The organism is Demequina sp., from assembly GCA_024707205.1.
Taxonomy (GTDB): domain Bacteria; phylum Actinomycetota; class Actinomycetes; order Actinomycetales; family Demequinaceae; genus Demequina.
Genome location: JANQAD010000001.1, coordinates 1,931,247 through 1,988,071 on the forward strand (window position 1 = coordinate 1,931,247; position 56,825 = coordinate 1,988,071).

At 68.9% G+C, this 56,825-nt stretch carries 54 protein-coding genes, 1 tRNA gene and 3 pseudogenes (2 of these 58 cut by a window edge); 42 read left to right on the forward strand and 16 right to left on the reverse strand.

Annotation, left to right across the window (positions count from 1 at the left end):
* The 4 genes in view from cydC to NVV57_09905 are tightly spaced (at most 9 nt apart) and all read right to left on the reverse strand, a layout consistent with a single transcriptional unit that may run on beyond the window.
* Positions 1 to 1,366, reverse strand: partial view of a thiol reductant ABC exporter subunit CydC gene (gene cydC, locus NVV57_09890; protein MCR6712971.1) — the 5' portion only. Its footprint begins 260 nt before the window's first position; the window shows 1,366 of its 1,626 coding nt (coding positions 1-1,366); the start codon lies at positions 1,364 to 1,366; the stop codon falls past the left edge of the window.
* Positions 1,363 to 2,952, reverse strand: coding sequence for an ABC transporter transmembrane domain-containing protein (locus NVV57_09895; protein ID MCR6712972.1), 1,590 nt, complete (start codon positions 2,950 to 2,952; stop codon positions 1,363 to 1,365). Before NVV57_09895 ends, cydC begins: the two co-directional genes overlap by 4 nt.
* 6 nt (positions 2,953 to 2,958) lie before the next feature.
* Entirely contained in the window at positions 2,959 to 3,984 is a 1,026-nt protein-coding gene (cydB, locus tag NVV57_09900) for a cytochrome d ubiquinol oxidase subunit II (GenBank protein ID MCR6712973.1), read from the reverse strand.
* 9 nt (positions 3,985 to 3,993) lie between these two features.
* A complete protein-coding gene (locus NVV57_09905; protein ID MCR6712974.1) occupies positions 3,994 to 5,469 on the reverse strand; it encodes a cytochrome ubiquinol oxidase subunit I in 1,476 nt (491 codons plus the stop codon).
* A gap of 384 nt (positions 5,470 to 5,853) precedes the next feature.
* Here NVV57_09905 and NVV57_09910 point away from each other — a divergent pair.
* The 18 genes and pseudogenes from NVV57_09910 (at position 5,854) to NVV57_09995 (ending at position 22,601) form a co-directional block, all read left to right on the forward strand.
* Positions 5,854 to 8,034: pseudogene (locus NVV57_09910) on the forward strand (Rne/Rng family ribonuclease).
* Positions 8,035 to 8,463: 429 nt separating this feature from the next.
* Positions 8,464 to 8,772 carry a 50S ribosomal protein L21 gene (rplU, locus tag NVV57_09915; GenBank protein MCR6712975.1) on the forward strand — a complete coding sequence of 103 codons (309 nt, stop codon included), beginning with the start codon at positions 8,464 to 8,466 and terminating at the stop codon, positions 8,770 to 8,772.
* A 15-nt stretch (positions 8,773 to 8,787) separates the two neighbouring features.
* The gene (rpmA, locus tag NVV57_09920; GenBank protein ID MCR6712976.1) at positions 8,788 to 9,045 is read left to right on the forward strand and encodes a 50S ribosomal protein L27; all 258 of its coding nucleotides are present in this window, start codon (positions 8,788 to 8,790) and stop codon (positions 9,043 to 9,045) included.
* 82 nt (positions 9,046 to 9,127) lie between these two features.
* Positions 9,128 to 10,669: a GTPase ObgE gene (obgE, locus tag NVV57_09925; protein ID MCR6712977.1), complete on the forward strand. Its 1,542-nt coding sequence runs from the start codon at positions 9,128 to 9,130 to the stop codon at positions 10,667 to 10,669.
* Positions 10,666 to 11,784, forward strand: a complete 1,119-nt coding sequence (proB, locus tag NVV57_09930; protein ID MCR6712978.1) for a glutamate 5-kinase — start codon at positions 10,666 to 10,668, stop codon at positions 11,782 to 11,784. Before obgE ends, proB begins: the two co-directional genes overlap by 4 nt.
* A 222-nt stretch (positions 11,785 to 12,006) precedes the next feature.
* A pseudogene (locus tag NVV57_09935) lies at positions 12,007 to 14,108 on the forward strand (cation-transporting P-type ATPase).
* A gap of 21 nt (positions 14,109 to 14,129) precedes the next feature.
* Positions 14,130 to 14,714, forward strand: coding sequence for a cation-translocating P-type ATPase C-terminal domain-containing protein (locus tag NVV57_09940; protein MCR6712979.1), 585 nt, complete (start codon positions 14,130 to 14,132; stop codon positions 14,712 to 14,714).
* A gap of 138 nt (positions 14,715 to 14,852) precedes the next feature.
* Positions 14,853 to 15,731 carry a patatin-like phospholipase family protein gene (locus NVV57_09945; protein ID MCR6712980.1) on the forward strand — a complete coding sequence of 293 codons (879 nt, stop codon included), beginning with the start codon at positions 14,853 to 14,855 and terminating at the stop codon, positions 15,729 to 15,731.
* A 10-nt stretch (positions 15,732 to 15,741) separates the two neighbouring features.
* Positions 15,742 to 17,022: a glutamate-5-semialdehyde dehydrogenase gene (locus NVV57_09950; GenBank protein ID MCR6712981.1), complete on the forward strand. Its 1,281-nt coding sequence runs from the start codon at positions 15,742 to 15,744 to the stop codon at positions 17,020 to 17,022.
* Positions 17,023 to 17,073: 51 nt separating this feature from the next.
* On the forward strand, positions 17,074 to 17,220 hold the full coding sequence (locus NVV57_09955; protein MCR6712982.1) for a hypothetical protein: 147 nt from the start codon (positions 17,074 to 17,076) through the stop codon (positions 17,218 to 17,220).
* Complete coding sequence (nadD, locus tag NVV57_09960; protein ID MCR6712983.1) at positions 17,220 to 17,804, forward strand: nicotinate-nucleotide adenylyltransferase; 585 nt, start codon at positions 17,220 to 17,222, stop codon at positions 17,802 to 17,804. The genes NVV57_09955 and nadD overlap by 1 nt, the downstream gene beginning before the upstream one ends.
* Positions 17,797 to 19,092, forward strand: coding sequence for a hypothetical protein (locus tag NVV57_09965; GenBank protein MCR6712984.1), 1,296 nt, complete (start codon positions 17,797 to 17,799; stop codon positions 19,090 to 19,092). Before nadD ends, NVV57_09965 begins: the two co-directional genes overlap by 8 nt.
* Positions 19,089 to 19,466 carry a ribosome silencing factor gene (rsfS, locus tag NVV57_09970; protein MCR6712985.1) on the forward strand — a complete coding sequence of 126 codons (378 nt, stop codon included), beginning with the start codon at positions 19,089 to 19,091 and terminating at the stop codon, positions 19,464 to 19,466. The genes NVV57_09965 and rsfS overlap by 4 nt, the downstream gene beginning before the upstream one ends.
* Positions 19,463 to 20,068 (forward strand): phosphoglycerate mutase family protein, encoded by a 606-nt coding sequence (locus NVV57_09975; protein ID MCR6712986.1) that lies wholly within the window; start codon positions 19,463 to 19,465, stop codon positions 20,066 to 20,068. The genes rsfS and NVV57_09975 overlap by 4 nt, the downstream gene beginning before the upstream one ends.
* Positions 20,069 to 20,077: 9 nt before the next feature.
* Positions 20,078 to 20,704, forward strand: coding sequence for a histidine phosphatase family protein (locus NVV57_09980; GenBank protein ID MCR6712987.1), 627 nt, complete (start codon positions 20,078 to 20,080; stop codon positions 20,702 to 20,704).
* Positions 20,701 to 21,312, forward strand: coding sequence for a histidine phosphatase family protein (locus NVV57_09985; protein MCR6712988.1), 612 nt, complete (start codon positions 20,701 to 20,703; stop codon positions 21,310 to 21,312). The genes NVV57_09980 and NVV57_09985 overlap by 4 nt, the downstream gene beginning before the upstream one ends.
* Positions 21,313 to 21,567: 255 nt before the next feature.
* Positions 21,568 to 22,458, forward strand: a complete 891-nt coding sequence (locus NVV57_09990) for a hypothetical protein (protein MCR6712989.1) — start codon at positions 21,568 to 21,570, stop codon at positions 22,456 to 22,458.
* Between the two features lie 70 nt (positions 22,459 to 22,528).
* Positions 22,529 to 22,601: transfer RNA gene (locus NVV57_09995), tRNA-Ala, on the forward strand.
* A 59-nt stretch (positions 22,602 to 22,660) separates the two neighbouring features.
* On the opposite strand, the gene NVV57_10000 is transcribed toward NVV57_09995, so the two are convergent.
* The gene (locus NVV57_10000) at positions 22,661 to 23,353 is read right to left on the reverse strand and encodes a hypothetical protein (GenBank protein ID MCR6712990.1); all 693 of its coding nucleotides are present in this window, start codon (positions 23,351 to 23,353) and stop codon (positions 22,661 to 22,663) included.
* Between the two features lie 175 nt (positions 23,354 to 23,528).
* Here NVV57_10000 and NVV57_10005 point away from each other — a divergent pair, with 175 nt between their 5' ends.
* The 11 genes from NVV57_10005 (at position 23,529) to NVV57_10055 (ending at position 33,549) form a co-directional block, all read left to right on the forward strand.
* Entirely contained in the window at positions 23,529 to 24,683 is a 1,155-nt protein-coding gene (locus NVV57_10005) for a histidine kinase (protein ID MCR6712991.1), read from the forward strand.
* On the forward strand, positions 24,680 to 25,351 hold the full coding sequence (locus tag NVV57_10010) for a response regulator transcription factor (GenBank protein MCR6712992.1): 672 nt from the start codon (positions 24,680 to 24,682) through the stop codon (positions 25,349 to 25,351). The genes NVV57_10005 and NVV57_10010 overlap by 4 nt, the downstream gene beginning before the upstream one ends.
* An 84-nt stretch (positions 25,352 to 25,435) precedes the next feature.
* A complete protein-coding gene (locus tag NVV57_10015) occupies positions 25,436 to 25,645 on the forward strand; it encodes a type II toxin-antitoxin system VapB family antitoxin (GenBank protein MCR6712993.1) in 210 nt (69 codons plus the stop codon).
* Complete coding sequence (locus tag NVV57_10020) at positions 25,642 to 26,040, forward strand: PIN domain nuclease (protein ID MCR6712994.1); 399 nt, start codon at positions 25,642 to 25,644, stop codon at positions 26,038 to 26,040. Before NVV57_10015 ends, NVV57_10020 begins: the two co-directional genes overlap by 4 nt.
* Positions 26,041 to 26,231: 191 nt before the next feature.
* Positions 26,232 to 28,457: an anaerobic ribonucleoside-triphosphate reductase gene (nrdD, locus tag NVV57_10025; GenBank protein MCR6712995.1), complete on the forward strand. Its 2,226-nt coding sequence runs from the start codon at positions 26,232 to 26,234 to the stop codon at positions 28,455 to 28,457.
* A gap of 2 nt (positions 28,458 to 28,459) precedes the next feature.
* Positions 28,460 to 29,017, forward strand: a complete 558-nt coding sequence (gene nrdG / locus NVV57_10030; GenBank protein MCR6712996.1) for an anaerobic ribonucleoside-triphosphate reductase activating protein — start codon at positions 28,460 to 28,462, stop codon at positions 29,015 to 29,017.
* A 52-nt stretch (positions 29,018 to 29,069) separates the two neighbouring features.
* A complete protein-coding gene (locus NVV57_10035; GenBank protein MCR6712997.1) occupies positions 29,070 to 29,819 on the forward strand; it encodes an SGNH/GDSL hydrolase family protein in 750 nt (249 codons plus the stop codon).
* Positions 29,820 to 29,859: 40 nt separating this feature from the next.
* Positions 29,860 to 30,606 carry an SGNH/GDSL hydrolase family protein gene (locus tag NVV57_10040; protein MCR6712998.1) on the forward strand — a complete coding sequence of 249 codons (747 nt, stop codon included), beginning with the start codon at positions 29,860 to 29,862 and terminating at the stop codon, positions 30,604 to 30,606.
* A gap of 4 nt (positions 30,607 to 30,610) precedes the next feature.
* The gene (locus NVV57_10045; protein ID MCR6712999.1) at positions 30,611 to 32,257 is read left to right on the forward strand and encodes an amidohydrolase; all 1,647 of its coding nucleotides are present in this window, start codon (positions 30,611 to 30,613) and stop codon (positions 32,255 to 32,257) included.
* Positions 32,254 to 32,871: an alpha/beta fold hydrolase gene (locus NVV57_10050; protein ID MCR6713000.1), complete on the forward strand. Its 618-nt coding sequence runs from the start codon at positions 32,254 to 32,256 to the stop codon at positions 32,869 to 32,871. Before NVV57_10045 ends, NVV57_10050 begins: the two co-directional genes overlap by 4 nt.
* 48 nt (positions 32,872 to 32,919) lie before the next feature.
* Positions 32,920 to 33,549, forward strand: a complete 630-nt coding sequence (locus NVV57_10055; protein ID MCR6713001.1) for a TetR/AcrR family transcriptional regulator — start codon at positions 32,920 to 32,922, stop codon at positions 33,547 to 33,549.
* A gap of 33 nt (positions 33,550 to 33,582) precedes the next feature.
* Here the strand turns inward: NVV57_10055 and NVV57_10060 are convergent, their stop codons facing one another.
* The 4 genes from NVV57_10060 to NVV57_10075 form a co-directional block, all read right to left on the reverse strand.
* Positions 33,583 to 34,134, reverse strand: coding sequence for a hypothetical protein (locus NVV57_10060; GenBank protein MCR6713002.1), 552 nt, complete (start codon positions 34,132 to 34,134; stop codon positions 33,583 to 33,585).
* A 114-nt stretch (positions 34,135 to 34,248) separates the two neighbouring features.
* Positions 34,249 to 35,154: a cation transporter gene (locus NVV57_10065; protein ID MCR6713003.1), complete on the reverse strand. Its 906-nt coding sequence runs from the start codon at positions 35,152 to 35,154 to the stop codon at positions 34,249 to 34,251.
* A gap of 47 nt (positions 35,155 to 35,201) precedes the next feature.
* Entirely contained in the window at positions 35,202 to 35,498 is a 297-nt protein-coding gene (locus NVV57_10070; GenBank protein ID MCR6713004.1) for an N-acetyltransferase, read from the reverse strand.
* Between the two features lie 9 nt (positions 35,499 to 35,507).
* Positions 35,508 to 36,122, reverse strand: coding sequence for an NAD(P)-binding domain-containing protein (locus NVV57_10075; GenBank protein MCR6713005.1), 615 nt, complete (start codon positions 36,120 to 36,122; stop codon positions 35,508 to 35,510).
* Between the two features lie 145 nt (positions 36,123 to 36,267).
* Here NVV57_10075 and NVV57_10080 point away from each other — a divergent pair, with 145 nt between their 5' ends.
* A complete protein-coding gene (locus NVV57_10080) occupies positions 36,268 to 37,824 on the forward strand; it encodes a serine protease (GenBank protein ID MCR6713006.1) in 1,557 nt (518 codons plus the stop codon).
* Positions 37,825 to 37,840: 16 nt separating this feature from the next.
* On the opposite strand, the gene NVV57_10085 is transcribed toward NVV57_10080, so the two are convergent.
* From NVV57_10085 to NVV57_10100, 4 genes are read right to left on the reverse strand one after another with little or no spacing between them, the layout of a single operon-like run.
* A complete protein-coding gene (locus NVV57_10085; protein ID MCR6713007.1) occupies positions 37,841 to 38,641 on the reverse strand; it encodes a Cof-type HAD-IIB family hydrolase in 801 nt (266 codons plus the stop codon).
* Positions 38,638 to 39,321: an NAD(P)H-dependent oxidoreductase gene (locus NVV57_10090; GenBank protein MCR6713008.1), complete on the reverse strand. Its 684-nt coding sequence runs from the start codon at positions 39,319 to 39,321 to the stop codon at positions 38,638 to 38,640. The genes NVV57_10085 and NVV57_10090 overlap by 4 nt, the downstream gene beginning before the upstream one ends.
* Entirely contained in the window at positions 39,318 to 39,752 is a 435-nt protein-coding gene (locus NVV57_10095) for a MarR family winged helix-turn-helix transcriptional regulator (protein MCR6713009.1), read from the reverse strand. Before NVV57_10095 ends, NVV57_10090 begins: the two co-directional genes overlap by 4 nt.
* Positions 39,752 to 40,939: an LLM class flavin-dependent oxidoreductase gene (locus tag NVV57_10100; GenBank protein ID MCR6713010.1), complete on the reverse strand. Its 1,188-nt coding sequence runs from the start codon at positions 40,937 to 40,939 to the stop codon at positions 39,752 to 39,754. The genes NVV57_10095 and NVV57_10100 overlap by 1 nt, the downstream gene beginning before the upstream one ends.
* Positions 40,940 to 41,239: 300 nt before the next feature.
* On the opposite strand from NVV57_10100, the gene NVV57_10105 reads away from it, so the two are divergent.
* The 3 genes from NVV57_10105 (at position 41,240) to NVV57_10115 (ending at position 43,955) form a co-directional block, all read left to right on the forward strand.
* On the forward strand, positions 41,240 to 41,569 hold the full coding sequence (locus NVV57_10105) for a metalloregulator ArsR/SmtB family transcription factor (protein ID MCR6713011.1): 330 nt from the start codon (positions 41,240 to 41,242) through the stop codon (positions 41,567 to 41,569).
* Entirely contained in the window at positions 41,566 to 43,206 is a 1,641-nt protein-coding gene (locus NVV57_10110; GenBank protein MCR6713012.1) for a SulP family inorganic anion transporter, read from the forward strand. Before NVV57_10105 ends, NVV57_10110 begins: the two co-directional genes overlap by 4 nt.
* Positions 43,207 to 43,295: 89 nt before the next feature.
* Positions 43,296 to 43,955 carry an MBL fold metallo-hydrolase gene (locus NVV57_10115; protein MCR6713013.1) on the forward strand — a complete coding sequence of 220 codons (660 nt, stop codon included), beginning with the start codon at positions 43,296 to 43,298 and terminating at the stop codon, positions 43,953 to 43,955.
* A gap of 12 nt (positions 43,956 to 43,967) precedes the next feature.
* Here NVV57_10115 and NVV57_10120 read toward each other — a convergent pair whose 3' ends face one another.
* Both NVV57_10120 and NVV57_10125 read right to left on the reverse strand, forming a co-directional pair.
* Positions 43,968 to 45,209 carry an MFS transporter gene (locus NVV57_10120; GenBank protein ID MCR6713014.1) on the reverse strand — a complete coding sequence of 414 codons (1,242 nt, stop codon included), beginning with the start codon at positions 45,207 to 45,209 and terminating at the stop codon, positions 43,968 to 43,970.
* Positions 45,209 to 47,446: a glycoside hydrolase family 3 C-terminal domain-containing protein gene (locus NVV57_10125; GenBank protein MCR6713015.1), complete on the reverse strand. Its 2,238-nt coding sequence runs from the start codon at positions 47,444 to 47,446 to the stop codon at positions 45,209 to 45,211. Before NVV57_10125 ends, NVV57_10120 begins: the two co-directional genes overlap by 1 nt.
* Positions 47,447 to 47,526: 80 nt before the next feature.
* Here NVV57_10125 and NVV57_10130 point away from each other — a divergent pair, with 80 nt between their 5' ends.
* Entirely contained in the window at positions 47,527 to 48,096 is a 570-nt protein-coding gene (locus NVV57_10130; protein MCR6713016.1) for a TetR/AcrR family transcriptional regulator, read from the forward strand.
* A gap of 33 nt (positions 48,097 to 48,129) precedes the next feature.
* Here NVV57_10130 and NVV57_10135 read toward each other — a convergent pair whose 3' ends face one another.
* Positions 48,130 to 50,040, reverse strand: a complete 1,911-nt coding sequence (locus NVV57_10135; protein ID MCR6713017.1) for a Zn-dependent oligopeptidase — start codon at positions 50,038 to 50,040, stop codon at positions 48,130 to 48,132.
* A gap of 176 nt (positions 50,041 to 50,216) precedes the next feature.
* On the opposite strand from NVV57_10135, the gene NVV57_10140 reads away from it, so the two are divergent.
* From NVV57_10140 to nirB, 8 genes and pseudogenes are all read left to right on the forward strand, one after another.
* Positions 50,217 to 50,807, forward strand: a complete 591-nt coding sequence (locus NVV57_10140; GenBank protein ID MCR6713018.1) for a DoxX family protein — start codon at positions 50,217 to 50,219, stop codon at positions 50,805 to 50,807.
* Positions 50,808 to 50,983: 176 nt separating this feature from the next.
* A complete protein-coding gene (locus tag NVV57_10145) occupies positions 50,984 to 51,568 on the forward strand; it encodes a hypothetical protein (protein MCR6713019.1) in 585 nt (194 codons plus the stop codon).
* 87 nt (positions 51,569 to 51,655) lie between these two features.
* Positions 51,656 to 52,258, forward strand: coding sequence for a copper resistance protein CopC (locus NVV57_10150; GenBank protein ID MCR6713020.1), 603 nt, complete (start codon positions 51,656 to 51,658; stop codon positions 52,256 to 52,258).
* Positions 52,258 to 53,175 (forward strand): hydroxymethylbilane synthase, encoded by a 918-nt coding sequence (hemC, locus tag NVV57_10155; protein MCR6713021.1) that lies wholly within the window; start codon positions 52,258 to 52,260, stop codon positions 53,173 to 53,175. Before NVV57_10150 ends, hemC begins: the two co-directional genes overlap by 1 nt.
* Positions 53,172 to 53,936: a uroporphyrinogen-III synthase gene (locus tag NVV57_10160; protein ID MCR6713022.1), complete on the forward strand. Its 765-nt coding sequence runs from the start codon at positions 53,172 to 53,174 to the stop codon at positions 53,934 to 53,936. Before hemC ends, NVV57_10160 begins: the two co-directional genes overlap by 4 nt.
* On the forward strand, positions 53,933 to 54,904 hold the full coding sequence (hemB, locus tag NVV57_10165) for a porphobilinogen synthase (protein ID MCR6713023.1): 972 nt from the start codon (positions 53,933 to 53,935) through the stop codon (positions 54,902 to 54,904). The genes NVV57_10160 and hemB overlap by 4 nt, the downstream gene beginning before the upstream one ends.
* Positions 54,892 to 56,193, forward strand: coding sequence for a glutamate-1-semialdehyde 2,1-aminomutase (locus tag NVV57_10170; protein ID MCR6713024.1), 1,302 nt, complete (start codon positions 54,892 to 54,894; stop codon positions 56,191 to 56,193). Before hemB ends, NVV57_10170 begins: the two co-directional genes overlap by 13 nt.
* Before the next feature lie 233 nt (positions 56,194 to 56,426).
* Positions 56,427 to 56,825 (forward strand): annotated as a pseudogene (gene nirB / locus NVV57_10175) (nitrite reductase large subunit NirB) (it continues 2,159 nt past the right edge of the window).

Here is a 56,825-nt window from a genome sequence, read left to right on the forward strand (position 1 = left end):
GACCGTGTGGCAGAGAGCGCACCCAGTCGGCGAGCCCCACGCGGGCGAGCGCGTCCCACGCGTCGGCCTCCGTCACCCCGCCGCGCGCCACGCGCAGGTTCTCGAGGACCGTCGTGCCGAACAGGTGCGCGTCCTCAAGTGTGAGCGCGTAGGCGATCCCAGCGTCGGCCGGCGAGAGGTGCACACCGCCAAAGGTGGCGTCGCCCGCTACGGCGGGCAGCGCGCCCGTCGCGGTGAGCAACAGCGTTGTCTTGCCGACGCCCGATCTGCCGACGATGGCGAGGGCCGCGCCCGGCTCAACGGACGCGGTTACGGGCGGGGTGGGCGTGGCGCCGGGCCAGCCGACGCTGAGATCCGTCAGCGATAGCGTCGCCTTCGCGCTCGTGGCGGAGGCGACGGCGGTGTCGCGCTCGTCGCTCATCTGCGCCAGGCGGAGGGCGGCCGCGCTGGAGCGGTGGTACTGCATGATCGCCGCGGGTATCGCGCCAACGGCCTCGAAGGCGGCGAGCGGGGTCAGCACGACGATCGCGGCCGCCGGCCCGGAGATGTCGCCGTTCTTCGCGGCGGCGACGCCTAGCGCGAGGCAGACCAACAGGCCGAGCCCGCTGAAGAACGTCTGCGAGGCCGCGGCCAGAGCCGCAGGCCGCGCCGCCGCGTCCGCAGCATGCTCGACCGCACGATTCGCAGACCGGACGGCCTCCATCGCCGCGCCGTCCTCGTCCCACACGCGATGCTCCGCGCTCGCCTCGACCGCGCTGAGCGATGCCGCCGCGGCCTCCGCCGCCGCGGTCACGCCGGCGTCGGCCGCGATCCGCGCCTGCCGCGACGTGAGCAGCGCGGGCACGAACCCAGCCAGCGCGAGCGCACCGGCAAGGGCCAGCCCCGCGAGCGGCAGCTGCCACGTCACGATCGCCGCGGCCAGCGCGGACACCGTGACGGCGACCCCAACGGGGATAAACGAGCGGACCACGGCATCGCCGACCGCGTCGAGATCGGAGCCGGCGCGCGCGATGATGTCGCCGCGGCGCAGCGACAGCACCGTGCGCGCGCTCGCGCCCGCGAGCCGCTCATACGTGCGCTCGCGGAGGGTGACCACGCCGCGCAGCGCGGTGTCGTGGGACAGCAGCCTCTCGAGGTACCGGAACACGCCGCGCCCGATGCCGAAGAAGCGCACGGCGACCGCCGCGAGCGCGAGGTCCGCGGGGGAGGGCAGCTGCGCTGCACGAGCGACGAGCCACGCCGCCACCGCAGCAAGACCAACCGCGGAACCGAGAGCGGCCGTGCCGGCCAGCACGGAGCGGGCATAGGCCCAGCGGGTCATGCCGGTGTTGCGGACGGCGTCCCAGAGCGCGGATCGCGGTGTCACGCCGGTACCCCCGCTCGCACTTCTACCTGGGACGTTGCCGCCCGCATGAGCTCGCGCTCATGGGTGGTCACCACCACGGTCCTGCCCGCGGCCGCGGCGGCGATGATCGCGGAGATCACCTCGGCGCGGCCCTCGCGGTCAAGGTGCGCGGTCGGCTCGTCCAGCAGGAGTACCGGTCGCTCTGATGCGAACGCGCGGTCGAGCGCGATGCGCTGCCGCTGGCCAAGGCTGAGCTCTCGGCCGGCAGGGCCGAGGTCGGGGCGTTGTGGCACCCACGCGCACTGGCGCGTCCAGGACTCGTCCTCAACAGCGTCGGACGGGGAGCCCAAGGTGACCTCGCCCGCGGACACGACCCCAGCGTCGGGCGCGACCAAACCAGCAAGCGCAGCCAACGCCGTGGACTTGCCCTCGCCGTTGGGCCCAATGAGCACGGTCACGGTGCCGGGGGCGGCCGTGAACGAGAGCGCAGCCGGTGCCAGGCGCCCGTCGGCGGCGACCACCCCAAACCCGTGAAGCGACACCGGTGTACCGACAAGAGACGGGGCGGCGCCGGTGCGCGGGCGCTGGTCCGTGCGCTCGTCGAGGAACTCGAAGGCGGCGTCCGCGGCGGCCATGCCGTCGGCGCTCGCGTGGAAGTGTGTGCCCACGTTGCGCAGCGGCAGGTATACCTCGGGCGCGAGGACAAGCACCGCGAGGGCGGTCTCGATGCCGATGCCGCCTTCAGCGAGGCGGAAGCCCATCGACACCGCCACGAGCGCCACCGAGAGCGTCGTGAGCAGTTCCAGCACCATCCCGGAGAGGAACGCGACGCGCAGAGACGACATCGTGGCGCGGCGGTGCGCGTCACCAAGCTCGCGCACGCGCGCGGCCGGCCCGTGCGCCCGGCCCAGGCCGCGCAGAGTGGGGATGCCCGCGATCAGGTCCAGGGTCTGCGACCCGAGCCGCTGCATCGCCACCAACTGCGAGGCAGACCGCTGCTGCGTGAGGCGGCCGATGAGGATCATGAAGATCGGCACCAGGGGCAGCGTCACGAGCACAATGACGGCCGACGTTGGGTCCAGTCCCAGCACCACGACCACCATGATCGGCGTCACCGTCACGGCGAGAAACAGCTGGGGCAGGTAGCGCACGAAGTACGGCAGCAGGTTGTCGAGGCCCCTGGTTGCGAGCGTCGTGACGTCGGCGGCACGGCCCGACGCTGCCCACCGGAGCCCGAGCGTCGCCGCATGCGCCACCACGGCTTCGCGCAGTTCGCTCACCACCCGCGTGCCGGCCCGGTGGGCCTGCCGCTCCTGGAGCCACATCACCGCGGTGCGCAGCAGCACGAACACGGCGAGCCACGCGATCGCGACGGGAAGCCGCCGCACGTCCTCCGGCACCACGTGCCCAAGCCAGCCGAGGCCGTCGGCCGCTGCGTTGTTGGACAGCAGCGGCGAAGGTGACAGCACGGGAGAGAGCGCGCGAGAGATGACGAGCGCCTGCACCAGGATGAGCAGGGCCGTGCAGACGCCAAGAACCGCCGTCACGGCAACGTAACGGCGGGCCGGGCCGATCCGCGCTACGAGGCGCGGATCGAGGGGACGCATGCGGGCTTACGCCTTGGAGAAGGTCAGCTCGTTGTGCTCAGGGATGTGGTCCACGTGGAGTCGCTTGCGGAACACCCAGTACGACCACGCCTGGTACGCGAGCACGATCGGGGTGAAGATAGCGGCGACGATCGTCATCACCTTGAGGGTGTAGTCGGTGGACGAGGCGTTGTATATCGTGAGCGAATTCGCGGGGTCGTTGATCGCAGGCATGACGTTAGGGTAGAGCGCCCCGAAGATGAATACGACGGCGGCCGCGATCGCGACGGCGTTGAAGGCGAAGGCGAGCCCGAACTTCTTGGCGCCCACGAGGTACCACGCGGCGACCAGCGAGACGGCCGCGACGCCGACCGCACCCCACGTCCACGCGTTGCGCGAGTAGGCGAGCTGGCCCCATACGGCCCACGCGCCAGCGGCGACGATCGCGAAGAGGCCGAACTGCTTGGCGAGCTTCTCTGCGCGCTCGCGCACGATCCCATCGGTCTTGAGCGCCAAGAAGATGGACCCGTGGCTGAGGAACAGCAGCAGCGTCACCACTCCGCCCAGCAGGGCGAACGGGTTGAGCAGGTCAAAGAAGTTCCCCGAGTACTGGTGGTTCTCGTCGAGGTTGACTCCGCGCACGAGGTTGGCGAACGCAACGCCCCACAGGATGGAGGGGAACCATGCGGAGGTGATGATCACCCGGTCCCACCGACGCCGCCACGCGTCGGAGTTGATCTTCCCTCGGTACTCGATGGCCACGGCGCGGACGATGAGGGCCACCAGGATCAGCAGCAGCGGCAGGTAGAACCCGGAGAACATCGTGGCGTACCACTCGGGGAACGCGGCAAAGGTGGCGCCGCCGGCGGTGAGCAGCCACACCTCGTTGCCGTCCCACACGGGGCCGATGGTGTTGAGCGCCACGCGACGCTCGGTGTTGTTGCGTCCCACGATGGGCATGAGCATGCCGACGCCGAAGTCGAAGCCCTCGAGTACGAGGTAGCCCGTCCACAGGACGGCGAGGAGGATGAACCAGACGAGTGCGAGTTCCATGGCGGCCTCCTAGTACGCGAACGACAGGGGTCGGGAGGCGTCAACCTCGTCTGGATGAGGCGGCGGTTCCACTTGCGGCGCGCCCTCCACCGCGTAGCGATGAATGAGCCGGAACCAGAACACCCCAAGCACCGCGTACACGAGGGTGAAGGTGATCATCGACGTGAGTACGAGGCCGGCGGACACGGCCGTTGACACGCCGAACGTGGTCAGCAGGAAGATCTGGTCGGAGCCGGTGGGATTGGGCGCCACCACGAACGGCTGGCGGCCCATCTCCGTGAAGATCCAGCCAAAGCTCGCCGCGAGGAACGGCATGGGCAGTGACACGAGCGCCAGCCCTCCGAGCCACCTCTGATCCGCGGCCCGCTGCTTGCGGGTGAACCACAGCACGGCGAGCGCGAGCGCGGCCGAGAAAACCGCGAGCCCGATCATCAGGCGGAACGACCAGTACGTGATCAGCAGGTTGGGCTGGTAGTGGATCTCGTTGCCGTTGGCGTCGGTCGCGCCGTACCTCTCCGCGTACTGCGGCTGCAGCTGGTTCAAGCCGGTGACCTCGGCGTTCCAGTCCCCGGTGGCGAGGAAGCTCAGGAAGCCGGGGATCTTGATCAGAGTCTTGACGTCGTTGCAGTCGGTGGCGCCGAGGTGCCCGATCGACAGGATGGAGAACGCGGCAGGCTGCTCCGACTCGCACAGCGCCTCGGCCGCCGCCATCTTGATGGGCTGCTGCTGGAACATCAGCTTGGCCTGCTCGTCACCCGTGATGAGAATGCCGATCCCCGAGACGATCATCACCCACGCGCCGAACCGGGCCGCCGTGCGATACATAGGCAAGTCAGCGTCGGTCTTGTCCGCACGTGCCTTCTTGACCATCCAGAACACCGCGATGCCGCACACGAACGTGCCCGCCACGAGGAACGCGGTGGAGATCACGTGTGGAAACGCGACCAGCGCCGTCGTGTTGGTGAGCACATCGACGATGCTCTTCATCTCCGCGCGGCCCGTCTCCGGGTTAAAGACGGCGCCGACCGGGTGCTGCATCCACGAGTTCGCGGCGATGATGAAGTAGGCGCTCAGGGTGGAGCCGATCGCGAGCGCCCAGATGGTCGCGAGGTGCACGCCCCGCGGGAGCTTGTCCCAACCGAAGATCCACAGGCCAAGGAACGTGGACTCGAGGAAGAACGCGATCAGCGCCTCCATCGCGAGTGGCGCGCCAAAGATGTCGCCGACGTAGCGGGAGTACTCGGACCAGTTCATGCCGAACTGGAACTCCTGCACGATGCCCGTCGCCACTCCGAGCGCGAAGTTGATCAGCAGGAGCTTTCCGTAGAACTTGGTGAGCCGCAGCCACTTCTCGTTTCCGGTGCGATACCAGGCGGTCTGCATGATGGCGACCAGCGCCGAGAGGCCGATGGTGAGCGGCACGAGGATGAAGTGATAGACGGTGGTGATGCCGAACTGCCACCGTGCAAGGTCAAGCGCTTCCATGGGGCAGGGGGGACCTTTCTATGCTCCTACTCGCGAATCTACTCAGTGCCCCGCTCGGGCGCACCAGGACCAAGGTCCCGGGTGCGTCTCGCGGCTCGCCGGTAGTTGGGGGCTGGGGCTTTGGACGCCACTGTGTCACAATGGTCACCAAGGATGCGCCCAGCCACACCGGACGCCACCCGCGCGACACTCGCAGTCAACGAATTGCTGCCAGTCCCGTCAGAACTCGCCTCACAAGGTGGGTTATCGGGGATGGGCGCACAACAAAGACTGCCGCGATCAGACTTGCGCGGTCGGAGACTCCGAACCGCGATTGACATATATCGACGGCCCGTGTGGGGGTCGCCGATCAGGAGTACCCGCGTGAGCGAGGACAACACCACACCCGAACTTCCCTCCACCGCCGTGATCTTCCAGGCGCCGGAGCCCATCTCCCAGCCGGCGCGTTCGCGCCGTGCCTCTGCCCCCGCCGGCCCGCCTTCGGTGCCCGACGCTGGGGCCGAGTCCGCGCCCGCCGCACCTAAGGCGCCGCGCAAGAAGGCCGCTCCCAAGTCCGCTCCCAAGTCCGGCGCGAAGGCCAAGCCCGCGACCGAGGGCGAGGCAACGCCCAAGCCCGAAGCGACGAACGAGCCGAGCCCCGAGGCCGGCGAGTCCGCAGGTGACGGCGGCGAATCCGGCGAATCCGCCGAGGGCGCCGCGCGCCGCAGGCGCCGCCGCGGCGGCCGCGGTCGGGGCAAGAAGACCACGAATGGCGCGGGCGGCGACGAGCAGCAGGACGCCACCGACGCCGAAGGCGACGACGGTGCGGAAGGCGAGTCAGCGTCGGGCGATGGCGAAGGTGAGGGCGCGGGAGCCAAGCGCCGCCGCTCGCGTGGCTCGCGCGGCGGCGCCTCGACCGCCGCTGCGGACGACCAACTGCAGGGCTCCACGCGACTGCAGGCCAAGCGCCAGCGTCGGCGTGAGAACCGCGACGGCCAGCGCCGCCGCCCCGTGATCTCCGAGGCCGAGTTCCTGGCCCGCCGCGAGTCCGTGAAGCGCTCCATGGTGGTGCGCGAGAAGGACGGCCGGGTGCAGATCGCGGTGCTCGAGGACGACGTGCTCGTGGAGCACTACGTCTCGAGCCAGGCGCAGGAGTCGATGGCGGGCAACGTCTACCTGGGCCGAGTGCAGAACGTGCTGCCTGGCATGGAGGCCGCGTTCGTGGACGTTGGCCGCGGCCGCAACGCCGTGCTCTACGCGGGCGAGGTCAACTGGGACGCCGCGGGGCTCGAGGGCAAGCCGCGCCGCATCGAGCTCGCGCTCAAGCCGGGCGACACCGTGATGGTGCAGGTCACCAAGGACCCCATCGGCCACAAGGGCGCTCGCGTCACGTCGCAGATCTCTCTCGCGGGCCGCTTCCTGGTGTACGTGCCGGGTGGGGGAGTGACCGGTATTTCGCGCAAACTGCCTGATACCGAGCGTGCTCGCCTCAAGAAGCTGCTGCGCGAGGTCATCCCCGCGGACGCGGGCGTCATCGTGCGCACCGCCGCCGAGGGTGCCTCGGAGGAGGAGCTGCGCGCGGACGTCGAGCGCCTCAAGCGCCAGTGGCAGACCATCGAGGACGAGGTCAAGAACGGCAAGGCCCCCAAGCTGCTGCGCGGCGAGCCCGACATGGCCATCCGCGTCATCCGCGACATCTTCAACGAGGACTTCGACTCGCTCACCATCCAGGGCGAGGACACGTGGAACTCGCTGTCCGCCTACGTGGGCCAGGTGGCGCCCGACCTCATGCCTCGCCTCCACAAGTACGTCGCGGACGGCGACGTCTTCAAGGACTCGCGCATCGACGAGCAGCTCGCCAAGGGCATGGACCGCAAGGTCTGGCTGCCGTCCGGCGGCTCGCTGGTCATCGACCGCACCGAGGCCATGACGGTGATCGACGTCAACACCGGCAAGTTCGTGGGCAAGGGCGGCACGCTCGAAGAGACGATGACGCTCAACAACCTGGAGGCCGCCGAGGAGATCGTGCGCCAGCTGCGACTGCGCGACATCGGCGGCATCATCGTGATCGACTTCGTCGACATGCTGCTCGAGTCCAACCGCGACCGCGTGCTGCGGCGCCTCATCGAGTGCCTTGGCCGCGACCGCACCAAGCACCAGGTGGCCGAGGTCACCTCGCTCGGCCTGGTTCAGATGACGCGCAAGCGCGTGGGGCAGGGGCTGGTCGAGGCGTTCTCCGAGACCTGCGAGCACTGCAAGGGCCGCGGCTTCCTGGTGCACGGCGAGCCCGTCGCCGAGGCCTCGGAGAAGCAGCCGGAGGCCCGACGCTCTAGTCGCGGTTCGCGCGGCGGCGCCAGCAAGGCGCCGGTTGAGCACAACCACAACCACGGGGCTGCCAATGTGGAGACGCACGCGCTCGACGACCGCGAGGACGCGCGCGCGGCGGTGAAGGCGACCTTGGCTTCCATTGCTGCGGCCGCCGAGAAGGCCCACCCGCACGAGGACGGCGAGGTTACGGCGGAGACCGTGGACGTGCCCGTGGAACTGCCGGAGCCAACCGAAGAGCCAGCCGAGCAGCAGGCCTGACCCGGCCGCAGCGTCGGGCATCCTGTGTCCGCCACGACGGTTGACACGGCAATCCAGCGTTTTCCGTGCCTGAAACCGCCGATCAACCGTTGTAGCGGACGGGAACGCGCCCTCTAGGCGAGGTCGGTGACGCTTAACCGGGCCGCGGCGTCGGGCCGTGCTGGACCGGAGGGACGGATCCCCGATCCATCCCTCTCCAACGCGAGTTTTCGCGAACCAGAGGGACTGAACGCGCGACCGTCCCCGCGGTCGCGCGCGAAGTGGCGAACCGCGTGAGTTCTCCGGCGCCAGCAACCGGGCGCGGCGTTTGACCGGACCCCCCTCGAACGGGTACATTTGTACGTCGGCGCGAGAGCGCCCCAACCCGCCTGCGCCCACCTTGGGTGCGGCTGCGGCGGGAAATCTGACTAGACGTAAGAGGAACGCATCATGGTGTACGCGATTGTGAAGGCCGGTGGCCGCCAGGAGAAGGTCTCCGTTGGCGACATCGTCGTGGTCAACCGCCTGAAGGCGGAGGCGGGCTCGTCCATCGAGCTCGCGCCGCTGCTGCTCGTCGACGGCGAGACGGTGACCTCGGACGCGAAGGCCCTCGCCAAGGTGAAGGTCACCGCTGAGGTGATCGGCAACGAGCGCGGCCCCAAGATCGACATCCTCAAGTACAAGAACAAGACCGGCTACCGCAAGCGCATCGGCCACCGTCAGGACCTGACGCGGCTGAAGGTCACGGGCATTAAGTAAGGCGAGGAAGAACTTATGGCACACAAAAAGGGCGCAAGCTCCTCCCGCAACGGCCGCGACTCCAACGCGCAGTACCTCGGCGTGAAGCGCTTCGGCGGCCAGGTCGTCTCCGCCGGCGAGATCATCGTTCGCCAGCGCGGCACCCACTTCCACCCCGGCGAGAACGTTGGCCGTGGCAAGGACGACACCCTGTACGCCCTCGCCGCCGGCGCGGTGCAGTTTGGGCAGCGTCGCGGCCGCAAGGTCGTCGACATCGTGGTTGCCGAAGCGTAACCGCACTCGTTTTCCGCTCAGGGGCGCGCCGCATGGCAGCGCCCCTGACGCATATCTAGGCTCATTTCGTTAGGAGGGCGCCATGGCTTCGTTCGTCGATCGCGTGGTCCTCCACGTCACGGCCGGCAATGGCGGGCACGGGGTTGCGTCCGTTCACCGCGAGAAGTTCAAGCCCCTCGGCGGGCCCGACGGCGGCAACGGCGGGCGCGGAGGTTCCGTCATCGTTCGTGTGGGTTCGCAGATGACGACCCTGCTCGACTACCACCACGCCCCGCACCGCCGCGCGCAGAACGGCGCCCAGGGTGCAGGCGACATGCGCCACGGCGCCAACGCGCCCGACCTCGTGCTCGAGGTGCCCAACGGGACGGTGGTGAAGTCCGGCGAGGGAGAGGTGCTCGCGGACCTCGTTGGCGAGGGAGCGTCGTACACCGTGGCGGCCGGAGGCCAGGGCGGGCTCGGCAACGCCGCGCTCGCGACCACCAAGCGCAAGGCGCCCGGATTCGCGCTGCTCGGCGAGCCCGGCGAAGAGGCGTCCGTTGTTCTCGAGTTGAAGTCCATCGCCGATGTGGCGCTCGTGGGGTATCCGTCCGCGGGCAAGTCCTCGATCATCGCCGCGATGTCCGCCGTGCGCCCCAAGATCGCGGACTACCCGTTCACGACGCTCGTGCCCAACCTTGGGGTCGTTGAAGCGGGAGGCGCCCGGTTCACGATCGCCGATGTGCCAGGGCTTATCGCCGGAGCCAGCGAAGGCAAGGGCCTCGGCCACGACTTCTTGCGGCACATCGAGCGCTGCTCGGTGATCGCGCACGTGCTGGACACCGCCACGCTCGAGAGCGACCGCGACCCGCTGCGGGACCTCGACGTGATCTCCGCAGAGCTGCGCGCCTACAGCGGCGACGAGGCCATCAGCGGTGTGCCGCTCTCCGAACGCCCCCAGATCATCATCCTCAACAAGGTGGACGTTCCCGACGGCCGCGATCTCGCGGCCATGGTCCGCCCGGAGCTCGAGGAGCGCGGGCTGCCCATCTTCGAGGTGAGCGCCGTGTCTCACGAGGGGCTGCGCGAGCTTGGCTTCGCGCTCGCCCGCATCGTGGCCGAGGAGCGCGCCAAGGCGCCAGAGCTCGAGGCCGCGCCCATCGTCATCCGCCCGCGGGCCGTGAACGATTCCGGATTCACCGTCACCCACGTCCGCGACGGCGCCGAGGACTACTTCCAGGTGCGCGGCGTCAAGGTGGAGCGCTGGGTCAAGCAGACCAACTTCACGAACGACGAGGCCGTCGGCTACCTCGCGGACCGCCTCGCGAAGGCGGGCGTGGAGGACGCGTTGTTCAAGGCCGGCGCCGTTCCCGGTTCCGAGGTGGTCATCGGCGCTCGCGAGGGCGGCATGGTCTTCGACTGGGAGCCCACGATGATGGCCGGCGCCGAACTGCTCGGCGCCCGCGGCTCCGACCTGCGCATCGAGCAGCACGAGCGCGCGGAGCGCGCCACTCGCGCCCAGAAGCGCGAGGAGCACAAGGAGCGCTTCGAGGGCCGTGCGGCGGCGCGCCGCGAACTCGACGAGGAGCGCGGTGCGGGACACTGGACCGACCCCAAGCGCGACGATCAGGACCTGGAGGACGAGTGAGCGACTCACGCGCCGCAATCGCCGGCGCGCGTCGTGTTGTCGTCAAGGTTGGCTCCTCGTCTCTCACCGGCGCTGACGGGCACCTCGACGAGGCCCGTCTCGCTGTCATCGCCGACGCAGTGGCGTCGATTCGCGCGAACGGCCGAGACGCCGTGCTGGTCACCTCCGGTTCCATCGCCGCTGGTATCGGTCCCCTGAACCTGCCGTCGCGTCCCCGCGAGCTCGCGCTCCAACAGGCGGCGGCGTCGGTTGGCCAGGGCAAGCTCATCGCCGCGTACTCCACCGCGTTCGCGCGACACGGCCTCACCGTTGGCCAGGTGCTGCTGACGGGCGACGACCTCGTTCGCAGGGTCCACTACGGAAACGCGCAGCGCGCGCTCGCCCGCCTGCTGGAGCTCGGCATCCTGCCCATCGTCAACGAGAACGACACGGTCGCGACCGACGAGATCCGCTTTGGCGACAACGACCGCCTCGCGGCGCTCGTCGCGACCGTCGTCCACGCGGACGCGCTCGTGCTGCTCACGGACGTCGACGCGCTGTACACCGCAAAGCCGGGCACCGTGGGAGCGCGCCGAATCGCCACGGTGAGCGGGCCGTCGGACCTGGAGGGCGTGGACGTGAGCCAGCGCGGCACCGCCGTGGGCACGGGCGGGATGCTCACCAAGCTTGAGGCCGCGGCGATGGCCACCTCCAACGGCATGCCCGCGCTGCTCGCGGCCGCCGCGGACGCGTCTGCCGCGGTCATGGGCGAGGACGTCGGCACGCTGTTCGTCGCGACGGGCAAGCGCTCGGCGACCCGCCTCACGTGGCTCAAGCACGCCGCGAAGACCCACGGCCAGCTGGTGCTCGACGCGGGGGCCGCTCGAGCGGTCTCCGGCGGACGCGCGTCCCTGCTCGCGGCCGGCGTGACCGCGGTGCGTGGTGACTTCGAGGCAGGGGACCCCGTGGAGATCGTGGGTCCGGATGGCGTCGTCATCGCCCGCGGCCTCGCCGCGTTCCCCGCCTACGAGATCCCCGCGATGCTCGGACTGTCGACCACCGAGCTCAAGAACACGCTCGGCGAGCACTTCGCGCGGCCGCTGGTGCACATCGACGACCTCATCGTGGTCGAGTAGCCGAGCAGCGCGCCGAACCCAACCCCGCCGTCGGACCGCTTCCAACGTCCCAACCGCCCGGGGCGCTTTCGAGGCCAAGAATGGGCCGCAAACCTGCTGTGAGCGGTTGAGGCTTTTGAGGCGCTCCGCCCGAGCTCGCGCCATAGACTCGTCGTGACCGTCCAAGGAGGACATATGAGCGTGGACACGACAACCGAGGCACCAAAGACCCCCTGGTGGTCCATGGGGCCCGACGCTGTGGCGAGCGAGCTTTCCACCTCACCTGACGGCCTCACGGGTGCCGAGGCCGCGTCGCGACTACAGAAGTACGGCCGCAACCAGCTGACGGCCACAAAGCCCGCGTCGTTCATGCAGTTGTGCCTCAAGCAGCTCGCCGACCCGATGAACATCATGCTCGCGGCCGTGGCGGTCATCTCGTTCGCGATTGGGCAGGTATCCACGGGAATCCTGGTGGCGCTGCTGGTCGCGTTCAACGTGCTTTCCGGCGCGCGGCAGGAGCAGAAGGCGCAGGCGAGCGTGGACGCGCTCGCGACCATGCAGGTGCCGCAGGTGCGCGTGCACAGGGACGGCGCGGTCGTGTCGATCCCCGCGCCCGAGCTGGTTCCCGGCGACGTGGTGGAGCTCGAGGCCGGCGACATCGTTCCCGCCGACGCGCGCATCATCCGCGCCACCACGCTCGAGACCCAGGAGGCGGCGCTCACCGGCGAGTCGACGCCCATCGAGAAGTCTGCGACCGAAACCGCGGTCGATGCGGTGCTCGGAGACCGCAAGTCGATGGTCTACCAGAACACGTCGGTGACGCGCGGGACGGCGACAGTCATCATCGTCGCCACCGGAATGACCACCGAGATGGGCGCGATCGCGACGATGCTCGCGAACGTGGAGCGCGTTCGCTCCCCCTGCAGAAGGAGTTGGGCTCCCTCACCAACGTGATCGGTGCGGTCGCGTGGGGCGCGGTGGCGATCATCATCGGAATCGGCCTGCTTCGCGATCAGTCCTTCGCGGACCTCATGTTCCTGGGCACGGCCGTCGCGATCTCCGCGATCCCCACCGGCATGCCGACGTTCGTGCAGCAGATGCTCGCGTGGGGAGCGAATCAGCTCGCGAGCTCTAAGGCGATCATCGCCTCCCTCAACGACGTGGAGACGCTCGGCGCCACGAGCGCGATCTGCTCGGACAAGACGGGCACGCTCACCATGAACGAGATGATGGCGCGCTCCATCTGGGTCGGCGGCAAGACGTACGCGGTCGATGGCGCCGGTTACTCGTTCCAGGGCGCGGTGCGCAGCGCCGACGGCGAGCCCGTTGAGCGCGCGCAACAGCTCGCATACGCGCTCGCCCTGCCGAACGACGCGACCGTGAGCGCCGACGGCGTGGTGATCGGCGACCCCACCGAGGCGGCGTTCGTGGTGCTCGCGGAGAAGCTCGGCGTGGACGTCCCGGAGACCAAGCGCAAGTTCCCCCGCCTCGCCGAGGTCCCCTTCGACTCTGACTACAAGTTCATGGCCACCTTCCACAAGGTGGACCTCGCTGGCTCCGAGCGCGTGGTCATCATCGCGAAGGGCGCCCCGGACGTGCTCCTTGCCCGCTCCACACATGCCTTCGTGACCCGCGACAAGCAGGTTCCCGTGGCCGAGCTCTCTGACGACGTCACCACGGAGATCGAGTACCGCTCCTCTCAGGGGCTGCGCACGCTCGCGCTCGCGATCCGCGTGGTCGAGGACACGGACAAGGACGAAGCCGCCGCGATCGCCGACCCGATGGCCGCGGTCAAGGACCTCACCTTCATCGGCGTCGTCGGCATCGTGGACCCGCTGCGGCTCGAGGCAAAGCTCGCCGTGGAGGAGGCAAAGGCGGCCGGCATCACGGTCCGGATGATCACGGGCGACCACGTGGTCACCGCCGCCGCGATCGGCAAAGAGCTTGGGCTCACGGGCGGCGGCATGGCTGGCGTCGACTTCGCCGCGCTTTCCGACGCTGAGGTTGACTCCCGCTTGGACGACCTCTCGGTCTTTGGTCGGGTCACGCCGCAGGACAAGCTGCGCCTGGTTCAGCGGCTGCAGAACCGCGGCGAGGTGGTCGCCATGACCGGTGACGCGGTCAACGACGCGGCGGCGATCAAGCAGGCGGACATCGGCGTCGCCATGGGCTCGGGCTCCGAGGTGACTAAGCAGGCCGCGAAGCTCGTGCTCACGGACGACAACTTCGCCACGCTGGTGCACGCGGTCCGGCTTGGCCGAGCGGTGTATCAGAAGATCGCCAACTACCTCACCTTCCAGATGGGGCAGCTCATCTCACTCGTGCTGCTCTTCCTGGTGGCGAGCATCTTCAACGTGAACGAGGGCATGGCTCTCACGCCCATCCAGGTGCTGGTGCTGAACTTTGCCGTGGCGATCTTCGCGGTGATCGTGATCATCATGGAGCCCGAGCAGTCCGGTCTCATGCAGCGGCCCCCGCGCAACGTCAACCAGGGCATCGCGAGCGGCAAGAACATCGTCCGATGGCTGCTCTACGGCGCCGTGCTGTTCCTCGTCTCGTTCGCGCCGCTGTGGATCTTCGGCGACGACCTGCAGGGCGCCAACGAGCCGTCCTATCCCGTCACGATGACCTACGTGATCATGGCGTTCGGCACCCTCGGCACCGCGATCGCACTGCGCCGCGACCCCGACTTCGGCTTCAAGGCGCCCTGGGGCAAGGCGATGCAGCTGCAGATCTGGCCCGTGCTGTTCATCATCGCGTCCACCGAGCTGGGCTTCCTGCAGCGCTGGATCGGCACCACGTCGCTCAGCCCCAACGAGTGGCTCATCTGCATCGTGATGACGCTCATCGTCGTTGGCGTGGTGGTGGGCGACACTGCGCTGCGGCGCAAGAAGCCGGCCTCGGTGGCACCGACGGTTCAAGAGGCCGTGGAGCCCGCTCGAGCGCGCTGACCGTCGGTGGTACGGTCTCGGTAGTCGATCGTCAGGAGGTGATACCCATGCAGGCAGTCCCTACTTCGGGTGTCGCCTTGGAGTCCGCGTAGCACGCACCCCTGGCGCGCCCTTCACACAATTGTGAAAGGCAGTTCCATGGATCACAGGTCTTCTCTTCGCGGCCGCGCCCTCGTGCTCGGGGGCGGCGGCTCTTCCGCGAACGCGTGGCTGATCGGGGTCGTCGCCGGCCTCGCGGCCCAGGGCGTTGACATCTCAGACGCCGATCTGGTCGTCGGCACGTCAGCAGGCGCCACCACGGCGGCACAACTCGCATTCCAACCCGCGACCGAGCTGTACGGCGGGGTGCTTTCGCAACCTCCCGTGGCGCCGCGCGCGGCAGCGGGCCCGACGCTGGATCACCTTGCGCGCGTGCGTTCCGTCAGCGCGGCTTCCGTCGACGCCGATGACATGCGACGGCGCATGGGGCGTTCCGCCCTCGAGCTGGCCGAAAATGCCGACGGATCGGCAGCCGAGCGGTGGCGGTCGATCGTCGCCGCGCGCCTTCCCCACGCAGACTGGCCCGAACGCCGTCTGCTTGTGACTGCGGTGGACGCGCACACCGGCGAGGGTCTCGCTCTGGACCGTGACAGCGGCCTCGATCTCGTCGACGCCGTGGCGGCGAGCACGTCCGGAGGTGGCGCGTATCGCGTTGGCGACCGCGCGTTCATCGACGGCGGCTACTGGCGCAACGAGAACGCCCAGCTCGCGGCCGGATGCGAGCGCGTCCTGGTGCTGTCGCCCCTCGGCGGTCGCACCCTGCATCCGCTCGCGTGGCGCATGCAGCTCGAGGCCCAGGTCCAGGATCTCGAGGCGGGCGGCAGCGAGGTCGTTACGGTGGTGCCGGACGCAGCAGCTCTCGAGGCGATGGGCGACAACATGATGGATGTCGCGCGTCGCCCGGCCGTGGCCGCGGCAGGCTACGCGCAGGGCCGTTCCCTCGCGGACGCCCTGGCCACGTTCTGGCCCGCCGCCTAGACTGGTCCGCATGACCGCAACCGACATCGACGTGGAGCGCGCCGTCCTCGAGGCGTGCCAGCGCGCCAAGGTCGCATCGCGGGCGCTTGCCACCGCCACGCGCGCACAGAAGGACGCCGCGCTCGAGGCGATGGCCGACGCCCTGGTCGCCAACGCGGCAACGCTCATCGAGGCGAATGCGAAGGACGTGCAGCGCGGCCGCGACAACGACATGTCTCCCGGGCTCCTTGACCGGCTCACGCTCACCGAGGACCGGGTCGCGAAGATCGCCGAGGCGCTGCGCTTCGTCGCAACGCTGCCGGACCCCGTGGGCGAGGTCCGTCGCGGCTCCACGCTTCCCAACGGACTGCGCCTCATCCAGAAGCAGGTGCCACTCGGCGTGGTCGGCATGATCTACGAGGCGAGGCCCAACGTCACCGTCGACGCCGCCGGGCTCGCACTAAAGTCCGGCAACGCGGCCGTGCTCAGGGGCGGCAGCGCCGCCGCGAGCTCGAACGAGGCGATCGTCGCCGTTCTCCAGGACGCCCTGGAGACCGCGGGCCTGCCCAGGGACGCCGTGCAGTCCATCGACGCCTACGGCCGCGAAGGCGCGCGCGTGCTCATGAACGCGAGAGGCCTGGTAGATGTGCTTGTTCCCCGCGGCGGTCGCGACCTCATCCAGACCGTGGTCCGCGAATCCACCGTCCCCGCCATCGAGACGGGCGAGGGCAACTGCCACGTCTACCTCGACGCGACGGCACCGCTGGCGCGCAGCATCGAAATCGTCCTGAACTCCAAGACCCACCGTGTGGGCGTCTGCAACGCCGCCGAGACCCTGCTGGTCCACAGGGACCGCGCCGGGGACGTGCTGCCCGCGGTACTAACGGCACTGGCCGACGCTGGGGTCACCCTCCACGCCGACCCCGCCACCGCGCAGGCCGCCCCGGAAGGGGTGGCGACGGTTCCCGCGACCGACGAGGACTTCGCGACCGAGTACCTGTCGATGGACATCGCGGTGAAGGTCGTCGACGACCTCGACGAGGCCCTCGCGCACATTCGCCGCTTCACCACGGGCCACACCGAGGCGATCGTCACCGACGACATCGGCTCCGCGGACCGCTTCGTTGCCGGACTCGACTCGGCCGCGATCATGGTCAACGCCTCCACTCGCTTCACGGACGGCGGCGAGTTCGGTCTCGGCGCGGAGATCGGGATCTCCACGCAGAAGCTCCACGCGCGCGGACCCATGGGCCTTGGCGAACTGACCACCACCACGTGGATCGCCTACGGCGACGGCCACGTCCGCCCCTGACGCGCCTCAACTCGTGAAATACTTGAGGCTCACGGAACGAGAGGAACCGAGATGGTGACTGCACTGCTTGCCGAGGCCACGGAGAAGGCCAGCGAGTCCAGCGTCCCACCGGCTGCCTTCGGCCTGCTCGCGTTCATCATCCTCACCGGCCTGCTGGTCACCGCGTTCGCATTCCGGAGCGTCGGCACGCGTCACTGATCGTGACCCGGATCGGCATTCTCGGCGGCACTTTCGATCCCGTCCACATCGGCCACCTCGCGGCCGCGTCCCAGGTTCACCACGACCTCGGCCTCGACGTCGTCCTTCTCGTCCCAGCGAATGCCCAGCCTTTGAAGCCGCCCCCAACAGCGTCGGGCAGCGACAGGCTGGCGATGTGCCAAGCCGCGATAGCGGGAGACCCAAGGCTCAGCACCAGCGACGTTGATCTCGTTCGGGGAGGCGCCACCTATTCGGTCGACACCCTGGCGGACCTTCGCAGTGAGCACCCTGTGGCGGACCTTTTCTTCATCACGGGGGCGGACTCGCTCGCGACCCTGCAGCGGTGGAAGGACTACGAGACGCTGATCACACTGGCCACGTTCGTGGGAGTCACGCGGCCCGGTCATTCGTTGACACAGTTGGATGCACCACACGTCCTGGTACCGGTTCCAGCGTTGGCGGTATCCTCGACAGATATTCGCGACCGTGTGAGGGCTGGCGCACCCATCCGCTACCTTGTGCCCGACGCGGTTGCACAGTACGTAGACGACCATCAGCTCTATCTCGGAGGATTGCATGACTGAGGCGGCCCAGCCATTGTCGCGCCGTGAGCGGCGGGCAATGGAAGAGGCGGCGCGCGCAGCCGAGGGCGAGGTGACCCAGGCGCTGCCCGTCGCGGGCGAGCCCGAGACCGTCAGCATCCTCAGCCGGCGCGAGCGCCGTCGCCTTGAGCGACTCGCAAACCCGCTTGAGACGTGGACCGAGGAAGAGGAGCTCATCGCAACGGGGCAGATGCCCGCGATGACCCCTGAGGTCATCGCAGAGCAGGAACGCCTCGCCGCCGAGCGCGCCGAGCAGGAGCGAGCCGCTGCCGCGTTCGCCGAGGTTGCGCCGCAGCCGGAGCCGGTGGCCGAGCCCGAGCCGAAACCCGTCGCCGAGGTCGCGCCCGAACCTGAACCGCAGCCCGAGCCAGTGGCCGAGGTCGCGCCTGAGGCCGAGCCTGAGCCCGAGCCCGCCGCCGAGCCCGCGCAGCCGGTGTCGCAGATCCCCGCTGACCTTCGCCACCTCTTCCCGCCGGGCTCGCTGCAGGCGCGTGCCTTGGAGACCCAGCGGACAAACGACGTCTTCACGACCAACCCCTCCGCCGCGGACGAGATCCGTCAACTCACTCATGAGGCGATGGAGGACATCACTCGCGCCAGCACCGGCGCGCACCCGGTGGTCGAAGAGGCGCCGTCCGAGGTCCCCGCGCTTCCGGAGGGCGTCGATGTCGAGGCGCTCTGGAACGCCCCAACCGTCGACGAGCCGGTTCGCGAGCCCAAATTGCCTCCGGCATCCGAGCCGGCGTCCGCCGAAGCTCCGCATGACGCCCCCGTTGACCTCGCTGAGGTGCCGTTCGTCCAGGACCTGCCCGTTCCGTCGGAGCCCAAGAAGGGCGACGCGCCCGGCCTGAGCCCCGTGTGGAGCGCCCTTGTGCCCGCGACTCCTTCGGAGCGCGGCGAAGGTCGTGGAGCCGCCGCCGTGCCAGTGGCAGACGAGAGCCCCGCGCCCTCGCTGTGGGACTCCCATCCGCTGATCAACCCCGGCGCTTCGCCCGTGCGCGAGCTGCCCGCCGAGCCGGTTCAGCAGGAGCTTCCCCGCCCCGATCTCAGCGCGCTGCTGAACACGCAAGCCAACCCCACCGTCGAGCAGCAGGCGCAGTTGCGCTCCACCGAGCCACTGACGTCAACGGGAGCGATCCCGCAGCGAGTCGTCGAGCCCCAGGTGGGAGGCGGCACGCGCCACTTCCGGTGGGCGCACCTTGCGGTGATCGGCTCCATCGCGTTCCTGCTCGGCGTAGTCGCGTGGAACATCGCGAGGTCCGGTTCGTGACGGCTTCCGAGCGGGCGCTTGACCTCGCGCGCAACGCGGCGCTCGCGGCGGAGGACAAGAAGGCCGAACAGATCATTGCGCTCGACGTGAGCGAGAAGATGCCCCTCGCCGACGTGTTCCTCATCGCGTCCGGGGCGAACGAGCGTCAGGTCGTGGCGATCGTGGACGCGATCGAGGAGAGGCTCCACTCCGGCGGCGCCAAGGCGCTGCGTCGCGAGGGCGCACGTGGCGGTCGCTGGGCGGTGCTGGACTTCAACGACCTCATCGTGCACGTGATGCACCAGGAGGATCGCGCGTACTACGAGCTTGAGCGACTGTGGAAGGACTGCCCAGTGGTGCCCCTTCCGTCGGCGCCCGCCCCCGCAGCCGAGTGAAGCGCCTGGTCATCGTCCGTCACGGGGAGACGGACTGGAACGTCGAGCGTCGGATTCAGGGCAGTTCGGACGTGCACCTCAATGCGCTGGGTCGCGCCCAGGCTGCAGCGGCCGCCGACGCTCTCGCCGGCGAACTCGTCAGTCCCCTCATCGTGGCGTCGCCGCTGGCACGCGCCCTGGATACCGCCCAGGCTGTCGCCGACGCGTGCGGCACCGAGGTCACCACGGATGCGAGGCTCGTCGAGCGCACCTATGGCGTGTGGGAGGGGCTCACCGTCGCGGAGCGCGACGCGGGCTACCCCGAGGCGAGCGCCACCTGGAACGTCGGCAATGAGCCCGTCTCGCTCGAGGGCTACGAGCGTCATGAGGCGGTGGCCGCACGCATGCGCGAGGCGCTCGCCAACTGGCAGGATCGCGCCACGAACGACCTGGTATTCGTAACGCACGGCTCTTCAGGGCGGATGCTCATCCTGGATCTCATGGGGCTCGCGCACAACTCGCCGCTCATTGGGTACCTGGGCAACTGCACCTGGTCCATCCTCACCCCGTTCCGCACGGGAGCATGGACGCTTCACGAGCACAACGCCCGCGCACGTCGCTAGGGTCAAGGTGTGACCCGCGTATTCATCGTCCGCCACGGCGAGACCGAGTGGAACGCGCGCGGGCTCTTGCAGGGGACATCGGACGTGCCGCTCGCCGACGCTGGGCGTGAGCAGGCGCGGCAGATGGCTTCCGCGCTCGCTCGCTTGGTATCGCCCGACGCTGTGCTCGTCTCCTCGCCGCTGTCCCGCGCGCACGACACCGGTTTGGCGCTCGGTTCCGTATTGGGACAGCCCGTCGCGGTTGACGAGCGGCTGCGGGAGCGCGCCTACGGACCGTGGGAGGGCATCACGGCCGAGGCGAGGGAGGCCGGCTGGCCCGCCGAGGTGGAGGCCTGGCATGAGGGCGGCAACCCTCACCTGGACGGCTTCGAGGTGCACGACGTGGTGGCCGCGCGCATGTCCGAGGCGATCGAGGAATGGGCGTCCCGAGCGCCGTCCGACGTTGTGGTCTTCTCCCACGGATCCTCGTCGCGCATCGGGATGATGGGGCTGCTCGGGCTGTCTCTGAGCCACCGGACCCTGGGAAATCTGGGCAATACGTGCTGGTCCCGGCTGCGGCGTAGGCCCGACGGCCAATGGACGCTCGAGCGCCACAACGTGTGGGTGGACGTGCTGTACCCGGGGGTGGGGCAGTGAGCCGGATCATCCTGTGGCGGCACGCGCCGACTGCCTCCAACGAGGGCGGCGTGGTTCAGGGCCGCGTCGACACTCCGCTCGACGATGCGGGGATCGCGCGCGCCACGTGGGCCGCCCGGCGGATCGCCGATCGGTATGTCGCTCGCGACTGGCCGGAGCTGCGCGTCTACTCATCACCCCTGCTACGGGCAGTCCAGACGGCCCAGACGCTCACCCAACTGCTAGGCGGCTCCGTGATCGTCGACGAGGCCTTCACCCAGCGCTCGTATGGCGCGTGGGAGGGGCTGACGTGGGACGAGGTGCGCCGCGACTGGCCCGAGCAGTGGGCGCAGCGCGAGAGCGGCGTAGACCCGGATATCCCTGGCTGGGATGGTCAAGAGGCCGTGGGCGCGCGGGTGCTCGCTGGGCTCGAGAAGATCTGGGACGACGACAGCCCCGCGGTGGTGGTGACCCACGGCAGCCCCATCACGCTTGGTCTGCTCGCCGCGATAGGCGAGCCGGCGTCGTCCCTTGCGCTCGGCCGCGTGCCGCACGCGGGGTGCGCGTCGGTGCGCAAGGTCGAGTCGGGGGCGTGGCACATCGAGGCGTTCGGAATCGGCGCGGACTGATTCGCGCCCCGGCGCCTCAACCTCCACCCGTTTAGGCAGCTGAGTCCTGGTCACAGCCGGTCCGAGGCTTGGTTTAGGCATCTCAGTCCTGATCTCGCGGTGCTGCCGCGCCCCCGTCGCTCGGTTCGCGCCACGTCACCCCACAGTTGCGGCACGAGGTCGGAACAGGACTGAGATGCATAAGCCAGGCACTTTGCAAGGCAGGAGCAGGACTGACGTGCCTAAACCGCGAGGCGGGGCGGTCATACTGGGGTGATGAGCGAATTGCAGACCGTGAGCGGGAGCGCGCTGCCCGCAGACTTCCAGAATCGCCTGTTCGCGATCATCGCGAAGCAGCGCCCCGCAGCGCTCGCGTACATCAAGGAGATCCGCCGCAAGCACCCGGACGCCACGCCCGCGGAGGTCATGAAGATCATCGAGCAGTGGTACCTCGCGAGCACCACGGGAGCGAGCGCCGCCGCCGGTGCCACCGCGACCATTCCCGTGGTCGGCATCCCCACAGCGATCGCCCTTGGCGTCGCGGACCTGACCTTCTTCTACGAGGCAACGGCGCTGTTCGCGATCTGCATGGCGGAGCTGCGCGGCTATCGCATCGACGACCCCGACCGCGCCAAGGTCGTGGTCCTGGGCGCGATGCTGGGGGAGAAGCGCAAGAGCCGCGTGACGGACCTCGTCATGACCGCGCTGCCGGCCGGAGCCACGTTCACGGGCGCGCGCATGGCCACCGAGAACACGATCTCGAAGGTCTCGCCCAAGTGGGGCGACCTCGTGTCACAGCAGTTGCCCGATTCGGCCCTCGTGCCGGTGGCGATGGTGCTCGCCAAGGAGGCGCTCGCCCGCGGGGCCGTGATGGGCACGGCGCGCGTCGGCTCCAAGGCGCTGCCGTTCATAGGCGCATTCGTCGGCGGCGCCACGAGCTACTGGTTCGGCTCGGGCGTGGTGAAGTCGTGCCGCGAAGGATTCAGCGCGCCGCTCGGGGAGTGGCCCCACTGGCTTGGCATCGGCGATGAGCCCACCGTTGCCACGCAGGTCTCTTCGAAGGCCATCGAGGCGGCCAAGAAGGGGTCCGACGCTGTGGTCGGCACCGCGAAGAGGGCAAGCTCCGCGGTGGCCGGCAGACTCAGGCGAACCAAGCCCTCCGATTAGGGGTTGCCCGCGCGGTTGGGCTACTATGGCAGTCGCTCTTTCGAGAGCGCCGTGTTGTTTGTACAACTGCGGGGCTGTGGCGCAGCTGGTAGCGCACCTGCATGGCATGCAGGGGGTCAGGGGTTCGAGTCCCCTCAGCTCCACTCTGGTTGAGACAGAGCGTAGGGACCGCCCGAATGGGCGGTCCCTTTGCGTTTGCCCCCTAGAGAGCCAACGCCTTCACGGCTCCGTCTTGCGCGGGGTCGCCAGCGCGGCTCGTGTGCGCGATGCGAATTGCGGCCCAGGTCCCGGCGACGCATGCGAGCAGCGTGGAGGCCAGCACCGTTGGGGGAGAAGGGACCGCCGCGTTGGCGAGCGACCCCACGAGGCACAGCACAAAGGGCCACACGGGGATGATGCGACCGCGCCACAGGCCAAGGAACACGAGAGCGAACCCGATGAGGCCCACGATCTCGAGGATCCATCCCAGGCTGCTCCCGGTGAGCAGGGGTCCCGCGTCCGTGATGGCCTTCGCGAATGTGAAAGCCGTGTCGGCGTCGGACTGCGTGGCCAAGGCGAGGACGGCGAGGCCCGAGCCGTTGGCAAGGCCAAACCCGGCGATGCCGAAGCCCGCCATGATCGCGCCGATCGTCGCGACCACCCCGCCGCGTGCGCGCACGAGCGCGGTGGCGGCGATGAGCGCGAGCGCCGTGATGGCGAAGCCCGCAATCTCGATCATCTCGGACATGACGAGCGTGTTCGCGTGCTCGCCCATGGTGGTGAAGCTCGTGCGCATGTCCTCGGACTGGGGAACGCCAAGGATGATGAGGGCGGCGATGGAAGCGAGGATGGGGCCGGCGATGAGTCCCATCACGGTGAGCCAGCGACGCGCCCTGTCGGTTGATGTCTCTTGCATGATCTCTCCTTCGGTTGGTGGTAAGCCCGACGCTATGGATGTGGGCACCCGGCTCACGTCTGGCTGGGGTCTCGTGTGCATGGGCCATGCGGCCAGTTCGCATCTGTCGTGCGGGGGATAGGGGTCCTCCGCGCGACCGATGCCGTGTGAGTGCGGCATGGATAGGCTGGCGAACATGGTCGAGGCCGACGCGCGCGAGCCGCTGTGGCGAGTGCTGCTGTTCGATGTGACGCCAGCGGTGGCGTTCCTCGTCATGGGACTCGTGGATCTCTACGCGCCGCTGACGGAGCCTTACGGCGATGCGCCGCTGTCGAGCGCGGTCATTCCGATTGTGCTTGCGAGCGGCTCGTTGTTGATCCGTCGCCGGTGGCCGCTCGCCGCGCTCGCGATCGCCGTGGCCGTGGTGGTGATTCCCGCGATGCTGTTCTCGGTGCTGCTGACGCTGTGGGGCCAGTTCCTGGTGTGGGTCGTGGCGATGTACTCGGTGGGGCGCCACGAACCGTGGGAGCGGGCCGTGTGGGCGCCCATCATCTCGCTCGCGGGGTTTGGCGTGGTGATCGTCCGCTACCCGGGGCTGCACATCGCGAGCGACGTGCTGATCGATGTGGTGATGCTGCTGGGTGCCTGGGGGATTGGGCGCCTCATCGCCGGCTCGGCGAGCAACAGGGCGAAGGCGATGGCGCTCGAGTTGGAGCGCGCACGGGCCGAGGAGCGCGCTGCGCTGAGCGAACGCACGCGCATCGCGCGCGAGCTTCACGACGTGGTCTCCCACTCGATCACCGTGATCGTGATGCAGGCAGGCGGGGCGCGATTGGCCGCTGCCACGGACCCCGGTGCGGCCAACAGGGCGCTCGAGCTCATCGAGAACGTGGGCAGGGAGACGCTGCACGAGCTGGCGACCATGCTCAAGGTGCTGCGCAACGACGATGCTGGGGCCGCCCCGCAGCCGGTGCTCGCGAACATCCCCACGCTGTGCGCCCGCATGCTGCAGTTGGGGATGACCGTGGACGTGGACGTCGCCGAAGGGCTCGACCACGTGCCGCCGGGCGTTCAACTCGCGGCCTACCGCATTGTGCAGGAGGGCCTCACCAACATCCTCAAGCACGCTGGGCCGGTTCCCACGTCCGTGGTGGTGAGCCGAGACCAAGGCGCGCTTGAAGTGCGGGTGGCCAGCGCGTCGGGCCGTGACGACGGAGCCCTTGGGGGTTCCGAACTGGGGTTGGTGGGATTGAGGGAGCGCGTGGACTCGCTTGGTGGGCAGCTGCAGGCCGGGCCGAGCGGCGACGGCTATGGCATCAGGGCCGTGCTGCCTACGGCGGTGGCTACGTGACTGGCGCCGAGATCTCCGTGGCGGTTGTTGACGATCAGCAGCTGCTGCGTGCGGGGGTTCGCATGATGCTCGACTCGCAGGCCGACCTCGTGTTTGCGGGCGAGGCGAGCAGCGGCGAGGAGGCGATCACGCTGGCGCGCACCGCGCGGCCCAACGTCATGCTGCTGGACATTCGGATGCCAGGGCGTGACGGTGTTGAGGTCATCGCGCCCATCCTCGAGGCGAGCCCGCAAACCCGTGTGGTGATGCTCACGACGTTCGGGATCGAGGACTACATCTTCGCGTCGCTGCGTGCGGGCGCGAGCGGGTTCCTGCTCAAGGATGCGACGCCGGAACAGCTGCTCGCGGGGATTAGGGCCGTGGCTTCGGGAGAGATGCTGCTGGCGCCGGACGTGACGCGCAGGATCATCGAGAACTTCATGACGGGCGCCCCGCGCCTCGAGGACGGGCCGCTCGCGGCGCTCACAGAGCGGGAAAGGGACGTGCTGAGCGAGGTCGCGGCCGGGCGCAGCAACGCGGAGATAGGCGCGGCGCTGTTCATCTCCGAAGGCACGGTCAAGACGCACGTGAGCCGCGTGCTCGCCAAGCTGCAGCTGCGGGATCGGGTGCAGGCCGTCATCGCGGCGTACGAGTACGGGCTCGTGGAGCCGAGGCGGAGGCCCGGGTAGGAGGCAGGACGCGGCGTCCGCCATTCCACGGGCGAGCGAGAATCGCACGGCCGCAGATGCACCAACAAGGTGTACGGTATGTGTATGACGCGCACCAACATCGAGATCGACGACAAGCTCGTCGCCGCGGTGATGTTGCGATACCACCTCCCCTCAAAGCGCAGCGCGGTGGAGTATGCGCTTCGCCAGTTAGCGATCGCGCCCAAGACGCGGGAAGAGGTCCTCGCGATGCGGGGCAGCGGCTTCGAGCTCACGAATGAGGAGATCGAGGGCGATTGGTCGCTTGACGGATGATCGTCGACACATCTGTCTGGATTGAGTACCTGCGTCCAGGGGCGAGCGAAGTCGGCGACTATCTGGAGCGCATGATTCGCGCGGGCGCGGACATTGCCGTGCCGGAGACCGTCATGATGGAGTTGCTAAGCGGGACCACGGACGAAGCGACTGCCAACGACCGGCGTCGCATGCTGGAAGCGTTCGACGTCCTGCCCGCAGTGCCGCTGGCCGATTCCTTCCTCGCTGCGGCCCTCCAGCGCTCGTGCCGCCGCGCGGGCCAGACTGTCCGCAATCTTGGCGACTGCCAGATCGCGGCCGTCGCGCTACGCCTGGACCTGGTGGTGTTGCATCGCGACCGGGACTTCGAAGTCCTCGCCGCCTGCGGCGGGCTCAATACCGTGTCGCTCTTGTGACCGAGATCGACCTCTGAGGGTTCGCGGAACCTGCGGCCGCGCGTAGGGCGACGTCCACTCACGCCACTTGGGACCAAAGTCCCAAGAAGGTCCCATGCCACTACATCTAGTGTTACGTAACGTATATTCACACAACATGTAGTGGCCAACTCCCCGGTGGCGCCACGCTTGATCCCGCTCGGAGGAGCACCATGACTGCCACCGATGTCAGCCGTACGTCCCCACCCAACCTAGCCACACCGTCGGGCACCCTGACGGTCGTCAAGCGCGACGGCCGCACGCTCACGTTCGATGACGGCCGCATCCGCGAGGCGCTCCACAAGGCCTTCGCGGCGGTCCACGACGACGTCACCGACCAGCACGCCCGCACCATCGCAACACTCACCCAGCAGATCGACCGCGAGCTCCAGGAGCGCTTCACAACAGAGGTCAAGATATATGAGATCCAGTCCGTCGTGGAGCACGTCCTGCTCGAGGCCCGCGAGTACGAGGTGGCCCGCGCGTACATCGACTACCGCGTGCAGCGCGACTTCGCTCGCTCCAAGGCCACGGACCTCAACCACTCCATCAACAAGCTGCTGGACAAGGACGCGACGCTCGTCAACGAGAACGCCAACAAGGACTCGCAGGTCTTCAACACCCAGCGCGACCTCACCGCCGGGATTGTGGGGAAGTCGATCGGCCTGCGAATGCTCCCGCCGCACGTGGCGAACGCCCACCAGAAGGGCGACATCCACTACCACGATCTCGATTACCACCCCTATCAGCCCATGACCAACTGCTGCCTCATCGACTTCGAGACGATGCTCGCTACGGGCTTCCGCATCGGCAACGCCGCGGTCACGCCCCCAAGAAGCATCCAGACCGCCACGGCCCAGATCTCGCAGATCATCGCGAACGTCTCCAGCAGCCAGTACGGCGGCTGCACGGTCAACAGGGCGGATGAACTGCTCGCGCCCTATGCGAGGCTGAACTTCGAGAAGCACCTGGCAGATGCCGAGATCTGGATTGGCCCGGAGTGGATCGATGACGCCAACAGGAGGCGCGAGTACGCCCAGGCCAAGACCCGCAAGGACATCTACGACGCGATGCAGTCGCTCGAGTACGAGATCAACACGCTCTTCACGTCCAACGGCCAGACCCCCTTCACGTCGGTTGGCTTCGGCCTCGGCACCGACTGGTTCGAGCGCGAGATCCAGATCGCGATCCTGAACATCCGCATCCGCGGCCTTGGCGGCGAGGGCCGCACCGCGATCTTCCCCAAGCTCCTGTTCACCCTCAAGCGCGGCCTCAACCTGGACCCTGGCGACCCCAATTACGACATCAAGCAGCTCGCCGTCGAGTGCGCCACCAAGCGCATGTACCCGGACGTGCTCAGCTACGACCGCATTGTGGAGATGACGGGCTCGTTCAAGGCGCCCATGGGCTGCCGCAGCTTCCTGCAGGGGTGGGAAGACGAGGACGGCCGCGACACCGTGGAAGGACGCATGAACCTCGGCGTCGTGACGCTCAACCTGCCGCGCGTCGCGCTCGAGTCGCGCGGCAGCAAGGAGGTGTTCTGGGCGTTGCTGGAGGAGCGGCTGAGCATCGTCCACGACGCCCTCATGTTCCGCATCGCGCGCTGCAAGGAGGCCGCGCCCACCAACGCGCCCATCCTGTACCAGTTCGGCGCGTTCGGTAAGCGCTTGGGGCCGGCCGACGCTGTGGACCAGCTTTTCGCGAACGGTCGCGCCACCGTGTCGCTGGGCTACATAGGGCTCTACGAGGTGGCGGCCGCCTTCTATGGCGGCGCGTGGGAGGGCAACGCGGAGGCGAAGGAGTTCACGCTCGACGTGCTCCGCGCGATCCGGACCCACGCGCGGGACTGGACGGCAGCGTCGGGCTACCAGGTCAGCGTGTACTCGACGCCGAGCGAAAGCCTCACCGACCGCTTCTGCCGCATGGACAAGGAGCGGTTCGGCGAGGTCGCGGACATCACGGACAAGGACTACTACACGAACTCCTTCCACTACGACGTGCGCAAGAGCCCAACTCCCTTCGAGAAGCTGGACTTCGAGGCGCCCTACGCGGACCTCGCGACGGGCGGGTTCATTCACTACTGCGAATACCCGGTGCTGCAGCAGAACCCCAAGGCGCTCGAGGCGGTGTGGGACTACGCCTATGACCGCGTGGGCTACCTGGGTACCAACACGCCCATCGACCGCTGCTACGAGTGTGGCTTCTCGGGCGACTTCAACCCCACCGAGCGTGGATTCTCGTGCCCGGAGTGCGGGAATGAGGACCCGCGCACGTGCGACGTCGTGAAGCGCACGTGCGGCTACCTCGGCAACCCCCAGCAGCGGCCCATGGTGCACGGTCGCCACCAGGAGATCGCCTCACGCGTCAAGCACATGCCTGGTAGAACCCGAGTTCCGTAGCCATGCCCCTTGCACCAGACCCGACGCTGTGGCGAAGCGAGCGCGTGAGCCAAAGCTTCGTCGCGGACTACAAGCCGTTCACGTTCGTGGATGGCGAGGGGGTGCGCTGCGCCCTGTACGTGAGCGGTTGCCTGTTCAAGTGCGAGGGCTGCTTCAACGAGGCCGCGTGGAGCTTCCGCTACGGGCGACCCTACGACGGCGAGCTCGAGGCGCGGATCCTCGGCGACCTCGCGCACCCGGCCGTCCAGGGGCTGTCGCTCCTGGGCGGCGAGCCGTTCCTCAACACCGGCGTGTGCCTTTCGTTGGTGGCGGCGGTGCGTGAGGAGTTCGGCGGGTCCAAGGACGTGTGGGCGTGGTCGGGCTACACGTTCGAGCAGCTCTGCGCCGAGGGAGGGGACAAGCTGGAGCTGCTCCGCGCGTGCGACGTGCTCGTGGACGGGCCGTATCTGGCGGGGGAGCGAGACCTGACGCTGCAGTTCCGCGGCAGCCGCAACCAGCGAGTGCTGGACGTGCGGGCGTCACTGGAGGCAGCGTCGGCCCGTGCAGTGTGCGCGATGTGACATTGGCAACGGGGGCATGCCCATGCGCGCCGGCCGCCCGTAGGATTCATCCGTGCGAATCGCTTTCGTGGGGGACAGCTTCATCGAGGGCGTCGGCGATGAGCAGGCCGACGGCTCCGTTCGTGGCTGGGCGGATCGCGTGGCCGAGGGACTCGCGGTCAACGGCCTGGAGCACGTCTTCTACGCGAACTTCGCGGTCCGCGGGCGCCTCCTGGAACCCATCGCCACCGAGCAGGTGGATGCGGCGCTCGCACTGGAGCCCAAGCCCGATCTGCTGGTGATCAACGGCGGCGGCAACGACATGATGCGCCGCGGGTATTCGACGCAGCGCTGCACCGAGTTGTTGGCGCGAGTCGTGGAGCGCACCGCCGAGGCGGGTGTGGACCTCCTGATCCTCAGCGGGCCCAACCCGAGCGACCGGCTCCCCATGGGCGCCACCTTCAACGGCCGCGGGCGTGAACTCACCGACGCTATACCAGGACTGATAGCCGGGATTGCGGGTGCCAGCTTCATCAGCTGTTTCGACGATGAGGAGCTGCGTGACGCGCGCTATTGGTCGGAGGATCGGCTACATCTGAACTCGCTTGGCCACGAGCGCGTTGCCGCGATAGTGCTCACTGCGCTCGGTGTCGCGACGCCGACCCCGCCACCGGGAAGCCCCGCGCCCCCACGCACCAGGCGCGGCGACGCGGCGTATGGCGTGCGGTACGCGGCACCGTGGGTGGGTCGGCGCATCCTCGGAAGGTCCTCGGGCGACGGCCGCAGCCCCAAGCACCCCAGTTGGACCGCCGTGCAGGTGTAGTACAACGCAGGTAGGCGCCCCATCGGCATACGATCGATGGGTGCGAATTGCGGCCGTCGGTGACAGCTTCATGGAGGGCGTCGGCGACGAGGACGAGCACGGCGAGCCGCGCGGCTGGGCGGACCGGGTGGCACACGCGCTCGCCCAGCGCCTCGACGAGCCGGTCTACTACGCGAACTTTGCGATCCGCGGGCGCATCCTCAAACCCATCGCCACCACCCAGCTGGACGCCGCCCTCGCGCTCGACCCCCAACCCGACCTGATCCTGTTCAACGGCGGCGGCAACGACATGCTCCGCCCAACCTTCAGCGTGAAGAAGATGATGCGGCTCACGCAGCGGGCCGTGGACGCGTGCCGCGAGGCGGGGGTCCCGCTGGTGTTCGTCACGGGAGCGCACCCCACGCCGCGGCTGCCCCTGGCGCGGCTCATGGACGGGCGCGGGGACGCGTACATGGAGGCGGCGCTCGGGCTCGTGGCGAGAACGGGCAATCGGCTCATCAGCAATTGGGAAGACGAGGACATCCGCGACTTCCGCTATTGGGCCGACGACCGCCTGCACTTGGGGCCCCTCGGTCACGCGCGCGTGGCGGCCGCGGTGCTGACGGCGCTCGGTTACCCCACCGACCCGCCGCCGGAGGGCGACCCGGCGCCTGGAGCGACCCTCCGGTCCGAGGCGCGGTACGTTCGCGTCCACATGCTCCCGTACGTTGGGCGCCGCCTCGCTTCGCGCTCCACGGGCCGCGGCCGCGAGCCCAAGTACGCGACCTGGCACCGGATGGGAGCATAGGCGCGTGCACGCAGACCTCGCCTTCGTCGGTGGTTCCGTCTTTCTGCCCGACGCTGCTTCCAGACCCGCTTCCGCCGTCGCCGTCGCCGGTGGCCGGGTGGTCGCGGTTGGTGGAGATGAGGTTCGTGACCTCATCGGGCCTGGTACCGACGTTGTAGAGCTACACGGTGGGCTGCTGATCCCCGGCTTCCAGGACGCGCACGTCCACCCGTACCAAGGCGGGATGAGCCTGCTCAGTTGCAACCTGCGAGGCGCCGCCACCGGACCGGAGGCCGTGGCCATCGTCGCCGAGTACGCGGCCGCGCGCCCGCATGAGTCATGGATCACGGGCGGGGGCTGGTACATGTCGATGTTCCCCGGCGGCACGCCGGAGGCGTCCCTCCTGGACGCCGCCGTGTCCGATCGCCCGGTGTTCCTCATCAACCGCGACGCGCACGGCGCGTGGGTCAACTCGCGCGCCCTTGAACTAGCGGGCATCACCCGCGCGACGCCGGATCCGCGAGACGGGCGCATCGAGCGCGACGCCGCCGGCAACGCCACCGGCACCCTCCACGAAGGCGCGATGGCCCTGGTAGGCGCCCTCATTCCCCAGACCACCGTGGACGAGCGGGCCAGAGCGCTCCTCGCGGCGCAGCAGCACCTGCACGGATTTGGCATCACCGCGTGGCAGGACGCGATCGTGGGCGACTATGCGGACATGCGGGACCCCGGCCCCGCCTATCACTCTCTCGGTACACAGGGGTCGTTAACTGCCCGTGTGGTGGGGGCCCTGTGGTGGGACCGGGACCGCGGACTCGAGCAGATCGGCGAGCTCGAGGAGCGGCGCGCGACCCTCGCGGCCGGGCGATTCGCCCCAACGAGCGTCAAGATCATGCAGGATGGCGTCGCCGAGAACTTCACGGCCGCCATGCTCTCCCCGTATGAGGATGGGCACGGCCATTCCACGAGCAACGACGGCATCTCCTTCGTGGAGCCGGACCTCCTGAACCGCGCCGTCGCCGAGCTGGACGCCCGCGGCTTCCAAGTGCACTTCCACGCGATCGGGGACCGTGCAACGCGCGAGTGCCTCGACGCCGTCGGGCACGCTCTGGAGCGCAATGGGCGCCGCGATACCCGCCATCACATCGCCCACATCCAGGTGGTGCATCCCGAGGACATCCCGCGCTTCGCCGCCCTTGATGTCACCGCCAACATGCAGGCCCTGTGGGCCACGTACGAGCCGCAGATGACCGAGCTCACGCTGCCGTTCCTTGGGGAGGTGCGGGGGGCGTGGCAGTACCCGTTCGGCGAGCTCGCTCGATCCGGCGCACGTCTCGCTGCCGGGAGCGACTGGCCGGTCTCAAGCCCGGACCCGCTCGCCGCGATCCACACCGCCGTGAACCGATGGGCCCCGGACGAGGGGGAGCAGGAGCCGTTCCTCCCGGGACAGGCGCTGACGCTGCGCCGCGCGCTCACCGCGTACACGGCTGGGTCCGCCCATGTGAACCACCTGGACGCGGAGACGGGAACCATCGAGGTGGGCAAGCTCGCGGACCTCGCGGTGCTGGATCGAGATCCCTTTGCCGGACCGCAACAGGCCATTGGCGAGACGCGCGTACTGCAGACCTTCGTCGAGGGTGAGCGCGTGTTCGCCGCGGGGGATGCCTCGTGACCCTCCACGCTGTCGGTTCATACGGGTCGCTTCCCGGCCCCACAGCGGTGTTCTTGCACGGCTGGGGCTCCGACGAGAACGACCTTGCGGGCCTCGCGCGGTACCTTCCGCGTGGCCTCGCATGGGCCTCCGTGCGCGCCCCGCTGCGGCACCCAAGCTTCGGTTATGCCTGGTATCAGCTGGATACAGAGGACTCATTCGGGAACCTCGACCGCATCGGCGCTGCCACGGAGTCCCTCTGGGAGTTCCTCGACGACGCGATCCCCGCGCCCACGCCGCTGATCCCCATCGGTTTCTCCCAGGGAGGGCTCATGGCCTCGCAGCTGCTGCGCACTCGCCCAGAGCGCGTGCATGCCGCGGCGATCCTGAGCGGCTACGTCGCCCCCGGCGCGCTTCCGGCCGACGCCGCGCTTGCTGTCGCACAACGTCCCGTGTTCTGGGGTCGGGGCGACGCCGACCCGGTGATTCCGGACGCCGCCATCGCCGTGACGGAGGCGTTCCTGCCTGAGCACGCGGATCTTGAAGTGCACATCTACCCGGGGCTGCCGCACTCGGTGAGCGAGCGGGAGTTGGCGGATCTGACCCATTTCCTCGAGCGTGCGCTGGCGCGCTGAGGACCGCCGCCTCCCGTGAGGCGAACCCGCTGCCGCTACCGTTTCCCTATGACAGAGCCCGCCGAGTCGCGGTTTGACCGACGCAAGGCCGCGACACGCGCCCGGATCGCGGCTGCGGGCGAGGAGCTGCTGGCCACGCGCGGATACGACAACACGTCGATGGAGGACATCGCGGAGCTCGCGGACGTGGCGATTCGCACGATCTACCTGCACTTTCCCTCGAAGGCAGCGATCATGCTGGCGCAGTTCGACGGCTGGCTCGAGGCTTTCGTCGATGCGCTCAACGCGCGGCCCATCGAGGAGGCGCTGGCGGCGAGCGTGAGGCACGCACTCGCCGAGCTCGACGCGCAAGGTTGGCCGGATCGCTCGTTCGGGTCCATGGCGGACCTGCACCCGATGGCAGAGATGCTCGCCTCTGGCAACGCCGAGGTCGCGGGACACGTCATGCACCAGTGGGTGCTCGCCCAGGACCGGATCGCGGCTTCAGCGGCCCAGAGGTCCGGGGCAAAGCCCGGCGACCTGGCGCCGCGTGCGCGCGCCGGCACCGTGTTCTCTATCTGGATCTCCACCATCCTCATGGTCCGCGACCGCTTCGAGAGCGGCGACTTGGAGCCAACGCGAACGGGCAATCAGCTGGGCGCGGACCTCATCGATCTCGCCGTGCCGCCCACACTCTGACCGAGTACAGCAGCCGGGCGCGAGGAGCTGGGGCTAAGCGCACTGGAGCTGACCCTGCTGCGTCTCGCCCACCTCTGCATACGCCACGGATCCGGAACTGGCGACATACCCGGAGGGGAGCACGATGGTCACCGAGCAAGACCACACGACGCCGCCGACGTAGGCCGACGCGTAGAACCCGGTGATCATGTCGTCGAGCGAGTAGACCTGGCTCCCAAGGACGTAGGTACTGGTCCTCACCCCGCCGCTGTTGGTGACTGTCGGCGTCGAGAGGGCGCTGCCGGTGACCTGGTAGGCGTGGTTGTACACACCGCCCTTGGTCTCGATGATCACGAGGGTGCCGGCCGGGAGCCCGGCCGCTCCGAGCGCGAAGTTCCACCTGATCCTGAATTCGTACGCGACGCCCTTCTGCGTGCGCGAGTAGCACGTGCCGGCCACGGAGAAGGGGCCCGCGGCGATCGGTCCGGAGGCCGCGGCCGCCGGCAACGAGGTGGCGAGTGCTATCGCGGGCAGCGCCCACGCAGCGGACCGCACAATCGTGCGGCGGCTTGGTTCCGGCGTGGCGAGTTCCATGTCGAGTGCCATGTGCGTGCTCCCTCAGCATCAGTGACGACGGATGCAAGCATAGCAATAATGCAATGATGGCAATAAACAACGAAGCGCGTCGATCCCAGCCCCGTGCCGGGGTGCGAGTGGGCCCTACTCGTCGCCGCCCAAGGTGAGCTGCACCGTGGCCCACACATCGAGCGGAAGGTGGGCCACAGCGTCGGCCATGGCGCGCCGCACCTGGTCCTCGAAGCCGATGGTGACATCCGGGGAGACGACCACGTAGCGCACGTCGAGGTAGACCTTGAGGCCCAGCTTGGTGGCGCGAACCTGCGGCTGGGGCAGGTCGAGCGACGCCGTGACGGTGGCGACCGCGTCCTCGAGTGCCGCCATGGTTGAGCGGTCGGGAAGGCCCTCGAGCAGTTCGTTGACGCCGTGACGCACCAGCTTGACCGGTACCGGAACAACGAGTGCGCACGCGAGGAGCACGAGTGCCGAGTCGACGTAATCGGTGAAGGGGGCCCCGCGAGATACGGCGATCGCGCCAAGTGCGGCGCCGACCGCGGCCACGAGGGCGCGCACGCCGCCGGCTCGCCACTGGTGCGCCTCGGATGAGATGAGGTCACTTCCCGGCTTGATGCGTCGCAGCCACGCCGCAAAGCCCACGCCCACCAGGCCTGCCACGCCAGCCATCACGGCGACAACACCAGCGTTGACCGGATGCCCGCCGTCGAGAATGTCCGCAACCGCGGTCACCGCCGCGTACACGAGGGTGGCGCCCAGCGCGACGCCTTGGATCGCGACCACGAGCGGCGTCAGCGAGTCCAGCCCAAAGGGATAGCGCCGGGTGGGGCCGCGCTCGGCCGCGCGCGAGGCCGCGAGCGCCATCCACGTGGACAGCAGGCCAATCGTGCCGAAGGCCGCCTCGAGGATCAGCAGCTGGCTGGATACGACCAGACCCACCGCAGCGGTGACGGCGGTCAGCGCGATGGACACCCACATCGACCCACGCAGGCCGCGCTCCTCGCCCTTGGCGATGAGCTCCAGTTGGGTGGGCATAGTTCCATCTTGGCCGATGCGGCCTCCGCGCGCCGGGACCTGAACGGCTAGCGCTGCTCGGGGAAGTTCACGTCTGCGCCCGGCACCTCGTTGCGCTCCAGGTAGCGGCGGATGAACGGGCACAGGGGAGTGATCGTCAGCTGTCGCGACACGGCGTCGGCGATGGCGCCTTTGGCGAGTTCGAGGCCAAGGCCCCGCCCCGAGAAGGCGGGGAGCGTCTCGGTGTGGGTGAAGGCGATTCCGCCGTCTCCGGCGATGAAGTCGGTGAAGCCCGCGAGCTCTCCATCCACCTGAATCTCGTAGCGGTTGCGCTCGTCGTTGCGGATGATCGTGGTCTCGGCCATGCCTAGACGCTAGCCTTCCGCGGCCCTGAGGAGCGATTCTCGCGTCAGCGCCCGGCCAAACGCGGCCGATCCTGGCTGCAGCGCCACACCCTGGTCGAGTCCGCCAAGGACAACCGGCACAAAGCCCAAGGCGCTCACGAAGTCCTCCACAATCGCCGCCGAGTGGTTGTGGTTGGTCGCGATGCCGATGGCGATCGGCCTGCCGTCTCGCGCGTGCTGCGCGAGATCTGCAGCGCTCACGTGATTGAGCGACTTGACCACATGCGCCCCAGGAAGGGCCGACGCGACCGCGACGGATGTGCCGCCGGGATGGTCCGCGAACTCGGGGAGTTCGCCGTCGACGTCCTTCCAGTAGTTCGTCGCGTCGATGACCGTGTGGCCAGCGAGCGGCGGGAGCTCGAGCACCCGGTGAAGGGGCACCGCGAGGATGACGATCTGGGCGTCCGCGATGGCCTCGAGGCTCGTGGTGGCGACCGCGCCCGGCGCCTCAATCTGAACGGAGAGCGCGATGAACTTGGGGTCACCAGAGCCGGCGATCCTCACGTCATACCCCGCCGCGGCCGCGAGCCGCGCGAGCACCCTGCCGAGCGCGCCCGCGCCAAGGATGGCGACCCGGTCAGGCATACGCGCTTCCTCCTGCCCCACGCACACGTGCCCTTCGCACGCCTCGTGGGGTGCAACCCGGCCAGGGGTACGCCCATTCCTCCCGGTGCCTCGTCACGCAGGCCGTGCCATAGTGGGCGCTAGAAGCGACGAAAGCGAGGGGGCTATGCGCAGGATTCTGGCGGCAGCGGCGTCGGTCACCGCGTTGGTGCTGGTAGCCACCGGCTGCACGGACATGGACCAAGAGACCTCTCCCGACCCGTCCCTCGCCGAGACGGCAGAACCGCCATCCGCGCTGCCCGACGTCGCGCCCGCGCTGCCTCTCGCCGAACTCGAGGCGTTCTCCGGTGTTGCCACCATGAACGCGGGCGGCAACTGCACGGGAACCCTCATCGACACGGGCGTGCCGACGGGGCCCGCGTACGTCCTCACGAACGGCCACTGCGTTGGCGACATTGGGCGCTCCGCGCAGGGAACCACCACCGCCCTTGAGTGGTTCGGCGACGCCGAGTTCTTCCGCGCCGAAGGCAACCTCGAGAACACGTACACGGTGCCCGTTGTGGAGCTCGCCTACTCGACCATGCGCCTCACCGACACGGGAATCGTGCGCCTAGACGCCACGCTCGGCGAGCTCGAGCAGGCGGGCGTGAATCCGGTGCCGATCGCGGACGCCGAACCGGCAGGCGGCGCCAGCGTGGTCAACATCGGGGTACCGGTGCAGGACCTGATGGATTACCAATGGGTGATGCGCAAGGGCGCCTGCACGCTCGGCGAGCAGCACACCCTCATCGAGTTCCACTGGCTGTGGCAGAACGTGTGGTCAAACGACTGCCCCGGAATCATCCAGGGGTCGTCGGGCTCGCCGCTGTTCCAGACCGACGCTGCGGGCGCCCCCGCGCAGATCGTGGCGATGATCAACACCACCAGTTGGGGCACGTCCCAGGCGGAGGGCGGCGCCTGCGCCATCAACCGGCCGTGCCAGGTGGATGCGGACGGCACCGTGACGATGGTCGAGGAGACGAGCTATGCGCAGTCCGTAGCCGGGATCGGCCGCTGCTTCGACTCGGCCACCGGTGAGTTTTCGCTCTCTGACGACTGTCCGCTGCCGACGTCGAGCATCTGGACCACCAGCGGCGGCGGCACATTCCAAGGCGGCACCACGCCAAATGTCTCGGAGCGAGTGCCCTGGGCGAACTTCGTGGGAGCCACGGTGAACACGTTCCGGTACTCGCTGGTGCCCCTTGGCGATGGCGGCGTCTGCACGGATCCCGCCACCTACGCGCAGGCGCCGTCGGCGACCCTTGAGGTTGCAGGCGAGGCCTGGGAGGACAAGGGCACCCTGGTCGAACCCGTGCTTCCCGACACCGAGGGCTGGTATCTGCTGTGCGCCGTGAACGGTGACGACTACGCGGGCGCAGCCTCCGTGATCTTCCAGGTGGACGAGACGCCGCCGATCTTCCCCGCGGACGCGTCGCTTGAGCGCCAGGACGACGGTGCCGTGATCATCCACCCGCACTTCAATCCGCCGGAGATCTCGACCATTCGCTACGTGCTGGGACCAGAGGGCACGGTGGACTGCGACGACACGGACGCGTTCCAGTCGTCGCTGACCTTCTTCACGTGGGTGGAGCCGGCGGACATGCCCGCGACGTACTGCCTGTTCGGGCTCGACGCGGCAGGAAACCGCTCGCCGGTCACGCAGATCGACATCCCCGCTCCCTAGGTGCGGCCGTGAGCTCCTAGACCAGCCCCAGTTCAGCGAATGCGGGCGCGAGTCCCGCGCGCTCTGGCCCCGGGATCACACGGTCGGCGGCGGCGATCACGCGCGGATCGGAGCCCTCGATCGCCACGGCGAGCCGGGCGAACTCGAGCATCTCTAGGTCGTTGAGCCCGTCGCCGAACGCCACCACCTGCTCGCGCGACATCCCGAGTTCTTCGATCACGGCTCGGATGCCCACCGCCTTGTTGATGTGTGCCTGGAACACCTCGCCCGCACCCGCGCCCAAATCGGGAATCGAGTTCGGCACCACGGCCACGGCGGGCGCGAGCGGCGCGATGATGTCGGTCAGCGCGCGGTCCCCGCCAAAGCAGATCACCTTCGCCACCGGCACATCGGTCAGGTCGTCGACGATTTCGATGCGCAGCTCGGCGTTCTCTCCGCCGTACGCGCCGAGGGCGCGCGTCATGAGGTGCGCGGCACCGCGTCTCAGCAGCAGCTCGCGCGAGTTCTCGATGATGTACAGCACCTCGTGCTCGTCGAGCAGCGCGAACAGCGCCGCGGCGGACTCCGGCTCAAAGTTCACGTCCGCGATCGTCTCGCCGTCGATCTCCGCGTACGCCCCGGCCGCGCACACAAAGCCGTCGAACCCGGCCGCCGTCAACGAGTGCGGCAGGGCGGACACGGGCCGCCCGGTGCACAGGAAGACCTTGTGCCCCGCCGCCCTGGCCGCGCGAACCGCCCCCACGTGAGCGTCGGGCACCCTGCCGTGGAGGGCGTACGTTCCGTCCACGTCAAGAAATACGGCCCGACGCTGGCTCACTTCTGCGCGTCCCGCGGCTTCGATTTGCCGCCTTGGGCGAGGCGCATCAGGTCGCTGCTCAGGTCGATGCTGAGCTCCGTGCCCCCGGCCGAGCCGTATTCGTGCTGGTACCGCTTCCAGGACTCGTCCTTGACGGAGCGGGCGAAGCCGGACTCCATGAGCAGGACGACCTCGAATGCGGCGCGGTCGATGCGCTCGCCGAGCGCCTTGTCGTTCCAGTCCTCGGTCGAGGCGAACAGACTCGTGGGAACCGGGAGGGTGCGCAGGTAGGCGAACAGCGCGCGCAGCTCCTCGTCGACGACCAGGGCGTGACGCGCCGTGCCGGCCGTGGCCGCAAGCACCACGGGCTTGCCGATGAGCAGGTCGTTGTCGAGCACCTGGAAGAAGCTCGTGAACAGGCCGGAGGCACCCGCCTTGTAGACGGGGGTCGCCGCGACCACGGCGTCCGCTTGCGCGAGCGCGCCGATCGCGGCCTGGAACTTGGGCCCGAGCAGCTGGCTCGACAGCGCGGCGGGAAGCTCGGGGAGGAGCTCGCGCAGGTCAATGGTCTGCACGGCGACCTCGTGGCCGCGCTCCTTGGCGAGGCTCGAGACCCGCTGCGCGGCGCGGTCCGCGAGCAGGCGCGTGGAGCTGGGATCCGACGCTCCCGCGTTGACGACGACGATGGTGAATTCGGTCATGACTGCTCCCTCTTGGAGACAAGTTTGGCGGTGAGTCTGGCGAGGTCCTGAAGTTCCTCGTCCGTGAGCGCGGCCATCGCTGCGGCGACGTCGGCCGCATGGGCGCGACCGATGCTTCGCTGCAGGTCAAGGCCCGCGTGTGTGAGCGAGATGCGGACGGCGCGGGCGTCGAGCGGATCCTCGCAGCGCGAGACGAGGCCCTTCTCCACAAGGCGATCTACCAGGCGCGACAGGGCAGGCTGACTCAAGAGGACGTGCTCGCGCAGGTCGCTGATGCGCTGCCCCTCGCCGCACTTGGACAGCGTGTAGAGCACGTCGTATTCGCGGAGAGATGCGCCCTGCCACACGTCGCGTTCCGCGAACTGGCGCATGAGGACGGCGTGCGCGGTGAGCACTCCCTCCCATGCGTCGTTCGCGAGTCTCGCTCCCATCACGACACCGCGGAGGCTTCCGCAACCTGCTCGCTGTCCTGGTAGGGCGAGCCACCGGTCACGTTGTCGCCGCGGTTGGCGTTGGGGCGTGGCTGACGCGGCTCGGCGTCGCCGTACTTGGCCTTGACCAGCTCGGCGTGCGTTGGCGGGTTCGCGGGAGCCTCGGGATCGCGACGGCTCTCCATCTCCTTGCGCAGCACGGGCACCACCTCTCCGCCGATGAGCTCGAGCTGGTCCAGGACCACATTGAGCGGCAGCCCGGAGTGGTCGCCGAGGAACATCTGGCGCTGGTAATCGCCGACGTACTCGCGGAACGTGAGGGTCCTGTCGATGACCTCCTGAACGGAACCGACGGTCATGGGGGTCATCGAAGCGAACTCCTCCAGCGTCGGGCCGTGGCCGTAGACAGGGGCCTCGTTGAAGTACGGGCGGAACTGCTTGACCGCGTCCTGCGATGTCTTGCCCACGAAGATGTGGCCGCCCAGCCCGACGATAGCCTGCTTGGCGGTGCCGTGGCCGTACGCCTCGAAGCGGCGGCGGTAGAACTCCACCATCCGCTGCGTGTGCTCCTTGGGCCAGAAGATGTGGTTCGCGAAGAAGCCGTTGCCGTAGAACGCGGCCTGCTCGGCGATCTCCGGGGTGCGGATGGAGCCGTGCCACACGAACGGCGGCACGTCGTCGAGGGGGCGCGGCGTGGAGGTGAAGCCCTGCAGCGGGGTGCGGAAGGTGCCTTCCCAGTCCACGACATCCTCGCGCCACAGGCGGTGCAGCAGGTTGTAGTTCTCGAGCGCGAGTGGGAGTCCCTGGCGGATGTCCTGGCCGAACCACGGGTAGACGGGCGCCGTGTTGCCGCGGCCGAGCATGAGGTCCATGCGGCCTTTGGTGAGGTGCTGCAGCATCGCGTACTCCTCGGCGAGGCGCACGGGGTCGTTCGTGGTGATGAGGGTGGTGGAGGTCGTGAGCTGGATGGTGCTCGTCTGGGCGCCGATCGCGGCCAGGAGGGTGGTGGGGGAACTGCTGAAGAAGGGCGGGTTGTGGTGCTCGCCGATCGCGAAGACGTCGAGGCCGACCTCTTCGGCCTTCTTGGCGATCTTCACGATCGCGTCGATCCGCTCGGCCTCGCTCGGGGTGTAGCCGGTGACGGGATCGCGGGTGATGTCGCTGACGGACATGATGCCGAACTGCATGGGAGGCTCCTTGCGGGTTCTGGGTCCGGGGTTCTGGACCCAATTATATGCGTTTGCATGTAATAACGCATGGCGCGGCGATTCATTCCCGGTTCGCGTGGCTGGTCGCTGGTCGCTGGTCGCTGGTCGCCGTTCCGTCCAGCCTGGAATGGGTCTTGAGTGTCGCGAGGAGCGAGTTTCGCGACACTGAGGACCCATTCGGGCTCAAGTTGGCGCATCCGGCGTGGGCTCCGCCTTCGCGGGCACCGCCCACTCGATATCGCGATATGATGGAACCGTCATATCAGGAAAGGCGACTCCATGGACTCCGGACGCCCGCTCAACATCGTCAAGGCCGAGCTCTTCAAGGGCCTCGCCCACCCGGTGCGCATTCGCCTTCTCGAACTGCTAGACGCGGGCGGCGAGTTGGGAGTTGCCAGGCTCATCGCCGAGACCGGGCTCGAGGCCTCGCACGTATCGCAGCACCTGCGCGTGCTGCGCGGCTATGACCTCGTGAGTTCCGAGCGCCGTGGCTCCGAGGTCTTCTACCGACTCGCGCACGATGGCGTCTCGGACCTGCTCGCCGCGGCGCGGTCTTTGCTGAGGGAGGTGCTCGCGACCCGCCAGGCGATGGTGGCCGCCGCCGAATGAGCGCGCAACTGAGGTCGCTGCTGCCCGGCCGCTCTGACTACGCCGACCTGCGACACACCTGGCGCATCGACGCGCTCGCGGGCCTCACCGTTGGCGTGGTCGCGCTGCCTTTGGCGCTGGCGTTCGGCGTCTCGTCGGGTGTGGGGGCGGAGGCCGGAATCGTCACGGCCATCGTCGCGGGCGTCGTCGCCGCGATCTTCGGCGGCTCCAACGTGCAGGTCTCGGGGCCCACCGGCGCCATGGTCGTGGTGCTCGCGCCCGTGGTCGCCGCGCACGGGACCGGCGCGCTCGCGACCGTGACCCTCATGGCGGGCGTCATCGTCGTGGCCGCGGGCGTGCTGCGGCTCGGGTCCATCGTCGGAGCCATACCGTGGCCCGTTATCGAGGGCTTCACCGTGGGCATCGCGGTCATCATCTTCCTCCAGCAGGTGCCGGCCGCCCTGGGCCTTCCCGCCACTTCGCATCAGACCAACGCGGCACTCGCGGCGATAGACGCGGTGCGGCGGTCCTCCCTCACCTCAGCATGGCCGACGCTGCTGATAGTCGCCGTGGTGGCTTCGATCATGCTGGGGGTGCGCAGGTTCGGGCCCAAGATCCCGGGCTCGATGATCGCGATCGTGGTCGTGACCGCAGGAGTCGCGATCACCGGCGCCGCGGTGCCCGTGATCGGTGAGCTTCCCAAGGGACTCCCGATCCCTTCGTTTCCCGCGATCACCCCCCACGCGCTCGCCGCGCTCGCGGCCCCGGCGCTCACCATCGCCGCCCTCGCCGGAATCGAGTCGCTCCTCTCAGCCCGCGTCGCCTCCCTGCACTCTGACACCGGCCGCTATGACGGGGACCGCGAACTGGTGGGCCAGGGACTGGCCTCCATAGCGTCGGGCCTGTTTGGGGGAATGCCGGCGACCGGCGCGATCGCTCGCACCGCCGTGAACGTGCGCTCGGGCGCGAGGACGCGGCTCGCGGCCATCATGCACGCGCTGACCCTGCTCGTCATCGTGACCGTGGCTGGGGTGCTCGTGGCGAACGTCCCGCTCGCCGCGCTCGCGGGGATCCTCATGGTGACCGCGGCGACGATGGTGCCGCGGCGCTCGGTCATGACAGTGATCCGCACCTCACGACAGAATGCCCTGGTATTCGCCGTGACGGCCGGCGTGACGGTGGCGGTGGACCTCATCTACGCGGTGATCATCGGGGTGCTGGTCGCGGCCGTGTTCGCGTTGCGCACGCTCGCCCGCTCTGCCGGAGTACACCGCGAGGAACTTCCGGGTCCGCCGGCGCCATGGGACGAGAGCATCGCCCTGTTCCGCATCGATGGGGCGCTGTTCTTTGGCGCGGCCGAGCGAGTGCTGGATCGCGTGGCCGCCACCGAGGGGGTGAGCGTGGTGATCCTCAGAATGTCGCAGGTGCAGCTCATGGATTCCACCGGCGCCCAGGTGCTCGCGGAGCTCGTGGCCGGGCTGGAGAGGCGTGGAGTGACGGTGATCGTCAAGGGCATCCAGCCGCAGCACCTCGAGCTCGCCACGCGGGTGGGCGTGCTCGCCGCGCTGCGTGACGAGAGGCACCTCTTCGACGCCCTCGAGCCCGCGGTGGAGCATGCGCGCTCCCACGTGCGGCGATCCTCGCCGTCCCGCTCCTGATCCCGCTCGCTCTCGGTACAACGAGGTCGTTTCCCGCGCGGGAAACGACCCGTATGTACCGAGAGCATGCGAGGGCGTAGCGTGGTGGAATGCGCCTCACCAAGTTCACCCAGGCATGCGTCCTCATCACTGACGGCGAGCGCCGGGTACTCATCGACCCCACCCCCATGGAGCCCCGCGCGGCGGAGTTGCTCGCCTCCACGGCGGCTTTGCTCGTGACACACGGCCACCGCGACCACGTGGACCCGGCGATGCTCGCGGAAGCGCTCGTAGCGCGCGCGGACCTCTCGGTGTGGGCCCCTCGCAGCGTGGCTGAGGAAGTGCGCAACGCTATGCCCGACGCTGGTGCCGGGTTTGCGGGCACGCTCACCTCGGTAGTGCAGGGAGACGAGCTCGTGGCGGGAGGCTTTGGGGTGCGGGTCTTCGGCGGCAAGCACGCGGAGATCCACCCCGACATGGACACGGGCGAGAACGTCGCGTACCTGGTAGATGGCAGGGTCTACCACCCCGGCGACTCGTTCTTTGCCCCCGGGGAGCCTATTGAGGTGCTGTTGCTGCCGACCTCTGGCCCATGGCACACCACGGGAGGCGCCATGGACTTCGTGCGCACCGTAGCCCCGCGCAGGGCGATCCAGATCCACGAGATCTTCGCGAGCGATTTTGGGCAGAACGCCATGGTGCAGCGCATCGCGGGCGCGGCAAACGTGCAGCTGGAACTGGTGCCGAACGGCCAGGAGGTCGAGGTCTAGAGAGCGCTACCTCTACAGAGCGCCGTGGGGCTCCACCGCGTCCACCTCAAGCGCACGCCCGCGCGGCCTCTGCGACAGCGCCTGCGAGAACACCGCGATCACCACGCCCGCCACGATCATGAGCGTCAGGCCCACGCGCAGCGAGTACGCGTCCGCAATGAGCCCCACGAGCACGGGGGAGAGCAGGAAGCCCAGCCGTAGTGTCCACGACAGGATCGTGAGGCCGGTCCCAACGCGGAAGCCGGGCAGTTCGTCTGCCTCGTGCATCGCGGCCGGGATGGTGGTCGCCACGCCTAGCCCCGCTAGCCCAAAGCCCACGATCGTGAGGGGAATCGACGGCCACAGCAGCGCGGGACCCATGCCGATCACCACGAGCACTCCGCCCGCCCGCGCCACGGTCCGCTGCCCAAAGCGATCCACCATGCGGTCGCCGATGAGCCGCCCGATCGTCTGCATCGTCATGAGCGCCACAAAGCCGAGCGCGGCGATCGTGGGGCCAGCGCCCAACTCGTCCTTGAGATAGCTCGCGGACCACGTGCCGCCCGCGTCCTCGACCCAGCCGCCCGCGATCGCGACGACCGCCAGCGCGCCAAGGATCAGCCAGACGCGCACGGCGACGGCCTTCAGTCCGCCTCCGCCCGACGCTGCGGTCGCCGGGGGCACGGGGTCGTCACCTGGGAGCAGCATCCGGTAGCCGACCACGTTGACGATCGCGACGATGACCGCGACGCCCGCGAAGTGAATCGGGACCGGGATGTGGAGACCGGCGGCGGCCGCGCCCATGAGGCCGCCGAGCACGGCGCCGATGGACCACATCGCGTGGAACGCGTTGATGATCGATCGCTTCAGTTCTCGCTGCACTCGCAGCCCGTGGGAGTTCTGGGCGACGTCCGCGATGGAGTCGATCGCGCCTACGCCGAACAGCGCGGCGGCGAACAGGATGCCGTTGGGCGCGAGCGACGCCAGCAGCGCGAACACCGCCATGAGGATCATCGAGACCACGGCGACTCGCGATGAGCGGTAGCGGCGGATGACTGCCGCTGCGGTGAGTCCCACGACCATCGCACCCACGGCGCCGAACATCACGGCGGTGCCGAACTGCGCATAGCTGAGGCCCAGCCCGCGCCTGATCTCGGGGTAGCGCGGCGCCAAGTTGGACCAGATGAGGCCGTTCGTGACGAAGAGCAGCGTCACGCCAAGCCGCGCGCGGCTCAGCGCGGGGGTGGCAGGGGCCTCAGCCCGGGCGTCCGCCACTAGACCTTGACCTCGAAGGGAGCGACGAGCAGATCATCGAGGCGAGAGGACGGGCCGACGAGCAGCTCGAACGCGCCGGGCTCCACGACCCGGCGGCCGTCTGCGGTCACGATGGTGCATGCGGAGACCGGGATCTCGATCGCCACACGCTCACTCTCGCCGGGCGCCAGGGATACCTGCGCGAACGCCTTGAACTCCCTGTCCGCCCAGGTTGCGGAGGTGTTGACGTCGCGGACGTAGGCCTGCACGGTCTCAAGCACCGGGCGGTTGCCGGTGTTGGTCACGAGCACCGAGGCCCGCACGGTGTCCTCCGGGCGCAACAGCGGCAGCGAGATCGCGAGATCGTCGTACGAGACCGAGGAGTACGAGAGGCCCTCGCCGAAAACGAAGTGCGGCTCCTGGGTCAGGTCCGCGTAGCGCGTGCCGTGCTGGGCGTGAATCTGGTTGTAGAAGGTGGGCTGCTGGCCAACGTGGCGGGGCCACGAGATGGGCAGGCGCCCGGTGGGCTCGATCTCGCCGAAGATCAGCTCGGCGACGGCCCGCCCGCCCTCCATGCCCGGGTTCGCCGCCCAGATGATCGCGGCGCAGCGCTCCGCGGATGGCGGCAGCACGTGCGGCTTGGATGCGAGCACCACGAGGATCACCGGAACGCCGGTCTCGACGAGCGCATCGAGAAGCGCCACCTGCCCGCCCTGCAGCTCGAGGGTCGCCGTCGAGCGACCCTCGCCCACCAGGTAGATGCAGTCGCCGAGCACCGCGATGACGGTGTCCGAGCCCTCGGCGGCGGCGACGGCCGCGGCGATCTGCTCGGGGTCCGGGGGGATCGGAATCGCGATCGGGTGCCGCGGCTGGCCGTCGGCGTAGAACTCGCCGTCGGGATCGGGACCCGTAGCGACGATCTCGGCCCCGCGCTCGTAGGTGACCACAGCGTCGGGCACAAGGGAGCGCACGCCGTCCAGAATTGTGGTGATCTGCTCGCGGCGGTGCCCGTCCGGCAGCCAGTCCGCCTGGCCGGAGTTCCCTGCCCAGTCGCCAAGCTGGTACTGGGCGTCGTCGGCGTTGGGGCCCACCACGGCGATGCGGCGAGTGGCCGACGCTGCCAACGGCAGGGTGCCGTCGTTGCGGAGCAGCACGAGCGAGCGGCGAGCGGTCTCGAGATTCAGGGCGGTGTGCGCGGGCTGGCCGATCACCGCGGACTGGCGCGCAGCGTCGGGCACGCGGGGGTCCTCGAACAGCCCAAGCTCAAACTTGAGCGTCAGCACGCGGGCCACGGCCGCGTCGATGTGCGCCTCGTCCAGCAGGCCTTGCGCCACGGCGGCCTGCGCACCCTCGAAGAAGGCGGGAGTCGTCATGATCATGTCGTTGCCCGCATTGACCGCGGCCGCACCGGCCTGCGCGTAGTCGGGGAACAGGCGCTGCTCGCGCACGAGGTTGCCCACGTTGTCCCAGTCGGTGACGAGTGCGCCCTGGTAGCCCCATTCGCCGCGCAGCACGTCGTTGAGCAGCCACTTGTTGATGGTGATCGGAATGCCGTCCGTTGACTGATACCCGAGCATGAAGGAGGCGACGCCCTCGCGGGCCACGCGCTCAAAAGGCGGCAGATACCAGGAGCGAAGCTTGCGCTGCGAGATGTCCGCCTCGGACGCGTCGCGACCGCCCTGGGTCTCCGAATACCCGGCGAAGTGCTTCGCGGTGGCGAGGATCGCGTCGGGATCGGCGAGGCCATGGCCCTGGTAGCCGCGGACCATCGCGGAGGCGAGCTCGCCGATGAGGAACGGGTCCTCGCCGAACGTCTCGTCGACGCGCCCCCAGCGCAGGTCGCGAGCGATGCACAGCACGGGGGAGAAGGTCCAGTGGATGCCGGTGGGCGCAACCTCAACGGCCGTGGCGCGGGCCACGCGCTCCAGTAGATCAGCCGAGAAGGATGCCGCCATGCCTAGCTGCGTCGGGAAGATCGTGGCGCCCTCGAAGAAGGAGTGGCCGTGAATGCAGTCGTCGCCGATGAGCAGGGGAATGCGCAGCCGCGTCTGCTGCACCAGCTCGTGGGCGCGCGCGAGGTTCTCCGGCGAGGCGTGCAGCAGGGAGCCGACGGTGTACTCGAGCACGTACTCGTCCACGCCGTTCTTGGCGTCCAGTTGGAGCATCTGGCCCACCTTCTCGGCGAGCGTCATGCGGGAGACGAGGTCGGCTACGCGGTCTGCGATAGGCAGGGTCGCATCACGAAACGATTCGGTCACGCGCGCCAGTGTAGCGCAACTCCTACCGTGTGGTAAGTTGCGGGAGCGAGTTACTTACCGATGGTCGAAAGGGGGCCTCGATGGGCGAGTCAGAGCGCGGCGCGGCAACGCGTGAGCACATTCTCGCGACGGCGACCGCGATGTTCGGCGAGGCCGGCTACCGCGGAGCCTCCCTGCGCGATATCGCCGCCCGGTGCGGTCTCACGCACCCCGGCCTGCTCTACCACTTTCCCACCAAGGCGGGCCTGCTCGAGGCGGTGCTCCAGCGTCGGGACCAGGACGACACCGCAAGGGCGGAGGAGGGCGCCCGTGGATTGGCGGCGCTGAACGGACTCGTGGAGGTGGCGCGCAAGAACGCCGGCACCCGCGGCCTCGTGGAGCTCTTCGCCACCCTGTCCGCAGAGGCGACCGCCACCGACCACCCCGCCCATGCCTACTTCGTGGCGCGTTACGACCGCGTCGTCGGCGAGGTCACCGCGCACTTCGAGGAGCTCGTCGCGGACGGCGCCGCGCGCCCCGGGCTGGATCCGCGGGCGGCCGGCCGTCAATGGGTCGCCCTCATGGACGGTCTCCAGATCCAGTGGCTGCTCGACCCTTCAACCGACATGGCGGGCGTGCTCAAGGCGCACCTGGACGCCCAACTGGCCTGAGCGTCGGGCATTCACAAGCCGGCCCGACGCTGGCTACAGCGAGGCGAGCCACTCCCGGTAGGCGTCGGTTGAGTAGGGACGCCCAAGGAACGCCTCGATGCTCTCGGCGGCGTGGCGCCGATTGCCCGGATCGAGCACCTCGCGGCGGTAGCGCTTGGAAACGGAAGCGTCGAGCATGTTCTCGGGATCGAAGGCGGTGAAGAGGTCCTTCGCGATCGACAGGCTCCACTGATACGTGTAGTAGCAGGCCGAATAGTCGGTGAGGTGCCCAAACGACGCGTACTGGTGCGTGTTCGGGATCATCTCGCGCACGTCGTATTCGGCCTCGATCGCCTCGGCGAAAGGAGCGATCTCCGTGGGATGGTCCCGGTGCAGGCGGTGGGAGAGCGCCGCGTAGGCGAGCTGACGCGCCGTCATGAGGCCCTCGCAGAAGTCGCGAGACGCGCGAAGGGCGTCCACGAGCTCCGTCGGAATGGCCTCCCCAGCTGCGTTCGTGGCGAAGCGCTGCAGTACGGGTGCGGACCAGGCCCACTCCTCAAGCATCTGCGACGGCGCCTCTACGAAGTCCCACTCCTGCTGCTCGATGAGGCCGGAGCAGCGCGCCCAGGTCTGCCTGCCGGCCGCGATCTCGTGCACGAGGTGCCCGAACTCGTGAAGGAAGGTGACCAGGTCGTCGAACGTCATGAGGCCCCGCGAGAAGTTGCACATGAGCGCGGACTCCGGCACGTTGCGGTTGGTGAACCCCGAGGCGATCGGGAAGCACGCCATGTGGCTGAACTTGCCCTCGCGGGGATGCATGTCGAGGTAGATGCGCCCAAGCAGTTCGCCGTCCTCCACCACGTCGAGCGCCTCCACGTCCGGGTGCCACGTCGCGACGTCCGGCGCGGGCACATAGTCGAAGCCGAACAGGTGCGCGGTGAGGTCGAGCACGCCCTGGCGCACCTTGGAGAAGTCGAGATACTCGCGCACCTCGTTCGCATCCACACCGAGCTCCTCGGCCTTGATGCGCTCCATGTAGTACGTCGAGTCAAAGACGGTGACGGTCGTGGCGTCCGGGTAATCGCGGCGCTTGCGCTCGAGCAGCCGCGCGTGGTCGCGGAGCGCGGCGGGACGAGCCTCAAGATTGATCTCGTCGATGAAGGCGCCAATCGCCTCGCCGTCGGCGATCATCTGGCGCTGCGTGGCGACGTCGGCGAACGACTTCAGCCCCAGCAGCTCCGCCTTGCGGTGGCGTGCCGCGAGCAGGTCCACGAGCACGGCGTCGTTCTCGGGGTACGCGCGGGCGTAGTCCGCCATGACGAGGTCCCTACGGGCATCGGCATCGCGCGCCATCTCCATGAAGGGGAACTTGTCCGGGTACGCGGTGGTGATCTCCACGAGCCCGTCCTCGCCAACGGGGTGGTCGTCGATGTAGTCCTGAGGGAGCCCGTCCAGGCGCTCGGGCGAGATCCGAATCGACGCCTGGGCGTCGCGAATGTTCTCGGAGAAGGTCGTCATCAGCGAGGTGATGCGCTCGTTGACCGCGGCTAGCTCCATGCGCGCCTCGTCGCCGAGGTGCGCCCCCTCCGCGCGGAAGTCGCCGAGGATCAGCTCGCGCACGGAGGCGGCATCCGGGGTGAGGGAGTCCGCGTCGAGTCCGTCGATGAGGGCGAAAAGCGCCGCGTCCTGATCCCGGTCAAGCCGCAGCGCCTTCGCGCGCACGTACAGGGTGCCCGCGAGTTCGCGGACCTCCGCATCGGGGTGGCATTCCGCGAGGATCTGCGGCAGCTGCTCCGCGTGAAGGATGGAGATGTCCGCTTCGTTCCACTCACTGAGCACGTCGTTCCCTCGCCCCTCGCGCAGCGCGTCAAGAGTTGCGCGCGCGGCGTCGAGTCGCGAGGTCACATAGATCTCGAGGTAGTCGCTCCACGACACGCCGTCACGAGGAAAGTCAAGGGTGGTCATGGGTTAGGAGCCTATGCCGAATCCCGTGCTCCGCGCTCGCCAGTCACTGATCGCTCGGTAAGGGTAGCGGGACTGTGGTCCCGGGCCTGGGGCCAAACCCGCTCCTAGATTGCTCAGTGGGTGCTACCCCGGCGCCCCGGGCCAACAAGGCCCGTGTGATGAGGAGAAAAATCACCATGGCAACGACGCCCGAAGCGCCAGCGGTCACCACCGCAGCGGCGCCCACCCTTACCGGCCACAAGCTTGGCTGGGTATTTCTGAGCCTGGCTCGCATTGGAGTCGGCTTCGTCTTCCTCTGGGCCTTCTTCGACAAGCTGCTTGGCCTCGGCTTCAGCACCTGCCGCACGGTGGCAGAGGACGGCACCTTCTCGATCGACGCGTTCTGCGACAAGGCGTGGATCAACGGCGGCCACGTGACCGAGGGTTACCTCGTCTACGGCGGCAACGTCAACAGCCCGTTCCACGACTTCTTCGTGAGCCTGGGTGCTCAGCGCTGGACCGACTGGGTATTCATGCTCGGTCTGCTCGGCATCGGCTTCGCCCTGATGGTGGGCGTGGGCACCAAGATCGCGATGGTCACCGGCCCGCTCATGCTGCTGTTCATGTACATGACGCAGATGTGGCCGTCCACCAACCCCATCCTCGACGAGCACATCCTTGAGGCCCTGATCATCATCGCCGCAGTTCTCCTTGAACTCGGCCACCAGTCCATCGGCCTCGGTGAATGGTGGAAGAAGAAGGTCGGAGTCAAGCACTGGTCTGTCTAGACCCCCAGATCCTCCCTCGACGGGCCCCGCAGCGACAAGCAGCGGGGCCTGTCGCTTTCTTGCGACACGCCACGTATCCCGCGCATCTGTTGCGTGCCAGGACTAGCGTTGAGCGCGGGGGACGGGTCCCCGGTCCCCTCTGTGTCCATCCTGGGAGGGAACACATGAGTTCGGAAGTGACTGATACACCTGCTTCCGCGGCAGCGTCGCCGTCGGAAAGCAAGGCCGGCTGGTTCTTCCTCAGCCTCACTCGCATCGCCATTGGATTCGTCTTCCTCTGGGCGTTCTTCGACAAGCTGTTCGGCTTGGGCTTCAGCACGTGCCGCACCATGAACGATGACGGGTCGTGGGGATCCGTCGAGTACATGTGCGACAAGGCGTGGATCAACGGCGCGCGCATCACCGAGGGTTACCTCGGCTCGTCCACAGGCCCATTCGCCGACTTCTTCAAGGATCTGGGCCAGCAGGCGTGGACTGACTGGCCGTTCATGCTCGGCCTGTTCGGCATCGGATTCGCGCTGTGCTTCGGCGTGGGCACTCGGATCGTGCTTTTCGCGGGACCCGCGATGCTCATGCTGATGTACATCTCGCACTACTGGCCGGGCCAGGGTGGCAACACCGCGAACCCGTTCGTGGAGGAGCACCTTATCGAGGCGCTCGCGATCATCGCGATCGTCCTGCTCGAGCTGCACTACCGCCAGGCCATCGGCTTTGGCGAGTGGTGGAAGCGCAAGGTAGGCGTCAAACACTGGACCGTGTAGCGGTTCTGCTGTCGAGGGTGGGTCACCTTTGGGTGGCCCGCCCTTCGCATGCCCGACGCTGTGCTCACCGGTGCCAGAATGGTCACCATGCCTCCCCGTTCCCTTGGCTTGCGCGCCCTTGCGGTGACGGCGCTCACGGTCGCCGCCGCTGCGCTCGCGTTGCCGGCGTCGGCGCACGCCGAGCTTGTCTCCTCCACACCCGAGGACGGCGCGACTGTGAGCGAGCTGACCACGGTCCACCTCGAGTTCTCCGAGGATCTGCTCGAGATCGGCAACTCCGTGGTGGTCACTGACGGGGCGGGCGTCGAGCACGACGCGGAGCTCACCTTCCCGCAGCCCAACCAGATTGACGCGGCCGTCACCGATGTGGCGCCCGGTGAGGTGACGATCGCCTGGCGCAATGCCTCCGTTGACGGGCATACCGAGGAGGGGGAACTCCACGTGACGCTTCTCGCTCCCTCGCCCAGCCCGTCGGCCACCCCCAGCCCCACGCCCACGGTGACCGTCACGGCCACCCCTTCGCCGTCGGCGAGCCCTTCGCCAAGCCTCACCGTGGTGCCCATCGACAGTGGCAGCGGCGGCACCGGGTGGTGGGCGTGGGTCCTGCTCGGCGTCGCCGTCATCGGTGGAACTGCTGCCGCCCTCATCGCCGCCTTGCGCAAGCCGCCCGCGCCACCCTCGGAGTCCTGATGAAGATTCGCCTCGGCACCAGGGGTTCCGCTCTCGCGACCACGCAGTCCGGCATGGTCGCGGAGTCGCTCGTGGCCGCTGGGGCGAGGCACGGCATCGAGGTTGAGGTCGAGCTCGTCACCATCACCACCCACGGCGACATCTCCAAGGCCTCTCTCGTGGGGCTGAGCGAGGTGGGTGTCTTCGTCACCGCGCTGCGAACGTCGCTGCTGGCGGGGGAGTGCGACGTCGTCGTGCACTCGCTCAAGGACATGCCCACCGCGCCCGCCGAGGGCCTCGAGCTGGCCGCGCTGCCCATCAGGGAGGACGTTCGCGACGCGCTGTGTGCCAACGGCCGCAAGCTCGCCGGGCTGCCCACGGGCGCGCGCGTCGGCACCGGATCTCCAAGGCGCTCCGCACAGATCCTGTCGCTCCGCAGCGACCTCGTGGCGGTCCCCATTCGTGGGAACGTGGACACCCGGTTGGCGATGGTGGGCAAAGACCTCGACGCCGTGGTGCTCGCCGCCGCCGGGCTGCACCGGCTTGGCCGCGGCGACGAGGCGAGCGAGCTGTTCGATCCCGCGGACATGCTGCCTGCCCCCGGCCAAGGCGCCCTCGCGGTGGAGATTGCGGCGGACGCGCCGGTGGAGCTCGCGGAGCTTGTCCGCTCGCTCGACGACGCCGATACGCGCGCGGCCGTGACGGCGGAGCGCGCGGCGCTTGCCGTGCTTGACGCCGGCTGCAGTGCTCCCGTTGGCGCGTTTGCAACCGTGGGCGGGGGGTCGCTGAGTCTCACGGTGCGCGTTATGAACCTGGACGGGACGCTCGCGCTGACAGAGAAGGCGTCCGGCCGCGCAGGGGACGCACTTTCGCTCGGTCGCGCGGCCGCGTACGCGCTGCTCGGCCGAGGCGCGGCAAGCCTCATGGGGCGCGCGTGACGCTCGCGGGCCGTCGGATACTGGTGCCGGTCACGGCGGGCCGGCGGGACCTCGCCGAGCGCCTTCGCGCTTCGGGGGCGATCGTCGACGAGGTGGAGTTCATCGAGATCGTCGAGACCGCGCAGCCGGAGGTGCTTGCGGCCGCGACTCTCGAGTGGTGCGACGGGGGCTTCGACTGGCTCGCGGTGACGAGCCGCAATGCCGTGCTCGCCATGGCGGCCGTCGCCACCGCGAATGCCCGACGCTTGGGCGAGCCCGTCCCGCCCGCTCGCGTCGCCACGGTCGGCGAGGCCACGCGATCGGTCTGCGCGAGCGTCGGGCTCGAGGTTGCGCTGGTGCCGAGCGAGCGACAGGACGCGCGCGGCATCGTCTCCGAGTTTCCCGACGGGCCCGGGCGGGCTCTCGTGCCCCTTGGCGACCTCGCGGGGCCGGTCTTGGCGCGCGGGCTCGTGCGCAAGGGCTGGGACGTCACCGAGGTCGAGGCCTATCGAGTGGTTGACGGACCGGGCATCTCCGCGGACACGGCCACCGCGCTCGCGGCGGGGGAGTTCGACGCCGTGCTCCTCACGTCCGGGAGCGTCGCTGAGCGTTACGCACCGCACGCGGCGCCCGCCGGGACGCTGGTGGTGGCGATAGGGCGCACCACCGAGGCCGCGGCGAAGGCGGCGGGGCTGACCGTGGGGGCCGTGGCAACCACGCCGAGCCACGCGGGTATCGTGGAGGCATTGGAAAACGCCTGGAATACCAGGGAGGACGCATGACAGGACCGATCCGCCCGCGCCGATTGAGGGCCACGCCCGCCCTGCGTCGCCTAGTTGCGGAGACGCGAGTGAGTCCCTCGCAGCTCGTGCTGCCCGTGTTCGTGCGCGAGGGCCTGACGGCCCCACGGCCCATCGACTCACTGCCCGGCGTGTCCCAGCACTCGCTGACGTCCCTGGTAGACGTGGTTGGCGCGGCCGCGGATGCCGGGCTGGGCGGCGTCATGCTGTTCGCCGTCCCGGAGGTCCGGGACGCTGTCGGTACACAGGGGTCGGATCCGGATGGGATTCTCAACCGCGCCATCGCCGTGGCGAGGGACGCGGCAGCCGGTCGCCTCGTGGTCATGGCCGACCTCTGCCTCGACGAGTTCACCGACCACGGCCACTGTGGCGTGCTCGCTGCCGACGGCACCGTGGACAACGACTCGACCCTCGTGGTCTATGCGCGCATGGCCCTTGCGCAGGCCGACGCGGGCGCCGAGGTGCTGGGCCTGAGCGGCATGATGGACGGCCAGGTCGCCGCCGTGCGCGCGGCGCTCGACGACGCGGGGCACACCGACACCGCGGTCCTCGCCTACGCGGCCAAGTACGCTTCGGCGTTCTATGGCCCGTTCCGCGACGCCGTCGAGAGCCAGCTCGAGGGCGACCGCCGCACCTACCAGATGAACCCGGCCAACCGCCGCGAGGGGCTGCTCGAGGCCGCCCTCGACGAGACCGAGGGCGCCGACATCGTCATGGTGAAGCCGGCCCTGCCCTACCTGGACGTGCTCGCGGACGTGGCGGCAGCGTCGGCCATTCCGGTGGCCGCGTACCACGTGAGCGGCGAGTACGCCCAGATCGAGGCCGCGGCCGCGAACGGCTGGATCGATCGCCGCGCCGCCCATGTGGAGGCCGTGACGTCGATCGTGCGCGCTGGTGCCGACATCGTGCTGACGTATGCCGCGCTCGAGTTGAGCGAGTGGCTCGCGTGACGTTCTATGAGCGGGCCGCCGCGATCGTCCCCGGCGGTGTGAACTCGCCGGTGCGCGCGTGGAATGGCGTTGGCGGGCACCCGGTGCCGATCGCGTCGGGCAGCGGGGCGTACGTGACCGACGCTGAGGGCCGTACGTTTGTGGACCTGGTCTGCTCGTGGGGCGCCGGGATCGTCGGCCACGCGCATCCCGTGGTGGTGGAGGCGGTCACGCGTGCCGCCGAGCGCGGGCTGAGCTTCGGCGCCACGACGGAGGGCGAGATAGCGCTCGCCGAGGAGATCAGCCGCCGCTATCCGCCCGCCGAGCGGGTGCGCCTGGTCTCCACCGGCACCGAGGCCACGATGACCGCGCTGCGGCTTGCCCGCGCGGCCACGGGTCGCGACGTGATCGTGAAGTTCGCAGGTCTCTACCACGGACACTCGGACTCGCTGCTGGTGGCGGCGGGCTCGGGCCTTGCGACCTCCGGCATCCCGGATTCCGCGGGCGTCACCAAGGCCGTGGCCGCGGACACGCTCGTGTTGCCCTACGGCGACGAAGCCGCGCTCACAGACGCCTTCGCCGAGCACGGGGCCTCCATCGCCGCCGTCATCGTCGAGGCGGCGCCGTGCAACATGGGCGTGGTCACGCCCCCGCTCGGTTTCAACCGACTCATCGCGACCCTGTGCCGCAACGAGGGCGCCGTCATGATCTGCGACGAGGTGCTGACAGGCTTCCGGGCCGGTCCAGCAGGGTATTGGGGGGTGGAGCGGGACGCCGCGCTGGCCGCCGGGGACGAGCCGTGGGTGCCGGACCTGGTCACCTTCGGCAAGGTCATCGGCGGCGGACTGCCGGTGGCCGCGGTCGCCGGCAGGCGGGACCTCATGGAGCAGCTCGCGCCGCTCGGTCCTGTGTATCAGGCAGGCACGCTATCTGGGAATCCGGTAGCCGTGGCCGCCGGGCTCGCGACCCTCTCGCTCATGGATTCGGCGGCTTACCAGGGACTTTCCCTCACGTCCGACGCTCTGGTTGCCGGAGTCTCGGGGGCGCTGGCATCTGCTGGAGTGCCGCTCTCGGTTGGCCGAGCGGGCACGCTCGCCTCCTTCTTCTTGGGCCTTCCCGACGCTCCGGTCACCTTCGATGCCGCGCGCCTCCAGGACTCCGCGGCCTACGCGCGGCTCTTCCACTCGCTTCACGAGGACGGCGTCTACCTGCCCCCAAGTGCGTTCGAGGCGTGGTTCGTGTCCACCGCGCACGGCCAAGCAGAGGTGGCCGCGGTGGTGAGCGCCGTGGAGGCGTGGGCGAACGCCTGACTTCTCCCAGCGTCGGGCCGGCCGCCCACCGCGCCCCAACACTCCTGACCACTCAGGAGGACGTTGAGCGCTCACAAGTGCGGCGAAGGCCCCGAAAGTGGTCAGGAGTGTTGGGAGAGCGGGTGGTGTGACCGGAATTTCACAGTCGGCGGCGGTGGCGGGTGAGACGGAAGTTGCGCCGCATTTACGCCCGAAGGGAGTCGCTGTAACACGCCCTTCCTAGCGTGGTGAGCATGATCCAGTCTCCGGAACACGTGGTGGTCGTTGGCGGCGGGATGGTGGCGCATCGGTTCGTTGAGGCACTGCGGTCTCGCGACACCGAGGGCCGCTATCGCGTGACCGTGTGCGCGGAGGAACCCCGCCGCCCCTACGACCGCGTTGCGCTCACCACCTACTTCACGGGCCGCCACCCAGAGGACTTGGAGCTCGGCGACCGTGGGCTGTGGGACGACGCGCTCGTGACCCTGCGCCGCGATCACCGTGTCACCGCGATCGACCGCGAGCAGCGCACGGTCACGGCTGCCGATGGAACCACCGAGCACTACGACCACCTGGTGCTCGCTACGGGCACCTACGCGTGGGTGCCGCCCATCAAGGGCGCCGATCTGCCAGGGGTGTTCGTCTACCGGACC

Bases quoted from the DNA above. Each gene is read 5' to 3' on its own strand.
- NVV57_10070 (MCR6713004.1), bottom strand. From the start codon at position 35,498: ATGGCCGAGACCACGATCATCCGCAACGACGAGCGCAACCGCTACGAG.
- obgE (MCR6712977.1), top strand. From the start codon at position 9,128: ATGGCTTCGTTCGTCGATCGCGTGGTCCTCCACGTCACGGCCGGCAAT.
- NVV57_10060 (MCR6713002.1), bottom strand. From the start codon at position 34,134: ATGGCACTCGACATGGAACTCGCCACGCCGGAACCAAGCCGCCGCACG.
- NVV57_10020 (MCR6712994.1), top strand. From the start codon at position 25,642: ATGATCGTCGACACATCTGTCTGGATTGAGTACCTGCGTCCAGGGGCG.
- NVV57_10135 (MCR6713017.1), bottom strand. From the start codon at position 50,040: ATGACCACCCTTGACTTTCCTCGTGACGGCGTGTCGTGGAGCGACTAC.
- NVV57_09895 (MCR6712972.1), bottom strand. From the start codon at position 2,952: ATGCGTCCCCTCGATCCGCGCCTCGTAGCGCGGATCGGCCCGGCCCGC.
- NVV57_10130 (MCR6713016.1), top strand. From the start codon at position 47,527: ATGGGCGAGTCAGAGCGCGGCGCGGCAACGCGTGAGCACATTCTCGCG.
- nrdD (MCR6712995.1), top strand. From the start codon at position 26,232: ATGACTGCCACCGATGTCAGCCGTACGTCCCCACCCAACCTAGCCACA.
- NVV57_09950 (MCR6712981.1), top strand. From the start codon at position 15,742: ATGACCGCAACCGACATCGACGTGGAGCGCGCCGTCCTCGAGGCGTGC.
- hemB (MCR6713023.1), top strand. From the start codon at position 53,933: ATGACAGGACCGATCCGCCCGCGCCGATTGAGGGCCACGCCCGCCCTG.
- NVV57_10005 (MCR6712991.1), top strand. From the start codon at position 23,529: ATGGTCGAGGCCGACGCGCGCGAGCCGCTGTGGCGAGTGCTGCTGTTC.
- NVV57_09905 (MCR6712974.1), bottom strand. From the start codon at position 5,469: ATGGAAGCGCTTGACCTTGCACGGTGGCAGTTCGGCATCACCACCGTC.
- NVV57_10140 (MCR6713018.1), top strand. From the start codon at position 50,217: ATGGCAACGACGCCCGAAGCGCCAGCGGTCACCACCGCAGCGGCGCCC.
- NVV57_10100 (MCR6713010.1), bottom strand. From the start codon at position 40,939: ATGCAGTTCGGCATCATGTCCGTCAGCGACATCACCCGCGATCCCGTC.
- rplU (MCR6712975.1), top strand. From the start codon at position 8,464: ATGGTGTACGCGATTGTGAAGGCCGGTGGCCGCCAGGAGAAGGTCTCC.
- NVV57_10095 (MCR6713009.1), bottom strand. From the start codon at position 39,752: ATGGGAGCGAGACTCGCGAACGACGCATGGGAGGGAGTGCTCACCGCG.
- cydB (MCR6712973.1), bottom strand. From the start codon at position 3,984: ATGGAACTCGCACTCGTCTGGTTCATCCTCCTCGCCGTCCTGTGGACG.
- NVV57_09955 (MCR6712982.1), top strand. From the start codon at position 17,074: ATGGTGACTGCACTGCTTGCCGAGGCCACGGAGAAGGCCAGCGAGTCC.
- NVV57_10065 (MCR6713003.1), bottom strand. From the start codon at position 35,154: ATGCCCACCCAACTGGAGCTCATCGCCAAGGGCGAGGAGCGCGGCCTG.
- NVV57_10080 (MCR6713006.1), top strand. From the start codon at position 36,268: ATGCGCAGGATTCTGGCGGCAGCGGCGTCGGTCACCGCGTTGGTGCTG.
- NVV57_10110 (MCR6713012.1), top strand. From the start codon at position 41,566: ATGAGCGCGCAACTGAGGTCGCTGCTGCCCGGCCGCTCTGACTACGCC.
- NVV57_10015 (MCR6712993.1), top strand. From the start codon at position 25,436: ATGACGCGCACCAACATCGAGATCGACGACAAGCTCGTCGCCGCGGTG.
- NVV57_10150 (MCR6713020.1), top strand. From the start codon at position 51,656: ATGCCTCCCCGTTCCCTTGGCTTGCGCGCCCTTGCGGTGACGGCGCTC.
- NVV57_10090 (MCR6713008.1), bottom strand. From the start codon at position 39,321: ATGACCGAATTCACCATCGTCGTCGTCAACGCGGGAGCGTCGGATCCC.
- nrdG (MCR6712996.1), top strand. From the start codon at position 28,460: ATGCCCCTTGCACCAGACCCGACGCTGTGGCGAAGCGAGCGCGTGAGC.
- NVV57_10075 (MCR6713005.1), bottom strand. From the start codon at position 36,122: ATGCCTGACCGGGTCGCCATCCTTGGCGCGGGCGCGCTCGGCAGGGTG.
- NVV57_09965 (MCR6712984.1), top strand. From the start codon at position 17,797: ATGACTGAGGCGGCCCAGCCATTGTCGCGCCGTGAGCGGCGGGCAATG.
- NVV57_10000 (MCR6712990.1), bottom strand. From the start codon at position 23,353: ATGCAAGAGACATCAACCGACAGGGCGCGTCGCTGGCTCACCGTGATG.
- hemC (MCR6713021.1), top strand. From the start codon at position 52,258: ATGAAGATTCGCCTCGGCACCAGGGGTTCCGCTCTCGCGACCACGCAG.
- NVV57_10115 (MCR6713013.1), top strand. From the start codon at position 43,296: ATGCGCCTCACCAAGTTCACCCAGGCATGCGTCCTCATCACTGACGGC.
- NVV57_10055 (MCR6713001.1), top strand. From the start codon at position 32,920: ATGACAGAGCCCGCCGAGTCGCGGTTTGACCGACGCAAGGCCGCGACA.
- NVV57_09990 (MCR6712989.1), top strand. From the start codon at position 21,568: ATGAGCGAATTGCAGACCGTGAGCGGGAGCGCGCTGCCCGCAGACTTC.
- NVV57_09940 (MCR6712979.1), top strand. From the start codon at position 14,130: ATGGCTCTCACGCCCATCCAGGTGCTGGTGCTGAACTTTGCCGTGGCG.
- rpmA (MCR6712976.1), top strand. From the start codon at position 8,788: ATGGCACACAAAAAGGGCGCAAGCTCCTCCCGCAACGGCCGCGACTCC.
- NVV57_09945 (MCR6712980.1), top strand. From the start codon at position 14,853: ATGGATCACAGGTCTTCTCTTCGCGGCCGCGCCCTCGTGCTCGGGGGC.
- NVV57_10105 (MCR6713011.1), top strand. From the start codon at position 41,240: ATGGACTCCGGACGCCCGCTCAACATCGTCAAGGCCGAGCTCTTCAAG.